52 protein-coding genes (1 of these 52 only partly in view) are annotated in these 57,671 nt (G+C 44.6%); 49 read left to right on the forward strand and 3 right to left on the reverse strand.

Features of this window, described 5'->3' with window-relative positions; translation table 11 throughout:
• The 35 genes from D6853_RS13700 to D6853_RS13870 all read left to right on the forward strand — a co-directional run.
• Positions 1–982 carry the 3' portion of an ATP-binding protein gene (locus tag D6853_RS13700; protein WP_120658574.1) on the forward strand. Its footprint begins 59 nt before the window's first position, so only the last 982 of its 1,041 coding nucleotides appear in the window; its start codon lies off the left edge, out of view; its stop codon occupies positions 980–982.
• Positions 975–1,613 (forward strand): sugar transferase, encoded by a 639-nt coding sequence (locus tag D6853_RS13705; RefSeq protein WP_120658575.1) that lies wholly within the window; start codon positions 975–977, stop codon positions 1,611–1,613. The genes D6853_RS13700 and D6853_RS13705 overlap by 8 nt, the downstream gene beginning before the upstream one ends.
• Entirely contained in the window at positions 1,570–2,517 is a 948-nt protein-coding gene (locus tag D6853_RS13710; RefSeq protein ID WP_120658576.1) for a 1-aminocyclopropane-1-carboxylate deaminase/D-cysteine desulfhydrase, read from the forward strand. The genes D6853_RS13705 and D6853_RS13710 overlap by 44 nt, the downstream gene beginning before the upstream one ends.
• Entirely contained in the window at positions 2,517–3,491 is a 975-nt protein-coding gene (locus D6853_RS13715) for an ATP-grasp domain-containing protein (protein WP_199713043.1), read from the forward strand. Before D6853_RS13710 ends, D6853_RS13715 begins: the two co-directional genes overlap by 1 nt.
• Before the next feature lies 1 nt (position 3,492).
• Entirely contained in the window at positions 3,493–4,593 is a 1,101-nt protein-coding gene (locus D6853_RS13720; RefSeq protein ID WP_120658578.1) for a glycosyltransferase family 4 protein, read from the forward strand.
• 26 nt (positions 4,594–4,619) lie between these two features.
• Positions 4,620–5,936 carry a nucleotide sugar dehydrogenase gene (locus tag D6853_RS13725; protein ID WP_120658579.1) on the forward strand — a complete coding sequence of 439 codons (1,317 nt, stop codon included), beginning with the start codon at positions 4,620–4,622 and terminating at the stop codon, positions 5,934–5,936.
• 39 nt (positions 5,937–5,975) lie between these two features.
• On the forward strand, positions 5,976–6,950 hold the full coding sequence (locus D6853_RS13730) for an SDR family oxidoreductase (protein WP_120658580.1): 975 nt from the start codon (positions 5,976–5,978) through the stop codon (positions 6,948–6,950).
• A complete protein-coding gene (locus tag D6853_RS13735; RefSeq protein ID WP_092245537.1) occupies positions 6,947–7,693 on the forward strand; it encodes a DUF2334 domain-containing protein in 747 nt (248 codons plus the stop codon). Before D6853_RS13730 ends, D6853_RS13735 begins: the two co-directional genes overlap by 4 nt.
• 23 nt (positions 7,694–7,716) lie before the next feature.
• Complete coding sequence (locus D6853_RS13740) at positions 7,717–9,159, forward strand: glycosyltransferase (protein WP_120658581.1); 1,443 nt, start codon at positions 7,717–7,719, stop codon at positions 9,157–9,159.
• Positions 9,159–10,358, forward strand: coding sequence for a glycosyltransferase (locus D6853_RS13745; protein ID WP_120658582.1), 1,200 nt, complete (start codon positions 9,159–9,161; stop codon positions 10,356–10,358). The genes D6853_RS13740 and D6853_RS13745 overlap by 1 nt, the downstream gene beginning before the upstream one ends.
• Entirely contained in the window at positions 10,358–11,293 is a 936-nt protein-coding gene (locus D6853_RS13750; RefSeq protein WP_120658583.1) for a methionyl-tRNA formyltransferase, read from the forward strand. The genes D6853_RS13745 and D6853_RS13750 overlap by 1 nt, the downstream gene beginning before the upstream one ends.
• Positions 11,294–11,295: 2 nt before the next feature.
• On the forward strand, positions 11,296–12,402 hold the full coding sequence (locus D6853_RS13755; RefSeq protein WP_120658584.1) for a glycosyltransferase: 1,107 nt from the start codon (positions 11,296–11,298) through the stop codon (positions 12,400–12,402).
• Positions 12,403–12,415: 13 nt separating this feature from the next.
• Entirely contained in the window at positions 12,416–13,177 is a 762-nt protein-coding gene (locus tag D6853_RS13760) for a hypothetical protein (protein WP_120658585.1), read from the forward strand.
• Positions 13,178–13,185: 8 nt separating this feature from the next.
• Entirely contained in the window at positions 13,186–15,129 is a 1,944-nt protein-coding gene (asnB, locus tag D6853_RS13765; RefSeq protein WP_120658586.1) for an asparagine synthase (glutamine-hydrolyzing), read from the forward strand.
• A 51-nt stretch (positions 15,130–15,180) separates the two neighbouring features.
• Positions 15,181–15,426: an acyl carrier protein gene (locus D6853_RS13770; RefSeq protein ID WP_092245517.1), complete on the forward strand. Its 246-nt coding sequence runs from the start codon at positions 15,181–15,183 to the stop codon at positions 15,424–15,426.
• Positions 15,427–15,430: 4 nt separating this feature from the next.
• Positions 15,431–15,820 carry a VOC family protein gene (locus D6853_RS13775; protein WP_092245514.1) on the forward strand — a complete coding sequence of 130 codons (390 nt, stop codon included), beginning with the start codon at positions 15,431–15,433 and terminating at the stop codon, positions 15,818–15,820.
• Between the two features lie 67 nt (positions 15,821–15,887).
• Positions 15,888–17,045: a glycosyltransferase gene (locus tag D6853_RS13780; protein ID WP_147367774.1), complete on the forward strand. Its 1,158-nt coding sequence runs from the start codon at positions 15,888–15,890 to the stop codon at positions 17,043–17,045.
• Between the two features lie 11 nt (positions 17,046–17,056).
• On the forward strand, positions 17,057–18,844 hold the full coding sequence (locus tag D6853_RS13785; protein WP_120658588.1) for an HAD-IIIC family phosphatase: 1,788 nt from the start codon (positions 17,057–17,059) through the stop codon (positions 18,842–18,844).
• 42 nt (positions 18,845–18,886) lie between these two features.
• On the forward strand, positions 18,887–20,776 hold the full coding sequence (gene asnB / locus D6853_RS13790; RefSeq protein WP_120658589.1) for an asparagine synthase (glutamine-hydrolyzing): 1,890 nt from the start codon (positions 18,887–18,889) through the stop codon (positions 20,774–20,776).
• A complete protein-coding gene (locus tag D6853_RS13795) occupies positions 20,773–22,326 on the forward strand; it encodes an MBOAT family O-acyltransferase (RefSeq protein WP_120658590.1) in 1,554 nt (517 codons plus the stop codon). The genes asnB (D6853_RS13790) and D6853_RS13795 overlap by 4 nt, the downstream gene beginning before the upstream one ends.
• A gap of 44 nt (positions 22,327–22,370) precedes the next feature.
• The gene (locus D6853_RS13800; protein ID WP_120658591.1) at positions 22,371–23,525 is read left to right on the forward strand and encodes an SGNH/GDSL hydrolase family protein; all 1,155 of its coding nucleotides are present in this window, start codon (positions 22,371–22,373) and stop codon (positions 23,523–23,525) included.
• An 83-nt stretch (positions 23,526–23,608) separates the two neighbouring features.
• A complete protein-coding gene (locus tag D6853_RS13805) occupies positions 23,609–24,481 on the forward strand; it encodes an alpha-1,2-fucosyltransferase (protein WP_158588762.1) in 873 nt (290 codons plus the stop codon).
• Between the two features lie 2 nt (positions 24,482–24,483).
• The gene (locus D6853_RS13810) at positions 24,484–26,289 is read left to right on the forward strand and encodes an ABC transporter ATP-binding protein (RefSeq protein ID WP_120658592.1); all 1,806 of its coding nucleotides are present in this window, start codon (positions 24,484–24,486) and stop codon (positions 26,287–26,289) included.
• Between the two features lie 339 nt (positions 26,290–26,628).
• Positions 26,629–27,672, forward strand: coding sequence for a glycosyl transferase (locus D6853_RS13815; protein ID WP_120658593.1), 1,044 nt, complete (start codon positions 26,629–26,631; stop codon positions 27,670–27,672).
• Positions 27,673–27,717: 45 nt separating this feature from the next.
• Complete coding sequence (locus D6853_RS13820) at positions 27,718–28,479, forward strand: DUF5672 family protein (protein ID WP_120658594.1); 762 nt, start codon at positions 27,718–27,720, stop codon at positions 28,477–28,479.
• On the forward strand, positions 28,476–29,561 hold the full coding sequence (locus D6853_RS13825; protein ID WP_120658595.1) for a glycosyltransferase family 2 protein: 1,086 nt from the start codon (positions 28,476–28,478) through the stop codon (positions 29,559–29,561). The genes D6853_RS13820 and D6853_RS13825 overlap by 4 nt, the downstream gene beginning before the upstream one ends.
• Positions 29,562–29,571: 10 nt before the next feature.
• Positions 29,572–30,534 (forward strand): glycosyl transferase GT17 family protein, encoded by a 963-nt coding sequence (locus D6853_RS13830; protein ID WP_120658596.1) that lies wholly within the window; start codon positions 29,572–29,574, stop codon positions 30,532–30,534.
• The gene (locus D6853_RS13835) at positions 30,521–31,696 is read left to right on the forward strand and encodes a hypothetical protein (RefSeq protein WP_120658597.1); all 1,176 of its coding nucleotides are present in this window, start codon (positions 30,521–30,523) and stop codon (positions 31,694–31,696) included. The genes D6853_RS13830 and D6853_RS13835 overlap by 14 nt, the downstream gene beginning before the upstream one ends.
• A 26-nt stretch (positions 31,697–31,722) precedes the next feature.
• Positions 31,723–33,147 carry a DUF3329 domain-containing protein gene (locus tag D6853_RS13840; protein WP_120658598.1) on the forward strand — a complete coding sequence of 475 codons (1,425 nt, stop codon included), beginning with the start codon at positions 31,723–31,725 and terminating at the stop codon, positions 33,145–33,147.
• Complete coding sequence (locus D6853_RS13845) at positions 33,144–34,133, forward strand: glycosyltransferase family 2 protein (RefSeq protein ID WP_158588763.1); 990 nt, start codon at positions 33,144–33,146, stop codon at positions 34,131–34,133. Before D6853_RS13840 ends, D6853_RS13845 begins: the two co-directional genes overlap by 4 nt.
• A gap of 55 nt (positions 34,134–34,188) precedes the next feature.
• Positions 34,189–35,373 (forward strand): polysaccharide pyruvyl transferase family protein, encoded by a 1,185-nt coding sequence (locus D6853_RS13850; protein WP_120658600.1) that lies wholly within the window; start codon positions 34,189–34,191, stop codon positions 35,371–35,373.
• Entirely contained in the window at positions 35,370–36,299 is a 930-nt protein-coding gene (locus tag D6853_RS13855) for an alpha-1,2-fucosyltransferase (protein ID WP_120658601.1), read from the forward strand. Before D6853_RS13850 ends, D6853_RS13855 begins: the two co-directional genes overlap by 4 nt.
• Positions 36,299–37,864, forward strand: coding sequence for a lipopolysaccharide biosynthesis protein (locus D6853_RS13860; protein WP_120658602.1), 1,566 nt, complete (start codon positions 36,299–36,301; stop codon positions 37,862–37,864). Before D6853_RS13855 ends, D6853_RS13860 begins: the two co-directional genes overlap by 1 nt.
• A 53-nt stretch (positions 37,865–37,917) precedes the next feature.
• The gene (locus D6853_RS13865; protein WP_120658603.1) at positions 37,918–39,228 is read left to right on the forward strand and encodes a glycoside hydrolase family 88 protein; all 1,311 of its coding nucleotides are present in this window, start codon (positions 37,918–37,920) and stop codon (positions 39,226–39,228) included.
• A 445-nt stretch (positions 39,229–39,673) separates the two neighbouring features.
• Positions 39,674–40,771: a hypothetical protein gene (locus D6853_RS13870; RefSeq protein ID WP_120658604.1), complete on the forward strand. Its 1,098-nt coding sequence runs from the start codon at positions 39,674–39,676 to the stop codon at positions 40,769–40,771.
• Positions 40,772–40,842: 71 nt separating this feature from the next.
• Here the strand turns inward: D6853_RS13870 and D6853_RS13875 are convergent, their stop codons facing one another.
• Both D6853_RS13875 and D6853_RS13880 read right to left on the reverse strand, forming a co-directional pair.
• Positions 40,843–41,100, reverse strand: a complete 258-nt coding sequence (locus D6853_RS13875) for a hypothetical protein (protein ID WP_092245455.1) — start codon at positions 41,098–41,100, stop codon at positions 40,843–40,845.
• Between the two features lie 89 nt (positions 41,101–41,189).
• Entirely contained in the window at positions 41,190–43,085 is a 1,896-nt protein-coding gene (locus D6853_RS13880) for a carbohydrate-binding domain-containing protein (protein ID WP_120658605.1), read from the reverse strand.
• A 243-nt stretch (positions 43,086–43,328) separates the two neighbouring features.
• On the opposite strand from D6853_RS13880, the gene D6853_RS13885 reads away from it, so the two are divergent.
• The 6 genes from D6853_RS13885 to D6853_RS13910 all read left to right on the forward strand — a co-directional run bounded on the left by D6853_RS13885 (position 43,329) and on the right by D6853_RS13910 (position 47,093).
• The gene (locus D6853_RS13885; RefSeq protein ID WP_243108365.1) at positions 43,329–43,787 is read left to right on the forward strand and encodes an Hsp20/alpha crystallin family protein; all 459 of its coding nucleotides are present in this window, start codon (positions 43,329–43,331) and stop codon (positions 43,785–43,787) included.
• 181 nt (positions 43,788–43,968) lie between these two features.
• Positions 43,969–44,169, forward strand: coding sequence for a hypothetical protein (locus tag D6853_RS13890; protein ID WP_092245446.1), 201 nt, complete (start codon positions 43,969–43,971; stop codon positions 44,167–44,169).
• Complete coding sequence (locus D6853_RS13895; protein WP_120658607.1) at positions 44,156–44,938, forward strand: mechanosensitive ion channel family protein; 783 nt, start codon at positions 44,156–44,158, stop codon at positions 44,936–44,938. The genes D6853_RS13890 and D6853_RS13895 overlap by 14 nt, the downstream gene beginning before the upstream one ends.
• Before the next feature lie 69 nt (positions 44,939–45,007).
• A complete protein-coding gene (locus D6853_RS13900; RefSeq protein ID WP_120658608.1) occupies positions 45,008–45,619 on the forward strand; it encodes a thymidine kinase in 612 nt (203 codons plus the stop codon).
• 67 nt (positions 45,620–45,686) lie between these two features.
• Positions 45,687–45,983, forward strand: a complete 297-nt coding sequence (locus D6853_RS13905) for a hypothetical protein (protein ID WP_120658609.1) — start codon at positions 45,687–45,689, stop codon at positions 45,981–45,983.
• A gap of 27 nt (positions 45,984–46,010) precedes the next feature.
• Positions 46,011–47,093 carry a radical SAM/SPASM domain-containing protein gene (locus D6853_RS13910; protein WP_120658610.1) on the forward strand — a complete coding sequence of 361 codons (1,083 nt, stop codon included), beginning with the start codon at positions 46,011–46,013 and terminating at the stop codon, positions 47,091–47,093.
• A gap of 110 nt (positions 47,094–47,203) precedes the next feature.
• Here the strand turns inward: D6853_RS13910 and D6853_RS13915 are convergent, their stop codons facing one another.
• Positions 47,204–48,286: a hypothetical protein gene (locus D6853_RS13915; RefSeq protein WP_120658611.1), complete on the reverse strand. Its 1,083-nt coding sequence runs from the start codon at positions 48,284–48,286 to the stop codon at positions 47,204–47,206.
• A gap of 445 nt (positions 48,287–48,731) precedes the next feature.
• Between D6853_RS13915 and D6853_RS13920 the strand changes: the two genes are divergently transcribed.
• From D6853_RS13920 to D6853_RS13955, 8 genes are all read left to right on the forward strand, one after another.
• Positions 48,732–50,084, forward strand: a complete 1,353-nt coding sequence (locus D6853_RS13920) for an SLC13 family permease (protein WP_120658612.1) — start codon at positions 48,732–48,734, stop codon at positions 50,082–50,084.
• 62 nt (positions 50,085–50,146) lie between these two features.
• A complete protein-coding gene (locus tag D6853_RS13925) occupies positions 50,147–50,746 on the forward strand; it encodes a cytidylate kinase-like family protein (RefSeq protein WP_120658613.1) in 600 nt (199 codons plus the stop codon).
• A 57-nt stretch (positions 50,747–50,803) separates the two neighbouring features.
• Positions 50,804–52,138: a type I glutamate--ammonia ligase gene (gene glnA, locus D6853_RS13930; RefSeq protein ID WP_120658614.1), complete on the forward strand. Its 1,335-nt coding sequence runs from the start codon at positions 50,804–50,806 to the stop codon at positions 52,136–52,138.
• 19 nt (positions 52,139–52,157) lie between these two features.
• Positions 52,158–52,712 carry an ANTAR domain-containing response regulator gene (locus D6853_RS13935; RefSeq protein WP_120658615.1) on the forward strand — a complete coding sequence of 185 codons (555 nt, stop codon included), beginning with the start codon at positions 52,158–52,160 and terminating at the stop codon, positions 52,710–52,712.
• Positions 52,713–52,971: 259 nt separating this feature from the next.
• Positions 52,972–53,259: a flagellar biosynthesis anti-sigma factor FlgM gene (gene flgM / locus D6853_RS13940; protein ID WP_120658616.1), complete on the forward strand. Its 288-nt coding sequence runs from the start codon at positions 52,972–52,974 to the stop codon at positions 53,257–53,259.
• Positions 53,260–53,309: 50 nt separating this feature from the next.
• Positions 53,310–53,816 carry a flagellar protein FlgN gene (locus D6853_RS13945; RefSeq protein ID WP_120658636.1) on the forward strand — a complete coding sequence of 169 codons (507 nt, stop codon included), beginning with the start codon at positions 53,310–53,312 and terminating at the stop codon, positions 53,814–53,816.
• 129 nt (positions 53,817–53,945) lie between these two features.
• Positions 53,946–55,604 (forward strand): flagellar hook-associated protein FlgK, encoded by a 1,659-nt coding sequence (gene flgK / locus D6853_RS13950; RefSeq protein WP_120658617.1) that lies wholly within the window; start codon positions 53,946–53,948, stop codon positions 55,602–55,604.
• A 55-nt stretch (positions 55,605–55,659) separates the two neighbouring features.
• Positions 55,660–57,507, forward strand: coding sequence for a flagellar hook-associated protein FlgK (locus D6853_RS13955; RefSeq protein WP_120658637.1), 1,848 nt, complete (start codon positions 55,660–55,662; stop codon positions 57,505–57,507).
• The last annotated feature ends 164 nt before the right edge of the window (positions 57,508–57,671 follow it).

The raw sequence follows: 57,671 nt of genomic DNA on the forward strand, positions 1-57,671 counted from the left end.
TACGCAGGCTAATCAGATACTTGATACATTCCGTGCAGATAAACCAGCCAATCACGTATATATGCTTACGGGCATCAGAGGTTCGGGTAAGACCGTTATGATGACGGATATATCCGAAAAGCTCAGAAAAGAAAAGGATTGGATCGTAGTGGAGATAAGTCCTGAGCGAGATATGCTCGAAGGACTTGCGGCTGCGCTTTACGCCATTCCTGAGCTTTATGCACTGTTTGTAAAGGCTAAGCTTGATTTCTCCGCGCTTGGACTTGGTGTGTCTATTGAAAATTCCGCACCCATCACAGATATTGAGGTTGCGGTAAACAGAATGCTTGAGCATATAACCAAGGCAGGAAAGAAGCTGCTGGTAACGGTTGATGAAGTGACAAACAATCCCAATGTAAAAGTATTTTCAGCGGCTATTCAGATATATCTAAGACGCGGATATAATGTGTTCCTGATCATGACAGGACTCTATGATAACCTGTACGATCTGCAGAATGAAAAGACACTTACATTCCTGTACAGAGCACCGAAAATTATAATGGACCCGCTCAATTATACAGCAATAGTCTCGCATTATAAGAAAACATTTGATATTGATAACAGCAAGGCGGAGTACATGGCCAAGCTCACAAAAGGCTATTCTTTTGCTTTCCAGGTACTCGGATATCTGATGTGGGAGAGCAAGAACAAGGATATAGACGAGCTTCTTCCGCAGTACGATCAGTATCTTGATGAGTACATTTATGATAAAATATGGTCTGAAATGTCAGAGACGGACAAAAAAGTTGTCGCCTATATCGCAACAAGCGGTGAGACCAATGTCGGCAAGATAAGAAAGCACCTTGATATGACAACGCCGCAGTTTTCAGTGTACAGAGACAGGCTCAAGAGAAAAGGCGTTATCAGCACGGCGCAGTACGGCTATATTTCGCTTCTTTTGCCCAGGTTTGATGAATATGTGAGGATGCATTCGGATGTCTAATTCATTTTACGCCAAATACATAAAAAGACTCATCGACATAATCCTGTCGCTGCTCGTTATAGTGCTGTTTTGCTGGCTGTACGCGATCGTGGCGATACTTGTGAGAGTTAAACTCGGAAGCCCGGTACTGTTTAAGCAGGCGCGCCCGGGTAAGGATGAGAAGATCTTCAACATGTTCAAGTTCAGGACGATGACGGATGAGAGAGATGCAAACGGCGAGCTTCTTCCCGATGAAATAAGACTAACCAAGTTCGGAAGCTTTCTTAGGAAAACGAGCCTTGACGAGCTTCCCGAGTTTTTTAACATCCTAAAAGGCGACATGTCCTTCATAGGCCCGAGGCCCCTTCTTGTTAAGTATCTTCCTTACTACAACGAAAGGGAACGCCTTCGCCACAGCATAAGGCCCGGACTTACCGGATGGGCGCAGGCTCATGGCAGGAACGCAATCTCTTGGGAAAAGAAATTTGAATACGATGTCTGGTATGTGGAACACATGTCGTTCCTTACAGACATTAGGGTTATAATAGATACCGTAAAGGCAGTACTTCACAGCGAGGGAGTCGCTTTAAACGCATTGGAGGATTTTGATGAATACAGGAAACATCAAACCCACACCGATACACAAACTTGATGATAACGAGCTTTCTTTCCTTTATGTCAAAAGAGAGGACATGATCCCCTACTCTTTTGGCGGCAACAAGGCAAGAAAAGCTCTGTTGTTTTTTGAAGAGATAGACAAAAAAGGCGCTGACGTTGTCGTAACCTACGGAAGCAGCCATTCCAATCATTGCAGAGTTGTAGCCAATATGGCGGCTGCAAGGAACATTCCCTGCATTATAATAGGCCCCGAGGAAGTGAGCGATACGACTTACAACAGTGTCCTTATGGAGCTCTTTGGAGCCAAGATCATAACGGTTCCCGTAGACAAGGTGCATGACACTATAGAAGCAGAGCTGGCGCGCCTAAGAGGCGAGGGCAAGAACCCTTATTTCATCCAAGGCGGCGGGCACGGCAACATCGGAACCGAGAGCTACGTAAGATGCTACAAAGAGATAAAGTCCTATGAAAAAGAGACGGGAATAAAATTCGACTATATCTTTTTTGCCACGGGAACAGGCACAACTCAGGCAGGACTCGTCTGTGGACAGCTGATGGAAGAGGATGACAGACATATCGTCGGGATCAGCATCGCAAGAAAGAATCCCAGAGGCCGAGATGTCGTGCTGGACAGCATTTATGAGTATCTTGATGCCAAGGCTTTTTCTTATGATAAGAGCGATGTCGAAGCAAAGACTGTGTTTATCGATGATTACACGGGCGACGGCTACGGCAAGGACAGCAAAGAAATAGAGAACATTATAAAAGAATCCATGATAAAATACGGAATGCCGCTTGATGCCACGTACACAGGCAAGGCATTTTGCGGAATGAAAGACTACATCAAAAAGAATAACTTGGAGGATAAGAAAATTCTTTTTATCCATACAGGCGGAACGCCGCTTTTCTTTGATGAATTAAACAATTGGAGAGCATGATGAATATTTTGGTACTTAGCGCCGGAACAAGAGACAAGGTTGTCAGATATTTTAAGGAAACACTAAAGGGCAATGGAAGCGTGATCGCGACCGATTGCAGCAACTTAGCGCCCGCTATATATGACGCCGACAAGGCTTACATTGTTCCGAGGATCGATGCGCCCGATTACATCGACAAGGTCCTCGATATCTGTAAAAAAGAAAAAATAGACGGAGTCTTTTCACTTATAGATCCCGAGCTTTCGCTTATCGCCAAGGAGCGTGCGAGGTTTGAAGAAGTCGGAACTACGCCGATCGTATCAAGCTACGACCTTTGCGAGATGAGCCTTGATAAGTACGCGATGTACAAGTTCCTTACGGAAAAGGGCATCTCAACAGGAAAGTGCTACATCGACAAGGATAGCTTTTACAAGGCAAAGGCAGCAGGCGAGATTGCTTATCCCGTCTTCGTTAAGCCAAGACTTGGAAGTGCCAGCCTGAACATCAACATGGTTAATACCGACGAGGAGATAAACACTCTTTTTGATATATACGACGATCTCATGATCCAGGAATACATGAAGGGACAGGAGTACGGCGCCGATATCTACATCGACATGATCTCGGGCAAGTGTGTTTCGATATTCCTTAAGAAAAAGATCAAGATGAGAGCCGGCGAGACCGACAAATCCGTTTCGGTAAAGGATCCCGAGCTTTTCGATAAGCTTGCGCAGTTTGCGGAGGAGAGCGGCTATAGAGGAATGATCGACGCAGATCTGTTCCTCGATAACGGAAAGTGGTATCTGTCCGAGATCAATCCGAGATTCGGCGGAGGATATCCTCACGCATACGAGTGCGGCGTCAACTTCCCGCAGTTTGTTATAAATAACCTTGAGGGAAAAGAAAATGCTCCATCGATAGGAGAATACAAAGAAGGCATCTACATGATGAAATACAACGATCTGTTGGTGCTTCCGGAGAGTGAGCTTATCTGATATGAAAAAAGCACTGATACTTGCAAATTCATCAAGCGGACTCTACGACTTCAGAAATGAGCTGCTGCTTGGGCTCATGGATGAAGGCTTTGAAGTCGTGGTGAGTCTTCCCGATGACCTCAAGAACAAAGAATTAAACGACGAGGGCTGCAGAGTGGTCCACACCGATATTAACAGGCGCGGAGTCAATCCCGTCCAGGACCTCGGACTTCTTTTTTCCTATATCAAATTGATAAAAAAAGAAAAGCCTAGCGTAGTCATCACATATACCATAAAGCCCAATATCTACGGCGGCGTGGCGTGCAGATTCTTAAGAGTTCCCTACGTGTCGACGGTCACGGGGCTCGGAACGACCTTTGAAAGAGGCGGAATGCTGCTAAAGCTCATAGTGTTCATGTATAAGACGGCACTCAAGAAATGCCGCTGTCTCTTTTTCCAGAACAGTCATAACAAAGACGTATTCGAAAGCCACGGCATCAAGGCCAAGAAGCACGTCGTTGTGAACGGCTCCGGAGTTAATCTTGATAAGCACAAGAAGGAAGACTATCCCGGACACGCGGACGACGTGACGAGATTTCTTTATATCGGTAGGATAATGAAGGAAAAGGGCACGGACGAGTATCTCTATGCGGCAAAAGAGCTGCATGAGAAGTACGGTGACAGAGTTTCTTTTGCGGGAATCGGATATTTCGACGACGAGTACGAGGACAAGGTAAAAGAAGCGCAGGAAGAGGGCTATTTCAAGATGATATCTTATCAGCCCGACATTCACCCTTATATAAAAGAAAGCGACGCGATCGTTCATCCTTCTTATCACGAGGGAATGTCAAACGTACTGATGGAGGCTTCTGCGACGGGAAGACCCGTCATTGCTTCTGATATCAGCGGATGCAGGGAGATTGTTGATAAAGACAAGTCGGGATTTCTGTTTGCTCCAAGGGATAAGGAAGCTCTTTTACATGCTCTGGACAGATTCATGGCGCTTACGACAGAAGAGCGCAAAGCCATGGGAGAAGCGGCTCGGAGCTATGTTGAGCAGAAGTTTGACAGGAGTAGTATAATATTGACGTATATTAATGAGATAAAAGAGATTATTATCTAAAGATATTATTTTGTGGAGGAATCACAATGGGTTTGTATGAAAAGCTCCTTTCGGGAGAAGAGAAATTATCACTTGTAGGACTTGGATATGTCGGCATGCCTATCGCCGTAGCATATGCCAAGAAGATCAAGGTTGTAGGATATGACTTTAACGCAGCTAAGGTTGATCTTTATAAAAAGGGAATCGACCCCACAAGAGAAGTCGGAGATGACGCTATCAAGGAGACAAGCGTAGAGTTTACGGCAGATCCCGAGAAGCTTCGCGAGTGCAAGTTCCACGTAGTGGCTGTTCCTACACCGGTTAATGACGATCACACACCCGATCTTTCACCTGTAGAGGGAGCAAGCCATACACTTGGTAAGTACCTTACAAAGGGAAGCATCGTAGTATACGAGTCAACGGTTTATCCCGGAGTAACAGAGGATATCTGCGTGCCTATCCTTGAAGCTGAGTCAGGTCTTAAGTGCGGCGTTGATTTCAAGGTAGGATATTCACCCGAGCGTATCAACCCCGGTGACAAGGTGCACAGACTTGATACTATTACCAAGATCGTTTCAGGTATGGACGAAGAGACTCTTGAGGAAGTGGCTAAGGTTTACAGCCTTGTTGCACTTGCAGGAGTTTATAAAGCACAGTCTATCAAGGTTGCAGAGGCAGCCAAGGTTATCGAGAATTCACAGCGTGATATCAATATCGCTTTCATGAACGAGCTTTCAATGATCTTCCACAAGATGGACATCGATACAAAGAGCGTTCTCGAGGCAGCCGGAACAAAGTGGAACTTCCTTAAGTTCTTCCCCGGTCTCGTAGGCGGTCACTGCATCGGCGTTGACCCTTATTACCTCACATACAAGGCTGAGGAGCTTGGATATCACTCACAGATCATTCTTTCGGGACGTAGAATTAATGACGATATGGGTAAGTACATCGCCGAGTCCCTTGTAAAGAATCTTATCTCAGCTGATATCGCGGTTAAGAATGCCAAGGTTGCAATTCTTGGATTCACATTCAAGGAGAACTGCCCCGATACACGTAACACTAAGGTTATCGATATCTACAACGAGCTCGGAGAGTACGGAATCACTCCTGTTGTTGTCGATCCCGAGGCTGATTCTGACGAAGCTAAAAGACTCTATGGCATCGACTTTGACAGCATTGATGCCGTTAAAGATATGGATGCGGTTATCGTTGCGGTTGCTCACAAGGAGTTTGAGAGCTACAAGCCCGCTGATATCGCGAAGTTCTTCAATGCTTCCCACAAGACCAAAGTGTTCATGGATCTTAAGGGAATCTACGATATGAACGATTATAAAGCGCCGGAATTCGATTACTGGCGTCTATAAGAGCGGAACTTCCTTATTTTTTAGATTGGTGGTAATGATATGAGTTACAAAGAACTTACATTTGACAAAGACAGCGTTTTCCTCGTAACCGGAGGCGCGGGCTTCATCGGATCCAACATCTGCGAAGCACTTCTTGATATGGGTTACACAGTAAGATGCATGGATAACCTCTCAACAGGGCACATCGAGAACATCCAGCCCTTTATGAGCAACGAGAGATTTACTTTTATTCAGGACGACATCAGAGATCTTGATGCCTGCCTTAAGGCAACGGAAGGCGTCACCTACGTTCTCAACGAGGCGGCTTGGGGAAGCGTTCCCAGAAGTATCGAGATGCCTCTTTTGTACGAGGAGATCAACATCCGCGGAACACTCAACATGATGGAAGCTTCAAGACAGAACGGCGTTAAGAAGTTCGTTTATGCTTCAAGCTCATCTGTTTACGGTGATTCCACAATCCTTCCCAAGAAGGAAGGACAGGAAGGAAATGTTCTTTCTCCCTATGCTCTTACCAAGAAGGTTGACGAAGAGTACGGTAAGCTTTACAAGAAGCTCTACGGACTTGATACATACGGACTTCGTTATTTCAACGTATTCGGAAGAAGACAGGATCCCAACGGTGCATATGCAGCCGTAATCCCTAAGTTCCTTAAACAGCTTATGAACGGCGAGACACCTACCATTAACGGTGACGGTAAGCAGTCTCGTGACTTTACATATGTAGACAACGTTGTTGAGGGTAACCTCAGAGCTTGTCTTGCTTCATCAGAGGCAGCAGGTGAAGCTTACAACATCGGTGCGGGCGGAAGAGAGTTCCTTATCGATGTTTATCATCACCTTACAGATGCACTCGGACTTGATGTAGAGCCTATCTACGGACCTCCTCGTGCCGGTGATATCAGAGATTCCAACGCCGACATCAGCAAGGCAAGAAAGAATCTCGGTTACGATCCTTCATATGATTTCAAGGCAGGAATCAAGCTTGCCATTGATTGGTACAAAGAGAATTTATGAAGATAACTGTTCGTTTGGATGACATAACACCTGATATGGATTGGGACAAATTCGAGAGATTCAAGAAAGTGCTCGATGCGCATGATATCAAGCCTCTCATAGGTGTTGTTCCCGATAATAAGGATGAGAAATTAAGCTGTGGACCTTTTCGTGAGGACTTTTGGAACTATATAAAAGAGCTCCGGGACAGCGGATGGGTCATTGCACTTCACGGCTTTAATCACATTTATACCACCAAGGAACCCGGCCTTTTCCCCGTTGGCGGAAAGTCTGAGTTCGCAGGACAGCCATATTCCGTTCAGGACGACATGCTCAGGGAAGCAAGAAGGATATTTAAGAGCCACGATATCAACACCGATATCTTCATGGCGCCTTCCCATTCCTTTGACAAGAAGACGATCAAGTCTCTTAAGAAAAACGGAATATACAAGATAACCGACGGCTTCGGAAGAGCGCCCTATTCCAGATTCGGAATGACCTTCTATCCGATCTCGGTTAAAAAGAGCAGCAGTATCAAGGACAAAAGAGACGGCTTCACAACCTTTGTCTATCACGTAAACACCATGAACGACAAGGATTTTGAGAATTTCGAGAAGCTTTTTGAACAGGCCGACGTAGTTTCTTTTTCCGAATTTATGAATGTAGAACCTACAGAACGCAGCTTCTTTGGGAATCTGGCAGAGTTTATAACAGCTAAGACCAAATTTACGGTAATGAAGCTTCGGAGCAGAAAAGGAAACTGACCGAAGCGCAGCGAGGGGATAAAATGGAAGATAACTATGGTCAGATAAGAGTCTTACATGTTCTCGGAGGACTTGGAGTAGGCGGCGCTGAGTGCAGGATCATCGATCTATATCGCAATATGGACAGGGACAGGATTCAGTTTGATTTTCTTGTCCATTGTTCACCTGAAAAGACAGGAAAAAAGAGTCCGACTTCTGACGAACTTATGAAGGTTCGAGAGCCGGACTATTTTGATTCCAGCGTATATAAGCTGGGCGGAAGGATATTCTGCCTTCCGAAATTTGTAGGAACCAATTACGCCGAGTACAAAGCGGCCATAAAAAGATTTTTTGCCGAGCATAAAGATGAGTGGAAGGTGGTACAGGGCCACATGACGAGTACCGCAGCCATTTATCTTCCTATCGCAAAAAAGAACGGAGTTCCCATCTGCGTTGCTCATGCAAGAAGCGCGGGTGTCGACAAGGGTGTAAAAGGCCTTGCGACAAGATTTCTCAGGACACCCCTTCAAAAAGAGGGTATATGCGATTACAACTTCGCGTGCTCAAAAGAGGCCGGATATTCGGTATTCGGACAGACGCTTATGGATCAGGGAAGCGTTCGCATCATTCCAAATGCCGTAGACCTCAAGAACTTTGCTTACAACGAAGAAACAAGAAATAAGATAAGAGGCGAGCTTGGACTTTCCAATGCCGTTGTAATAGGACATGTCGGAAGCTTCAGATACGCCAAGAACCACGAGTTCTTGCTACAGGTATTTACGCAGCTTTGCAGACTTCTTGATAATGACGACTTAAACGAATACAGCATGCTCCACGGCATGAGAGTAAGACTTCTAATGCTCGGAACGGGTCCTCTTATGGATGAGATGAGAAGGCTCGCCGACAGGCTACATATATACGACAGATGTATTTTTGCAGGCAATAAGAGTAATGCCTCGGATTATTACCAGGCGATGGATTACTTCTGCTTCCCTTCAAGATACGAAGGTCTTCCCGGCAGTGTCATAGAGGCGCAGGCAGCGGGACTTCAGTGCCTGGTTTCAGATCAGGTTACTCCCGAAGTTAATGTAACTGAGCTTGTTTCAATGCGAAGCATTAACTCGGACCCCAGAGATTGGGCGAGGAAGATACTCGAAGATCTCATGCTTCAGGGAGACGCCGATAAGGATATTTTCAGTGAAGAGATCAAGCTCAATCAGACGTTTACGCAGATAGCCGGTGAGAGAAAAGAGAGCGTCTTTGAAAACGAGGATACGCCCGATTTTGACTTACTTGATGCCGGTACCGGATTCGATACGATAAACACGGCGCCCAAGCATTCGATAAGCCATATCGATTCCGGCTTTTCCATAGGAAACAGAAAAGAGTCATCGGAGCACATACTTAATGAACTCCGCGCAGCAGGCTTTGACGTAAAGAGCCAGGCCAAGATGATGGCTTATTTCTACGAAAGAGGACATTTTTGATGAATAATAACAAAAAGAACCTGATGCTCATGGTTCCGATGCTCCATCAGGGCGGATTTGAGCGTGTGTGCATCAAGACTGCAAGACTCATGCAGGACTTTTACAACGTTTATATTCTTATTTTCAGTTCAAAAGATATCAACTTCGACATCGAGGGGCTGAATGTCATAGACATTGATGTACTCTCGAAAAAAGGCGTTGTAAATAAAATAATAAATGTTATTAAAAGAGTCAAAAAGACAAAAAAGATCAAGAAAGAACTCGGAATAGATATTTCCTACAGCTTCGGAAGTTCGGCCAACTATGTCAACGTTCTATCCAGGGGAAAAGAAAAGGTTCTGACCGGACTTCGTTGTCAGACCGATATGGAGCGAAGCGACCAGATAAAGCTTTTTTGCAGCAGATCAGATCAGGTTCTTTCTTGTTCAAAAGAGATAGTAAGACAGCTCCTTAAAGACTATAACTACGATAAGAGCACATATATTTATAATCCTTTGGATACGGATGATATCTGCGAAAAGGGAAGCGAACCTGTCGAGGATTTCCCTTTTAAGGGAGAGGACCTCAAGGTCATTTCCACCATGGGAAGAAACGATTACATCAAAGGAATCTGGCATCTCGTCAAGGCTTTTTCACTGGTCCACGAGAAATGCCCGAATGCAAGGCTTGTAATAGCCGGTGCGGGAAATTGGAGTGCTTACAAGGAGCTTGCCAATGAGCTCAACATAGAAAACGAGGTTGCGTTTACCGGAATGAAGAAGAATCCGTTCCCTTACGTTGCGGCTTCCGACGTATATGTCTGCAGCTCCAACCACGAGGGCTTTCCAAATGCGGTCCTTGAAGCAATGGCACTTAAAAAGCCCGTTGTTTCCGCTGACTGTAAGACAGGGCCCAGAGAGATCCTATTAAGCTCTGAGCAGTACGAGGATCTTATTTCAAGGATTCCTAACGGAGACAGCACCAAGGAAGCTATTGAAGGTGAATATGGCATTCTCGTTCCCGATATGGGCGAAGAGGTCGACATGAACCCCGAGAACATCACGGACGGAGAGAAGATACTTGCGGACAAGATTCTTTCTCTTTTGACTGATGACAATAAGCTTTCTCATTATTCGGAAAAAGCGGGAGAGAGAGCTCTTTTCTATACTCCCGATAAGTACAAAGACAGTATTCATGAGATATTCAAGAGGTATGAGTGATGCATTACAAGGTAGTAGTCTTCGGTGTGAAAGATACATCGGAAAACATAATAGATTTCATAGAAAAGGAGCTCTGCAAGGTTGACCTTGTCATGACCATTGCGCCCAAGGTCCTTGAGCACAATCAGGTCTCCGGCTTTAAGGGACTTTCTTTTTTGACAGAGAAATACGGAATTCCCGTTTACGAAGCAGAGAGCTATTTCCTTAATGACGACAAGACGGTAGAGTTTATAAAGAACAACACCTTCGATCTCGGAATCGTAATGGGCTGGCAGAGACTTATCCCTCCGCATGTTCTTGATGCGTTTAAGGCCGGAATCTACGGCTTCCACGGAAACAGCGGATACTTGCCCTTCGGAAGAGGCAGATCGCCCCTTAACTGGTCAATGATCCTCGGAGATACCAGATTTAACCTCAATCTCTTCAGATACGACGAGAAGGCCGATAGCCCCAACGTCTTTGCTACGGAGATGTTCCAGATAAACGAGCACGACGATATAAGGACCGCGCAGTACAAGAACATGATCTGCTCCAAGAGCCTAATCAGGAAGCTTGTGACAACATATATGGAAAAGGGAGAAATTCCCATTCATACAGATTCAAAAGACTTTGATTCATGGTACAATAAACGTACGGCTGCGGACGGTAAAATAGATTTTCACGAAAGAACCAGAAACATCTACAACCTCATCAGAGGCGTTGCGGCGCCTTTCCCCGGAGCATTCTGCTATGCGGGCGAGGATAGCGATGAGAACAAAGTTACCGTTTGGCAGGCTCATCCTTTTGATGAGATGATAGATTTCTCGGGATATGCGCCCGGAGAGATCGCCGATGTCTTTGACGGTAAGCCTATCGTAAGGACCGTGGACGGCTCACTCATCATTGATAAATACGATTCCACCAAGGAATTAGTTACAGGAATGGTACTCAGATAATTATGAAAACAATAGCATTTCACCTCAACTGCCTTGTGCAGGGCGGCGCGGAGCGAGTTGTCTCCAACCTCGCCAATCAGTTCGCCAAGGAAGGCTACAAGGTATACGTGGCAACGGAATGGGTGGACGAGAACGAGTTCGCCCTTGACGAAAAGGTCACGAGAGTCCATGTAGGCCTGCGTGAGGGTGATGAAAAGAAGAACAGAATAGCCAAGTTCTTTTTAAGGATCAAATACCTTAGAGAATTCGTTAAGAACTATCATCCGGACGTTCTTATCGCCTTTGCCCAGAGAGCCAATTACAGGGCGCTCATGGCGGCAGGTAAGAGCGATGTTCCTGTGGTCATTTCCATAAGGACAGACCCGGTGGGACATTACGATGCTATTTCGGACAAGATACAGATAGCCTGGCTGTTTGACAGAGCTGCGGGTTGCGTCTTCCAGACGACGGGACAAAAAGAGTTCTTTAAGCCTTATCTTCAGGACAATTCGCAGATCATACTCAATCCGATCAATCCCAAGTATTTCGGGTTAAAAAAGCCTGAGCAGCGCGAAAAGTCTGTTGTTCATCACGCAAGGCTGGTCGACTTCAAAAATCAGCCCATGCTGTGCGAAGCTTTTATAAAGGTTCACGAAAAGCACCCCGATTACGTGCTTAAGATCTACGGTCCCGACTCTTTTGACGGAACCAAGGAAATACTTGATAAGATCATCGCAGACAACCACGCCGAGGACTACATCCTTCTTATGGGCGGAAGCGACGAGTTGGAAAAAGAAATCCCGAAGGGCGCTGTTTATGCCTTTTCATCCGACTGGGAAGGACTTCCCAATTCGCTTCTTGAAGCGATGGCGATGGGAATGCCCATTGTTGCGACGGATTGCCCTTGCGGCGGACCTAGGACCGTTATGCAGGACGGCGTGAACGGACTTCTTGTTCCGATAAAGGATCCCGATGCTATGGCTGAGGGTATCTGCAAACTTATTGAAGACAGAGAGTTTGCCGAGAGACTTGGAGACGAGGCAAGAAAGATAGAACAGATCGCAAATGCGGAAGCTGTATTTATACAGTGGAGAGATTATCTTGAAAAGGTAATAGGCGAAAAGAAGTAATAGGAGAGAAGTAATGTTTTCATTTGATGATTACAGAGAAATACTTAGAGTTGTAAAAGAGACAGGGCTTAACGCCACATATGAGGAAGCGCTCAACAGAGATTCATTTATCATCTTAAGACACGACGTTGAGTATTCCGTAGAAAGAGCTTACGCCCTTTCAAAGGTTGAAGAGAGCATGGATATGAGATCCACTTTCTTTTTCCAGTGGACCAACAACTCTTACAACATCTTATCTAGAAAGAACAGAGATATCCTTACCGATATGCATGAGAGAGGCCAGCACATCGGCCTTCACTTTGCGCTCAACGGTATGACCGATATGGAGCTCATAAGAAAGAGGATCAAGCAGGAAATCGATATGCTGAGCGATATGCTTGGATTTAACATCACATCTTTTTCCATTCACAGACCGTCACCCGACGTTCTTGCAGAGAATATCAAGCTTCCCGGTATCATCAATGCGTACCAGGATGAGTTCTTCTCTTTTGACCCTCAGGCGAAGCCCGATTCAAAGCTTGATGTAAAGTACATGTCGGATGCCAACCATATCTGGAGATACGGCTATCCCGACGAGGAGACCATCAAGGCCAACAAGAGAGTGCAGATCCTTACACATCCTTTTGCATGGACCAAGAAGGGCTATGACAACCTTGATAATTACAAGACACTTGTAAACGAGAAGTACATTGAGCTCATTGATTCCATCGACAATGAGTGTAAGGACTTCGGACCACTTCGTGACAACTTCGAAAAACTTCCTGTGGAGCTTTAATACATACAATGTGCGGAATTTGCGGATATATTTCTAAAAAGAGAATAACTGAAGAACAGCTTCGCATCATGAACGATACCATGTATCACAGAGGCCCCGATGACAGCGGTGTTGAACTGTATCAGGGTGCGAACGATTATATCATAGGCTTTGCCCAGAGAAGACTTTCGATCCTTGATCTGTCGCCTTTGGGACATCAGCCAATGCACTCGGAAAACGGCAGGATCTCTGTCGTTTACAACGGCGAGATCTACAATTTCCTTGAGCTCAAAAAAGAGCTTTCGGATTACACTTTTAAGTCGAACTGCGATACCGAGGTCATTATCGCCGCGTACCTTAAATGGGGCATCGACATGGTCGATCACATTCACGGTATGTTTGCGATCGCTCTTTACGACAGAGAGACCGATGACGTTTATCTTATCAGAGACAGGATCGGTAAGAAGCCTCTTTTCTATTGGGTAGACGGCAAGAATCTCGTGTTCGCATCAGAGCTTAAGCCTATCATGAAATGCCCCGGTTTTAAGCCTGAAATAAGAAAACAGGTGTTATCCAGATTCCTTCTTCAGCAGTACATCATGGCGCCCGACACGGTGTTCACTGATGTCTATAAGCTTGAAGCCGGTTCATATCTTAAGTTCCATAACGGCGAGATCATTAAAAAGAAATATTGGAACATCAAAGATGTTTATAAAAAGATGAGCGCAGATCCCGTTAGAAGCTATGAAGAGGCTAAAGAGGGACTTAAGGAGCGCTTAAAGAAGTCCGTTGCGAACAGAATGATCGCGGACGTTCCGCTCGGTACATTCCTTTCCGGAGGGTACGATTCATCGCTTGTAACCGCGATAGCGCAGGAATTGTCGGATCAGCCCGTTAAGACCTTCTGTATCGGATTTGACGTTCCAAGGTTCAACGAGGCCGAGTACGCCAAAGAGATCGCAAAGCATCTCGGCACGGACCACACTGAGGTTTACATCACGGAAAGAGAGATGTTTGATCTTGTCAGCAGCATCCCTCAGTACTACGATGAGCCTTTTGCGGACAACTCGCAGATACCTTCTATGCTCGTAAGTAAGGTTGCCAAGAAGGACGTTACCGTTGCTCTTTCGGGAGACGGCGGAGATGAGTTCTTCTGCGGCTATAACATATATGAAAACGTAAGACAGGCGCAGCTTCTCGATATTCCGGGTGCGATCGTGCACGGAATAGGACAGATCCCCGTGGGAAGCGGCAAGCTTCTTGATAAGATGCCTTTCAGAGTCAAGGTCGTTGCCAATAACCGCAATCCCGAGACTAAGACACAGCTTGTTTCGGAGGGCTATATCAAGTCCTGTCACGCATTTATCTCAGGAAAAGAAGAGATGGATATTCCGATGAGCGCGCTTGATTATATCGCTACGGATTACAACCTTGGTATCAACAAGCAGCCGATTCTTTTCCCTGTTGAGAGCCTCTACGGAGTAAGGGACTTCCAGGTAAGGAGAATGCTCCTTGATATGGACACCTATCTTCCCGAGGATATTCTTGTTAAAATGGACAGAGCTTCCATGAAGTACTCACTTGAGTCGAGATGTCCTATAATGGATACGGAAGTTATGGAGTATTCGTTCAGGATACCGCATAAATATAAGTTCTATAAGGGAGATAAAAAGCATATTCTTAAAGATCTTGCTTATGACTATATTCCCAAAGAGCTTTTGGAAAGACCAAAGACCGGTTTCGGCGTTCCGATGGATCAGTGGCTTCGCGGTCCTTTGAAGGAACAGCTTCTTGATTACAGCAGCACGTCTTTCCTTAAGAAGCAGGATATATTTGATGTAGACTATGTATCCGAATTTATCAACAATTATGTGGTTAACGGCGACGGCGGCCCCGCAACGGGAGCCAACTACAGCAAGATCGCGTGGTCGTTCTACATTTTTCAGCAATGGTACAATTACCATATGACATGATTCAGGGGAAGCGGAGTGCGGATTCCTGTTTGAAGTAAAAGGAGTTTTTAAATGACAAGAGAAGAAGTTTTTGAGAAATTAAATGAAGTATTCAGAGATGTTTTCGAGGAGGACGATCTTACCGTTACCGATGCTACAACAGCGGCAGATGTTGACGGATGGGATTCACTTGAGCACATCAATCTTATCAATGCCATCGAGCAGGAGTTTGACATCAAGTTCAACATGGGACAGATCGTTTCAATGAAGAATGTAGGTGAGATGGCAGACATTATCATGAGCAAATTACAGGGCTAAACGCATGAAGATACATCACGTTGGATATCTTGCAAAGAGCATAGCAAAGTCCGAGAAGAAATTCTTGGAGCTCGGATACGAGATCGAGCGCCCGGTTAAGTTCGACGAGATAAGGAACATCAACATCGAGTTCCTTGTAAACGGCGATTACAGGGTTGAACTCATAGAGCCCATGGGTGAGGATTCTCCCATGTATCCTTTGCTTGCGCGCTATAAGAACACGCCTTATCATTTTTGCTATGAAGTCGAAGATATAGACAAGGCTGTGGAGGAGCTTTCCGCGCAGCGCTACACCGTGATACACGAGCCCAACATCGCGCCCTGTATCGACGGCAAGAAAGTCGCTTTTTTATACAATAACAGCATGGGGATAATCGAGCTTGTTGAATTCTGAGATTAATAATAAAAAGCATATCGCTATGTATATAGGCTCCCTTCAAAAGGGCGGCGCAGAGAGGGTAATGGCTAATCTTGCGGATTATTTTTTTGAGCAGGGTTATAAAGTTACTCTTGTTACCACGTACCTTGCAGCCAACGAATACGAGGTTAAACACGCAGCCTGGAAGAGTGTTCCCGCAGGTGCGCCCGGTGCTGAGCTTGTAGCGGACCTTGACGAAAATCCTGTTTGGGTTGATCCAAACGGCGGCGAGAAGGGCGGAATACAGCGCATTTTCTCGGCACTTCTTAAGGACGAGCAGGAAAAGAGTCGTATCAAGAATTTCAGAAAAAGATCAGAGAAGCTTGTAAAGATCTGGAAGGACCTTAGACCCGACATGATCCTGAGCTTCATGGGAAAGAATAATATTATGGCGCTCTCAACGGCAACGAAAGAAGAGATCAAGGTTGTCGTATCCGTAAGAGCAGACCCTTCTATGGAGTATTCGAGCACATCAATGAAGGCTGCGATGCTTACAAACTTCGGAAAGGCAGCCGGAGTCGTTGTTCAGTCAAACGGCGCCAAAGCCAAGTTCCCTGCATACATCAGGAAGAAATGCATCATTCTTCCGAACGCGATCGATCCCTCTTTTATCAGACCCAGATATATCGGTGAGCGTGAGAAGAAGATCGTAATGGTCGCAAGACTTAACGAAAACAAGAACCAGGCTATGGTAATGGAAGCTTTCAAGGAAGCTACCAAAGATAAATTTAAGGATTATAAGCTCGTACTCTACGGAGACGGCCCCGACAGAGCCAAACAGCAAAGGCTCGCGGTAAGCCTCGGAATAGATTCACGAGTTGAATTTGCGGGTAACGTCAAGCACGTCGCCGAGCATATAGAGAAGGCATATATCTTTATACTTGCATCCAACCACGAGGGCATGCCCAACTCACTTATAGAGGCTATGTCACTGGGACTTGCGTGCATATCCACGGATTGCCCTTGCGGAGGCCCCAAGGACCTTATAAATGACGGAGAGAACGGACTTCTCGTTCCCGTCGGAGACAAAGATGCAATGGCACAGGCAATAAGAAAGCTTCTTGAAGATAAAGAGCTTGCCGACAGGATCGGAACCGAAGCTGCCAAGATTCAGGAAAAGTGCAGCCCTGAGGTTACGAATGAAATGTGGAAGAAGTATTTTGACAAGATCATCGGAAATACGGATGACAGTAAATTTTAAAAGGACACTATATGAAAGAACTTGAATATCCTTTTGACAACAGCTACATAATGAAAAAGTCCAAGACCATCAAAAAGACTCTTCTTTCTGACGGTGCGGACAGGATAAAAAAGAAAATAGCGGTACTAGGAGGCTCCACGACCCATGACATCATAAGGATACTGGAGCTTTTTTTACTAAATTACGGAATAGAACCTTCATTCTACGAATCGGAATACGGTCAGTACTGGCAGGATGCCATGTTTCCATCCGATGAGTTAAAAGAGTTTGCACCTGATGTTATCTACATTCATACATCAAACCGCAACATCACAAACTTCCCTGAGATGTCTGACAGTAAAGAAGACGTTGATGCCAAGTTTGAAGCTACTTTCAAGCACTTCGAGACGATGTGGGACAATCTTGCAAATCTCTATAAGTGTCCCGTAATACAGAACAATTTCGAGGCGCCTTTCTACAGACTTCTCGGAAACAGAGATGCTTACGACATTCACGGAAGACTTAATTTCATAAACAGATTAAATGCGGCCTTCGCGGACTATGCTGCCAAAAAAGCAGATGCCGGCGAAAGCTTTTTTATAAACGATATCAACTACGTATCAAGTAGTTACGGTCTTGATGAGTGGTCAGACCCGCTTGCATGGCACATGTACAAGTATGCGCTCTGCATTCAGGCTATTCCCACGCTCAGCTTTAATATTGCCAATATCATCAAGTCAATCTACGGAAAGAACAAGAAGGGCCTTGTGCTCGATCTTGACAATACACTTTGGGGCGGCGTTGTAGGTGACGACGGCGTCGACGGAATCGAGATAGGCCAGGAGACCAACTTGGGGCAGGTTTATTCCGAGTTCCAGCAGTATGTAAAAATGCAAAAAGACCTTGGAATAGTCCTTACGGTTGATTCCAAGAACGATGAAGAGAATGCGATCGCGGGACTAAAGCATCCCGACGGAATACTTACTCCCGATGATTTTGTTATGATAAAGGCCAACTGGGAGCCAAAGAGTGAGAACATGAAGGCAATAGCTTCAGAGCTTAACGTCCTTCCCGAGTCACTTGTATTTGTGGATGACAACCCTGCGGAAAGAGCTATCATAGAGGGACAGATCCCCGGTGCAATGGCGCCCGCCATAGATTCACCCGAGCACTATATCAGGATACTCGATCATTCGGGATTCTTTGAGGCAACGGCAATCTCAGAGGATGATAAGAAGCGTAACGAGATGTATATGGCAAACAAAAAGCGTACTCAATTGGAGCAGAGCTTTGCCGACTACACCGAGTACCTTAAATCACTTGAGATGGAAGCTGTTATCGCGCCTTTTGAAAAGCTCTATATGCCTCGTATCGCGCAGCTTACCAATAAGAGTAACCAGTTTAACTTAACTACCAAGCGCTATACACAGGACGACATCGAAAAGACGGCGGCCGATGACAATAACATCACGCTCTACGGCAGATTGACGGATAAATTCGGAGACAACGGGATCGTTTCGCTGGTGATCGGTAACGTCAAGGGCGAGGAGCTTCACATAGACCTCTGGCTCATGAGCTGCCGCGTCCTTAAAAGAGATATGGAATTTGCCATGATGGATGAGCTCTGTAAGAAGGCTTTAGAGCGAGGAATCAAGACAATTTACGGATATTATTATCCGACTGCCAAGAATAAGATGGTAAAAGATTTTTATTCTTTGCACGGCTTTGATATGATAGAGGAAGACGGTGACGGCAACAGAACGTACAAGCTGGAGCTTTCGGCGTACGAACCCAAGAACAAAGTTATCAAAGTGAACTGAGTATAGGCACCGGATTAGACATACGGTGCTTCGGAGACATATATGTGCGGAATTAACGGTCTTATCGGGTATAAGGGTGACAGACATGCGATCATAGCCAAGATGAATGAGCGTATGCTTCACAGAGGCCCCGATGATGAAGGAATTTACATAAGTGATGATATGAAAGTGGCGCTTGGACATAGGCGCCTTTCTATTGTGGACTTATCCAAGAACGGCGCTCAGCCCATGGTTTCACATTCGGGCAAGAGCGTTATTGTATATAACGGCGAGATCTACAACGCCGGCGAAGTAAAAGACAAGCTTATTAAAGACGGCAAGGCTACGACCTTCAGAGGAACATCGGATACCGAGATCCTTCTTGAAGCTATCGAGAACTACGGAATGAAAGAAGCTCTCAGGCTTTGCAAGGGTATGTTTGGAATCGCGGTTTACAATAAGGAGGCCGGAACGGTTACTCTCGCAAGAGACAGAGTCGGTGAGAAGCCTTTGTACTACGGAACGGTAGCAGGCTCTTTTGCCTTTGCTTCCGACATCGGATGCTTGCGCGTTATTGACGGTTTTGACAACGAGATCAACAGAGAAGTTCTTGATATATATTTTACGGAAGGTTATATTCCCGCGCCGCACACGATATATAAGGATATTTACAAGCTTGAAGCGGGCACAATAATAACGGTTGATATTGATACATTAAAGACCAAAGAAGAGACCTACTGGTCGATGACAGAGGCTGCGATAAAGGGCCAGAGCAATATCTTTACGGGCAGTAGAGAAGAGGCTTCACTTGAGCTTGAGAGGCTGTTAAAAGAGTCTGTGAAAGGCCAGATGATCTCGGATGTTCCGCTCGGAGCTTTTCTTTCGGCGGGAATCGACAGCAGCACGGTCGTTGCACTGATGCAGTCCGTTTCGGATAATCAGGTACGCACCTTCACGATCGGAATGGAAGATGAGAAGTACAACGAGGCAGTTAAGGCAAAAGAGATTGCTAAGCACCTCGGCACGATACATACGGAAGAGTACATCACTGAGAAGGATGCCAAGGCGGTAATCCCGCAGCTTCCCTTTATGTTCGGCGAACCTTTTGCCGATTCATCGCAGATCCCGACTTATCTTGTCAGCAAGATGACGAGAAAGCATGTGACGGTTTCTCTTTCGGGAGACGGCGGAGATGAGCTCTTTGCGGGCTATAAGTCCTATGAATCCGTAGACAGAGTCTGGGGCAAGGTCGGAAAGCTTCCGTATTTGCTAAGGAAGCCCATAAGCGCCGCTATCCTTGCGACTAACCCCAAGGATGAGGTAAGAAGAAGTAAAGCTATTTATCTTGGAGCAAAGGGCCCCGGCGAGATTCACAGGTTTGAGCATGAGACGGATCCTTTGGTAAAAAAGATCGCAATCAAGAAGGACAAGCCTCTTTTATACAAATATGACGACATGGCGAAAGCTCTTTTGACAGAGCCCATTCATAACGCCATGCTTATGGATATGCTTGTGTATCATCCTGATGATATACTGGTTAAGGTCGACAGGACCGCTATGGCGGTTTCGCTTGAGACAAGAGTTCCGATGCTCGACAGAGACCTCTTGGAATTTGCGTGGTCGCTCCCTATCGAGTATCTTAGAGAAGGAAATGTCGGCAAGCAGGTTCTTCGTGACGTTCTCTACAGACATGTTCCGAAGGAGCTTATGGAAGGACCGAAGAAGGGCTTCTCGATTCCGATCGCCAAGTGGCTTATGGACGGCGAGATCAGGCAGTGGGCTGAAGATCTTCTTGATAAGGACAAGATGCGGCAGCAGGATATTCTTGATCCGGATGTTGTTGAGAAGATCTGGACCGACTTTACAGAGCGCGGGATTTACAGAATCCAGATTTGGTATATACTTATGTTCCGACAGTGGTATGAAAAAGAATATAAGAAAGAAAATTTATGAGTATAACTTCGTTTAGTTTTTTGTGCTTCGTTGCACTTGTTTTAATAGCATATTATGCGGTGCCTCTTTTGTTTAAGAAAAGAGGTCAGTGGGTGGTGCTCTTAACCTCGAGCATCATCTTCTATTTGTTTTCCGTAAAGGGAGACTATGTTCAGATCGTATTCCCGCTCGTGGCTTCGTTTGTGACTTGGGGACTTTTAAAGCTTTTGGCAGGGACAGGCGAAGAAGAGCTTGTAAAAAGAAGACTGATACTTGCGGCGGAGCTTGCGGTTCTTCTCGGAATACTTATCGTGTTTAAATTCTATAAGTTCATTACAGGAGGCGATGTTATCCCTCCCACGGGACTTTCTTTCTATACATTTATTTTACTTGGGTATTTTATCGAGGTCTACAACGGCATTGGCGTCAGAAGAGACAGCTTCCTTCAGACAACTCTTGTCGGAATGTTCTTCCCGCTTATGGTTCAGGGACCTATCATAAAGACCCGTGAACACAGCGACCAGTTCTTTGAATATCATAAGCCTGACTACAAGAATCTTACCTTCGGAGCGCAGAGGATGCTTTGGGGCTTCTTTAAGTGGCTTGTTATCTCGCAGAGACTCAAAATAATAGTGGATGAGATCTACAACAACAATGCGCAGTACCCGGGAGCGTATATTTGGCTGGGCACTGTGTGTTTTGCGTTTCAGTTATATACCAATTTCTCGGGCGGAATCGACATCGTTATCGGCCTTGCCGAGATGCTCGGAATTATTCTTCCCGAAAACTTTACGACTCCTTTCTTTGCAAAGAACATAAGCGAATACTGGAGAAGATGGCACGCTACGCTCGGAATCTGGATGAAGGACAATGTCTTTTACCCGCTTCTTAGGACCAAGATGATAATGGGGCTTGGCAAGAAGCTTAAGAATGTATTCGGTAAAAAGAAAGGAAAGCAGATCACTACTTACGTTGCCATGTTTATCCTGTGGTTTTCCGTAGGTCTGTGGCACGGAGGAGCGGCAACGTTCGTTATCGGCTCGGGCCTTTTGCACTGGGCATATATCGTGCTCGGTGAAGTGACACTTCCGTTCTTCACATGGCTTTTTGAGAAAAAGCTCCACATCAATATGCAGAGCAAGTTTGCAAACGGCTTCAGGGTTGTGAGAACGTTTTTCTTTGTTTGCATAGGTGACTTGTTCTTTAGGGCAAAAAACATTCCGCATGCGCTCAGTCTTTTGAAGGGAAGCGTCAGCTCTTTTAACCCGCAGATTTTTGTTGACGGCAGTTTGCTGAATCTCGGACTTAGTATCTACGAGTGGGGAATACTGCTTGTTACAATGGCGGTGTTCATTACCGTTTCCGTTATTCAGTACAGAATGGAGCTATCGCGTGACGGTAAGATCACGGGCAGCAGATTTGAAGGTTATTCAAACTTTAGAGAGTACATTGCTTCCAAGAAGCTTGTGATCAGATGGATCGTGTATCTGGCGCTGTTTTTCATGGTGCTTTTACTTGCGGAGTACGGACCCGGATTTAATCCCGCGGATTCTATTTATGATGATTTTTGATGCTGAGTACCCGGCTTATTATGGTATAAGGATTTGAGATAAAAATGACTAAGAAACAGATAATTAAGATTGGCATTTTCATATTGATGATCATGTGGCTTATCCCTCATATCACCTACTGTATCAGGACCAACGGTGATGTGAAGGACAGGTTTGTCGGTTTTTACGCAGAAAAAAGAAACACGATAGACGCTGTCGTTATCGGCTCAAGCCCTGTTCCTTACTGCATTGCGACACCTAGGATCTACGGCGATATGGGTATAACCATGTATCCTCTTTCAACGAATATGCAGCGCCCCGTTGCGGCCAAGTATCTTGTTGAGGAGACGCTTAAGACGCAGGATCCGGATCTTTTTATCTTTGAGATGAAGATGTGGCAGGCAGAGGACGAAGCTCTTATAAATGCCGATAAAGAAAAGCACATGGGGCATACGAGGGAAGTTACTGATAACATGAAGTATTCCCTTAATAGGATAAAGACCATAAATGCGATGGTTACGCCGGAAAATGCGGAGTATGACGAAGACGGCAAAATGTTCTCCGATTATAAGCCTTTTAACTTTTATTTTGATATATGCAAGTATCATTCCAACTGGAAGACGCTTATAATGTGGAGCCAGCTTCGCACGTTCTTTTACGCTTATCCCGATGATCTGAAGGGTTTTGTTGCTTCCGATGAGGTGAAACCCGCGGAAAAAGAGAATTTCCACAGTGTATCGGATATTGAGAAGATGCCTGCCGAGCAGCAGGAGTACTTGGACGATCTGATCGCATGCCTTAAGAAGCACAATAAAGATGCGCTATTTATCATCACTCCTTTTACCGTAAACGAAGAGGAGCAGAGTAAGATCAATTACATCAGGGATTATGTGACCGAAAGAGGTTACAATTTTCTTGATATGAACCAGCATCTTGATGAGATAGGTTTTGATGAGACCGCCGATTACAAAGACGGCGGAACACATACGAATATTGTCGGCGCCGATAAGGTGACGGTGTGGTTTGAAGAATACCTGTCAGAGAACTATGTAAAGACCGGTAAGCTCGGTAAGCACGACAGAAGGCACGAGCATAAGTACAATTCCTGGAAGAAGTCCTACGACCTTTGGATGGAAGAGCTTTCCCGCGGTGAGGACAAGATTCGCGAAAGAATCGCAAACGGAGACTACAGTACTCTGCAAGGCGATGAAGAAGATTGACGGATGTTCTTTAGAACTTAGAATTATGGTATAATTAACCATGTATGCGTTCACATAACGAGACGTTTATAGGTGGAGGGGATATGATAATAATTCAGCTTAAGGGCGGACTGGGAAATCAGATGTTCCAGTATGCGCTCTACAGAGCTCTTAAGAAAAAAGGTAAAGTTGTAAAGATAGATGATGTGACGGGCTTTATCAATGACAAGCTAAGGAAACCAGTTATTGCGGGATACGGGCTTGAGTATGAGAAAGCAAGTAAGGAAGAAGTCGTTGCACTGACTGATTCCAAGATGGATATTTTCAGCCGCATCAGAAGAAAGCTTACAGGCAGAAAGACCTTTAGAATAGATGAGGAGTCGGGACGCTTTGATCCAAAGATCCTGGAACTCGATGATGCTTACCTTGTAGGCTATTGGCAGAGCGAGAAATATTTTACCGACGAATCCGTACAGAATGAGATAAGAGAGGCTTTTGAGAGAAGACCTCAGGAGCTTATGAACGATACAGTCAGCTGGACGCTGCTCCAGCAGATAGAGTGCTGTGAATCTGTAAGTCTTCACGTTAGAAGAACAGACTATATAGACGAAGAGCACAAGCACATTCACAATCTTTGCTCGGAGAAATATTACAAGAACGCCATCAATAAGATCAGGGAAGTTTATCCCAAGGCAATGTTCTTTATTTTCACCGATGACAAGGAATGGTGTAAGAACCACTTCAAGGGTCGCTGCTTCAGCGTAGTTGAGCTTGAAGAGGGACCTAAGACCGATATCGCCGAGATGATGCTTATGAGTAAGTGTAAGCACCACATCATCGCCAACAGCTCTTTTAGCTGGTGGGCCGCATGGCTCAACGATGCACCCGAGAAGATGGTCATCGCTCCGGCCAAGTGGATCAACAACAAGGATATGGACGATATCTATACAGATAGAATGTTGAAAGTGGAAGTTTAGTTATGAGTAATAACGATAGCAATAAGAAAGTCAGTCTTTTTACTAAGTTAAACTATATATTTGATAAAAAACAGAAGGGACAGTTAGGAATACTAGCTGTCCTTATACTCATTGGGGGCTTTTTTGAGACATTGGGAGTTTCGATGATAATCCCTGTAATGTCAGCTATTTTGAGTCCCGATAAATTTGAGGCTATGGTCAAGGAACAGAAGGTCATAAGAGTGGTCCTCGATACGTTACATCTCGGATATGACGCGGCCAAGCTTGCGGTTCCGCTTATCCTGTGCATGATCGCGGTGTTTTTCATCAAGAATGCATATCTTTTGTTCCTGATCTACAAGCAGAATACCTTTATCACAAGGGCAAGAAATGACATGATCAGCAGGGTCATGAGAGAATTCCTAAACAGACCCTATGAGGATTACCTCGGAGCTGATATTCCCACTGTTTTCAGAATTACCGACAGTGATATCCCAAGGACATTTACGCTCGTGCTGTCCATTCTTTCACTTGCGACGGAGCTTGTTGTTTCGATATGTCTTGGCATAGTGCTGATCGTTGTAAACTGGGAGATGACGGTTCTTGCTATCCTGGTTCTCCTTGTGATGACTCTTTTTATCACCAAGGTGCTTAAGCCAAGGCTCAACAAGATAGGAAAAGAGAATCAGGAGACCCAGAGTAGGATCGCAAAGTGGAGACTTCAGGCTATCTACGGACTTAAGGACGTTAAGGTTTTAAACAGGCAGGATTTCTTTATCCGCAACTATTATGAGTCCGGTAAAGTCGGAGCCGATCTTGCAAGGAACTATACGGTTCTTAACAATATCCCGAGACTTCTCATAGAGACAGTATTTATGGCAACCATTATGTTGTATGTGCTCTTTAATTTCGTGAGAGGAGGATCGTCGGAAGAGCTGACAACCCAGATCATGGCGTTCGGTGTTGCGGCGCTTCGTATCATGCCTTCTGTAAACCGCATAAATACTTATCTTACAGAGATCGCATATAATCAGTACAGTCTTGATTTTGTATATAACAATCTCACTGATTCCATGAAGATGGACAAGGAGATGAGAGCGGAGAGAGCGGCTATCGCAGGTCCCGCGCTTAAGCTGTCAAAAGAGATTGAGATAAAAGATATTTCTTTTGCTTATCCGGATTCCGATGTGAAGATATTCGACGGTGCCAATATGGTCGTGCCTAAGGGCAAATCCGTAGGTATCATGGGTCCTTCCGGCGCCGGTAAATCAACAGTTGTCGATATCATCCTTGGACTACTTCATGTACAGAAGGGTGAGATTCTCTGCGACGGAAGCAATATCTTCAGTAACTATGATTCCTGGCTTTCTCAGATCGGATACATTCCTCAGTCAATCTACATGGTTGATGAGTCGATCCGTGAGAATATCGCATTTGGTATAGACGCAGATGAGATAGATGATAAGAGAATCTGGGAAGTTATGGAGGAGGCTCAGCTCGCCGACTTTGTTCGAAGCCTTCCCGAAGGTCTTGATACCAAGATCGGTGACAGAGGCGTAAGACTTTCCGGCGGTCAGAGACAGCGTATCGGTATCGCGAGAGCTCTTTATCACAACCCTGAGATCCTCGTATTTGACGAGGCAACGAGCGCTCTCGACAACGAGACAGAGGCAGCAGTTATGGAGGCTATCAATAGCTTCCACGGCAAAAAGACTATGATCATAATTGCGCACAGACTCAACACTATCGCGAACTGCGATGTCATCTATGAAGTTAAAGACGAGACCATTAGGGAAACTTCGCTGGATGGCAAGACGATAATACAGTAGAACAAAATACGAACATACGTTCTTGTAATATGATCAGTACTGTGCTAGTATTTTATACGGAGCGGTGCCCTGCTTATACAGCAGGGAGGTGATGCCGATGGTGACATATACGGAAATGTTTACGTATACTCTGGTGCTTATTGCACTTATCACATTGGTGATTGAGATAAAGAAATAACCGCCCCGTACTTTTAGCAGAGTGTAGGCGGTTACTTTTGTAACATAATACATTGAATAAAAGCGGGGTATCCGCTCCTTCTTTATCTAGATTATAGCATAGAATTTCTGTAGTTCAATATATTTTGATTTTTGAATTGAAAGAGCATTTGGAGCTAATAAATGATAGGAACAGAATTCATTCCGGGCTACGGCTTGGGAAATCAATTATTTTTTTATATAGTTACCCGTTGTATGGCTGCCGATAAGGGAGTCGATTTTGGCTTTATAAATCCCGGTCAGGTGGGCAATGTCTTTCATTCTCAGAAGGGCATGTACTTCATGGACATTGACATGGGTACCGAGATTCCGGCGGAAGACAAGGATAAATATACAATCTTCAATGAGCAGGACGATCGCCTCTACATGGGTAATTCAAGGCACGATATGAATAACGGCTGTTATATTAGCGGCGCAGATAAGAGGCTCTTCGACATTGAAGACAATACCTTGATTTATGGTAACCTTCAGGACGAGAGCTACTTCGAGAGATACAGGGACAAGATCAAGGACTGGCTCAGGGTCAAGCCTGAAGCGGAGTCCTATGAATACACAGCGGACGACCTCTGCATCATCAATATCAGAGGCGGCGAGTACACCAACCATCCGGAGCTCTACCTCGACAGGAAGTATTTCCTCAATGCTATCAAGCATATGAAGAAGATCAATAAGGACATGAGATTCATGGTGGTCACAGAGGATGAAGAGGCCGCAAGGAAAATACTTCCCGAGTACGAGTGTCACCACTTCGACATGGGTAAGGATTATGTGACGATCAAGAATGCCAGATATCTGATCCTTTCTAATTCATCCTTCTCTATCATGCCGGTTCTTTCAAGCACGGAGCTTAAGTATGCGATAGCTCCCAAGTACTGGGCAAGACACAATATCTCGGACGGCTTCTGGTCTTCCGAGCAGAATATATACAGCTTCTTACATTACCAGGACAAGAAAGGCAGGATCTTTGAAGCCGACGAGTGTAGGAAAGAACTCGAGGAATATAAAAAGAGATCGAGACTTTATGCGCGCAGGAATATAAAGCCCGGCAAGGTAGGCGCCTTTTTCCAGGTGATCAGAAGAAAATGCCTGTACGGAGTCTTTTACCTGAAGAAGATCGTCAGAAGCCTTGAGAAGAGAGTCGGAATTATCAAGAAATATCAGTATTAAGAGCGTTGGCTGCAAGTTGGTCTTGCAACCTTTTAGGTGAACAAAATGGAGAAAAAGATAAAGCTCCCGCAGGTTACTTTATGTGCCCTTACGAGTGTCAACGTCTATGAGACGGTGCAGGCGCTTAAGTACAGCATGAGGGAGATCGAGTTCGGAGATGTCGTTCTGGTGTCGGATAAAAAGCCTTTTTATCTTCCGAAGGAAATCAGATTTAGTCATACATCCAAGCTCGACAGCATCGATAAATTCAATTACAAAATGGTCTATGAGCTTAAAGACCACATAAATACAGATTTCGTGCTGCTCGTTCACGCGGATGGATTTGTAATTCATCCCGAGAACTGGAACGATGAATTCCTTAATTACGATTACATCGGTTCGCCGTGGCCGCTTCCCAAGAACGACTACGCGTACAGAGACAGCAAGGGCAATATCTGCAGAGTCGGAAACAGCGTTTCGATAAGATCCAAGAGACTTCTCGAGTTCCCGGCTAAGCACAATCTTCCGTGGGTACGTGTTGACGACGGATTTTACAACGAAGACATTTTTATCTGCTGCCATTCCAAGAATGCAATGGAAGAAGAGGGCATAAAGTGGGCGCCGTTTGAGCTGGCGCTTACGTTTGGAAGGGAGCATCCGCTTCCCGAAAATAAAGGCGTTGAGCCTTTTATCTTCCACAAGTGGTGGGGTGAGAACGCAGATTATCCAAGGTTCTACAGCCCCAAGAAGAGATTTAAGATGGCGGTCAGACCTTTTCTTTTTTGGAGAAAGACCAAGAAGTGGAAAGAGGAGCATAACATCACATGATTTTTTCGATCATTGTTCCGGTGTGCAACGGGCAGGATTTTTTGAAAGAAGCCGTTGACTCCGCGCTTTCTCAAAAAGTTCATACAGGTGACTCGTTTGAGATTATCCTTGTCGAGAACGGCTCAACGGACGACACACCGAGAATCTGTGATGAGTACGCGGCTTCTCATGACAATGTAAGTGTTATTCATGAGGGCAGGATCGGTCTTTATCAGGCAAGGCAGGAAGGCATCAAGATCGCAAAAGGCGACTATATTCTCGCGCTCGATGCCGATGACAAGTTAAAAGAGAATCTGCTGGAAACGCTCGGTGAAGTTATAAGAAGCTTCGCAAAAACCGCAGGCTCGGAAGAACATTCCGAGGCTGATGAGCCGGATTTACCGGAGCATGGCTCTGTTCCGGATCTCATCTTCTACAACGCCGCTGATATGGACAAGCCCGGCGATAAGCTTCGCGACTTCCCTTTCAAAGAGGGAAAACTCTATTCGGGTGAAGATAAGAAAGCATTCAAAGAGCTGGTTGTAAAAGGCGATAAGCTAAACGCTATGTGGATCAAATGCATCCGCAGCGATATCGCTTTTATAGATACAAGGATTGAAGGACTTAACTACGGCGAAGACCTCTATCAGACCTCTGAATATGTCGATAGAGCTTCGGGAATAGCTTTTATAGACAAGGTTTTGTACCTTTACAGAAAGAGCGGCGTAAGCCTCACGGCAAGCTATAACAAGGCTTTTCTTGATAATCAGAAGATTGTCTGGAACAAGGTCGATGAGCTTACCGGTAAATGGGGAATCGATGCTTCTCCTCTTAACGAGAGAAAGGCTCTTACCTGTGCGATCGCGGCAGTTAGGATAGTTTATTCCGCGCTGTCTTTATCTGATAAGAAAACTAAGCTAAAAGAGCTTTTTGAGGATGATTTTTACAAGAAATATGCGCGCTTCGATCTTCCGGAATGGGCGCCTATCGAGGATGTGATCATACACGAAAAGGCATACGATGGCGGTATGGGAGCGACATTTAAGCTCCTTGCGGAAGCAGCTAAGCACGATTTGAAAAACGCGATCAAAAGGCGAATTTGAAGAGGTTATCATGGTATACGATCTCATACCTTTTTTTAACGAACTGGATATTTTAAAGCTTAGGCTCGGAGTGCTCGAACCATATGTGGACCGCTTTATCATTGAGGAATCCACGATGACTTTTTCGGGTGAAAAAAAAGAGCTTTGCTTTGAGAAAAACAAAGAACTTTTCAAGGACTATCTTGATAAGATCACATACATTGTTGTCGACGATACGCCTGTGGAGGCCAAGTCTCACGAGAGAGATTATTTCCAAAAGAACCGTCTTATAGAGGGACTTAAAGAAGTCGGCGCAACAGAGGATGACGTGATAATCTTCGGAGATGTTGATGAGATCCCCAATCCCGAGGTTCTTACTCAGATAATAGATAACTTTGATAAAAACAAGGTCTATCACCTTGCACAGAGAAACTTCTACGTGTACATGAACAACGAGGAGAAGTCAGGAACTCTTAAGTCCATCACGGGTGAGTTTCCGGATATCCCTCAAGCTGACAGAAAGTGGCTCGGAACCAAGATCACTTCGATGAAGAATATTCCTGAGGAGGGAATCGTAAGACTCCGCGATCTCATTTCCGTTACCGATGAGCGATCTGTCAGAGTGGCTGACGGCGGTTGGCATTTCGGATACATGGGAGGCTACAAGGAAAGCAATCCCGCCAAGAGGATCGGAGTTAAGGTAAAGGCTGCGGCGCATCAGGAGTACAACGACAGAGAAGTTCTTGCAGAGACAATGGACCATCTTGTTCTCGGACAGGACATCTTTGGAAGAAATGCTAGATTCGAGCGCGGAGAAGTGGATGTTACTTATCCAAAGTATCTCCTTGAACACCTTGATGAATACAGACACCTTGTGATGCCTAAGATTACGGCATTTTCCAAGGCTTATCATTATATTGATATCACGGCCGGAAGATTTATGAGAAAGGCCATACACAAAATAAAGAGGATGATCGGACTTGAGCGAAGATAAGCGAACCAGGCTGAGTAATTTAATATTTTATATCGCACTTACGATTGAGCTTGTCCTTATGATCGCGGAAAAGAGCGAGATAAGCTTACATGACTGTGAGAGCATGGTCTTCAAATGTACCTTTGCGCTGACGGTCCTGGCTGTCATCATAATGAAGCATGGAAAGCGCGAATGGATAGCGATCGGCGTCATTGCGGCGTTTACATTTATCTGCTGGAGGTTTTTCTCCGGTAAGAATGAGCTTCTTAGATTTTCAATGTTTATGATAGCTGCAAGAGATATAGATCTTAAGAAAGTGATGAAATATATCTTTTACGTGTCACTTGCGGGCTTTGCGCTGATAGCTCTTTTGTCTGTTGTCGGTGTACTCGGCAACATCTATATGATAACTGACTACGGAAGAGATAATGCGCAGGAGCTTAGATACGTATTTGGATTCGGACATCCCAACACGCTCTACGGCTGTGTTTTTGCACTAAGTGCAATGTGGATGTGGATCTACGGTCAGAAATCGAGAATCATAAGCTGGCTGCTTGCTTTAGCTTTTAATGTAGCAATATGTCTTTTGTCCAAGTCCAAGACCGCACTTGCGATATGTATCATCATGTTCGCGACGGGACTTTTGGTTCGATATTGGAATAAGATCGCAGAATGTAGGATAATATATATATTAACAGCACTTGTGACACCGGTATTCTGCGTGGCGTTCTCTGTTTGGTCTGCGTGCGTAAGCTACATACCAAGATATCATCAGGAGATGAAGTGCCACAATTTCATTTCGGCGATCGATGAACTTCTGACAAACAGGATCCATGATCTCTACAGAGGAAATGAGAGGCACGCCGGTGCGATCGAAACCTGGAAGCTTTTCTCTGACAGAATGAGCGAAGAGACTTTCGACATGGGCTGGGTAAGGCTTTTTTACTGGTATGGAATAATACCGGCCGTTATCATAAGCCTTTTGGTGATCCTGCTTATTTATATCTGCTATAAGAAAAAAGATGCAATGACATTGGTGATCATCTTATCACTTTCGATCTACACTGTCGTTGAAGCAACATTTGTATCCAGATTTATCGGACGTTTATTTATATTCCCGATAGCAGCGATCTATCTTTGGGAGTTCTTTTCCCGGGATAAGATAAAAGAAGAACGATCATAAGATCGTAGACAGAAAAGGAGCACAAGATGCCTGATAAAAACACAAAGAAAATTTTTTACGGACTGGTATTTTTGGCTTTTCTTTCCGTTACCGTTTTTTGCTTTTTAACACCGGCCATGTCCGATGATCTTTTTTACGGACATACCGTCATGGGAGCCAATAACTTTTTTGATTTATTCGTACAAGAATATGAGCATTACATGACACACACAGGTAGGAGTGTGGCTCATATCATACTTAGGATCTTTTTGTATATCGGATCAAAGGGGCTCTTTAACGTCGTTGCCGGAGTCGTGTTTACGATCCAGACACTCCTTATATATGCCAATATCGACAACAGGAAAAAGTACGACATCAGAATGTACTCTCTTGTGATCCTGTTTTTGTGGTTTTTTGACGCCACGATGTGTGATTCGGTATTTTGGGAGACGGGCGCGTGCAATTATCTGTTTACCACAACGATAATGCTTGCGTTTATAACAATTTACAGGAAAAAGCTGTTGCTGGGACTTCAGGAAAAACCGATCACTGCTGTAGGCATGTTCTTTTTGGGACTTATCTCCGGATGGTGCAATGAAAATACATCGGGAGGTGTGATCCTCTTTCTTCTGATACTTCTCTATCTCAAATACAGAGAAAATAAGAACTTCAGCTTTGTAAAACCATGGATGATCACGGGACTTGTAGGATGTATCATAGGTCTGGGATTTCTTGTGCTTGCGCCCGGTAATTCAAGCAGGGCAGAGCAAACTGTCGAAAGCGATGCTCATACCGGAATTACTGCAATGGCGGCGAGATTCCTTAAGATCACGATCAATATCGAAGACCATTATCTTATTCTTACTTTGATGTTTGCTGTGCTTTTGGTGGTCATCGCTTATATGATGGCTTCTAAGAGTAAGTTTCTTGAGATGACAGGATACATGAGACTTATGGGATTTATCGCCCTTGTGACGGTATATGTGCTTGTTGTGGTTCCCAGAACTCCTGAGCTTAGAACGTTCTACGGTGCAAGTATCTTTTTGATGATAGCTGTACTAAATGGGATCGCAGTTGTAGCTAACACGGTCATGCTTGATGGCAGCGACACGATCCCGCAGGGATTAGTGCAGGCATTTGTTACATCATGTGCTGTTGTCATGGGTATATTACTTTTATTTACTTATATCAAGCAGGGCGCTAACCTTGCAAGGATCAAAAGAGAGTTTGATGAAAGAGATGCGTATTTCGCAGAGTGCGCAGAGAGAGGCGAAGAAGACATTACAGCGCCGCTACTTAGACCCGGTTGGGAAAACAGATTTAGTAAGGCTTATGAATCGGATATCTCGGATGTTCCTTTTGATCCCGAGAATCCTAATGATCCTGTGCGCTGGATCAATAAAGCCTATGAGGACTATTACGAGATCGATACAATAGACGGCGTATCAAGAGAAGGCTGGGATAAATATTGACAGATAACAACGAAAAGCTTGTAAGCATAATAATCCCTGTTTATCAGGCAAAAGACACACTGCGTGAGTGTGTCTTATCTTGTTTGAACCAAAAGGAAGTAAATGCGAGCGAGTTTGAAGTTATTCTTATAGATGACGGTTCTACAGACGGAAGCGATAAAATTTGCGATGAGCTTGCAAGCGAATACGAGGGCAAGGTTTTTGCTTATCATATAAAAAACGGCGGTGTCTCCAATGCAAGGAATCTTGGCATTGAGAAGGCAACGGGAAGATATATCGCATTTGTCGATGCCGATGACAAGGTTCTGGATGAATATCTCGAGAACATGCTGCGTGTCTTAGACGATTCCACTGTTTTGGTAGATGAGATCGGAAGCGACATAGGAACAGGCAAGATAAGCGGCTATCAGTACCTGGAGAACTATCTTATAACAGGTAACTCCCACGTCTGGGGTAAGCTCTTTTTACGAAAGGCAATCAGCGAAGAGAACATCAGATTTAAGGATGGTCTAACGATCGGAGAGGATCTTCTTTTCCTCATGGATATTGCTCTTTCTCAGGCAAAAGAGCATACGATAAAATGCATAGACAAAGCGGATTATATTTACACCGACAATGAAAACGGCGCGATGAAGACCGCGTTTAAAGAAAGTTTTTTGGATCAGCTCACCTGCTGGAAGCTTGCGGAAGAAAGGCTGATAAGCGCAGGTAAATATGTTTCTAGATATGCTCATGTAAGCCTAGGCGTATCGATGGTATTAACGGCGCTTCTCGTTGTCGGAAAGGTTGCGATGCTGGATGAAAAAGAGCGCGACAATGACCTATCAAGACTTGCGATAGATGAATCCAAGAAACAGATACTTCATGCACTTAAGACAAGAGGTGTGTTCGCGGGACTTCCGATGGGACATAAGCTCAAGGTGATGATCTTCAGGATCAGCCCGAACCTGTATCTTAAGATGTACGGCAATTTCAAGCGCAGTTAGAGCGTGTTTGATTTGGGGGACTGACTATATTTTAGATGAGGGGTATGGAAAACTTATGGATATAAACGTAAACAGACCGATAATTTTATACATGCACGCAGGAAGCGGAAACCATGGCTGCGAAGCTATTGCGAACACTACGGTTAAGATGATCGCAGAAAAGAGAAAGAAGGAAGGCGTTTCAACTAAGCTCCCTGTTTTTATCGTGACCAATTCCGCAGAGGAAGACAGAAAGTATTCTCTCGGAGAACTTGAAAAAGAGGGCCTTTGCACGATCGTGGAAGAAAACCACATCGACAGACATTTTTTTGACCATCTCTTTTACTATGTTTACAGAAAGCTTTCGGGAGATGCGGAGTCTTTTTTACGATACAGATTCAAAGATTTTTCGGTTGCATATAATGAGGCGATGGCAAAATGCCGCGGACAGTGGGATGAGACTCACAGACCGCTTGCGGTTTCGATCGGCGGCGATAACTATTGCTACCCTGAGATGATAAATGATCTCATCCTTGCTCACAATATCTTTATAGACAGGGGATTTACAACTATCCTATGGGGCTGCTCGATAGAGCCGGAGTCGCTTAATGAAGAGGAGTTTTTGGATGACATGAAGGCTTTCGATGCTATATTTGCAAGAGAGTCGATCACGTATAATGCGCTTAAGGATGCGGGAATTCCGGATGATGTACTTGTTCTTAAAGAAGATCCCGCGTTTAAGCTTGATACCAAAGAGCCCAAGGAAAAAGAGGGCTTCATTCCCGGTAAGACCATAGGCATCAATCTAAGTCCCATGGTTCAGGAGAGGGAGAGTACGCCCGGTATCACAATGAAGAATTACACGAATTTCATTGATCATGTGCTTAAAGAGACTGACCTTAACATCGCGCTTATTCCTCATGTTGTCTGGCCTTCAAACGACGACAGGAAGCCGCTTTCGGAGCTCTTTTCCCTGTACAAGGATACGGGCAGAGTTGTGATGATCGACGATTGTTCCGCAGAGGAACTTAAGGGCTACATTTCCAAGTGCTGCTTCTTTATAGGAGCGAGAACGCACAGCACGATCGCGGCGTACAGCAGCAAGGTTCCTACGCTTGTCATCGGATATTCCGTTAAGAGCAGGGGCATTGCGACAGATCTTTTCGGCACGTACGAAAACTACGTTCTTCCTGTGCAGGAGCTGAAAGAGGAAGATTCGCTTATAAAGGCTTATGAATTTTTGAAAGAGAGATTGTCATGATAATCATTCAGATCGCGGGCGGTCTGGGCAACCAGATGCAGCAATATTCTTTATACAGAAAGCTTGTTGAGATGGGCAAGGAGGTTAAGCTTGACCTGTCTTGGTTTGCCGAGGACATTCAGAAGAACATGCTTGCAAAAAGAGAATTCGAGCTCTCTTTATTTGAAGGCCTCCCGTATGAGATCTGCACGGATGAAGAGAGGGAGCGCTTTTTAAAGCAAGGTCTTTTGTCCAAGGTTATAGGAAAGATATTTAAGAAGCTTGGGATTTGGGAATCAAGTAATCCCAAGGTTTTCGAAGAGAGCAAGATGTATCACGAAGAGATCTTTGATTTCGACGATAAGTACATCACCGGATACTTCGCCTGCCAGAAGTACTACGGCGATATTATGCCGGAGCTTAGGAAATTATTTGTTTTTCCAAAGAGTGAGAATGCGGAGCTTGAGAAGAAAAACAGAGAGCTTGCAGCCAAAATGGATAACGAAAACAGCGTGAGCGTTCATATAAGGCGCGGCGATTATCTCGATCCGTCCAACTTTGCGATACTTGGAAACATCGCTACGGACGACTATTATAAAGGCGCGATGGAATATTTTGAAAAGAAATATCCGGACGTTCATTTCTATATTTTTACCAGCGATCATGAGTATGCGCGAGAGAATTACAGTGACGAGAGTAGGTACACGATCGTTGATTGGAACACAGGAAAAGACAGTATGTATGACCTCATGCTGATGAGTCACTGCAAGGGTAATATCTGCGCCAATTCAACCTTCAGCTTCTGGGGTGCAAGGCTAAGCGACAGGCCGGATCATGAAGTGATCCGCACTTTTAAGATGAGAAACAATCAGCCGGTAACGCCGGAGATTATGCATGATTACTGGAAAGACTGGATATTGATGGACAACAAAGGAAACATAGTTTAATGGGAAGAGTTCAGGCAGCTAAAAAGAATATAATGTTCGGTACGGCGGGAAAGATCGCGACTTTGATCTTGCCCTTTATTCTGCGAACTCTTTTTATAGTTGATATGGACAAATATCTCGGTATCAACAACTTATATACCGAGATTCTCTCGTTCCTTAATATGGCGGAATTAGGAATCGGAACGGCAATTAATTTCAGCCTCTACGGGCCCGTTGCCAGGGGCGAAAAAGAAAAGGTGAAGTCCTACATGCAGCTCTATAAGAAGGCGTATTATTACATAGCGCTTGTAGTGACTGTAATCGGACTTGCACTTGTGCCTTTTCTTGATAAGATCGTTAATCTGCCTGAAGATATGATAATCCCTCATAGGGACATCATTCTCTTTTATCTGATATTTCTTTTTAATACGGTGAGTTCGTATTTTGTAGCTTATAAATACAGCCTTGCCAATGCAGAGCAAAAGAGCTACATTCAGGAGAATGCATACAACGGAACAAAGATAATCTCTGTAATATTCCAGATCATCGTAGTGGTTCTCACAAAGAGCTTTTACATGTTCCTTATTACGGATGCGGTAATTCAGCTTATTCAGAAGGTTATTATCTCAAGATATCTGGATAACAAGTATCCTCTTTTAAAAGAAAAAAATGTAGAGCGGCTCAGCAAGGAAGAGGAAGGCACCATATGGACCAAGACCAAAGCGCTTGTCCTGCATAGGGTCGGGGATGTCTTCAGACTTCAGACGGATGCCCTTATCATTTCCAAGATAATCGGAACGGACAAGGTCGGATATGTAGGTCAGTACACTATGGTCGTAGGGTCTGTGTCGGGTGTTGTGGATACGCTGTTTAATTCGATCACTACAAGCTTTGGAAACCTCATCGCAACAGAAAGCAAGGAAAAGCAGTACAGCATGTTCAAGATATACAGGTTTGTTGCTTCCTGGATTTATGGTTTTGCCGGTGTCGGCTTCATGCTGCTGCTTTCGCCGCTTATTGAGATATGGACCAAGGGCGCCAAAGGCACTAAATGGGATCCTGCGTGGGTTCTTACACCGATCGCAGTTTTTCTTTATATAACTGATTTTTATTTTAAGGGCGAGAGAAAGGTTCTCGTTAATTTTAAGACGGCTGCGGGCGTGTTTGAGCAGGATAAGTACCTTGCGATTATCCAGGGCGTTGTTAATCTTATCCTGTCGATCGGGCTAGCGTATGCATGGCGCGATATCTCGAGTATCTCAGGTATAGCCGGTGTCTATGTCGGAACGGTTGTGTCGGGACTTATCGCCAATATCACGAAGCCCATAATTATTTACAAGGCATGCTTTGACAAAAGCGCTTGGAGCTATTTCTTAGATTCATTCAAATACCTGGCATCTCTGATCGCTGTTATGGCGGCATGTTATGCTATTCAGAGACGCGTTATGCCGACTACCAACATTGTAGGATTTGTCGTGATGGTTGTGATCATCACGGTTATATTTAACGGAGTATACCTGCTTCTGTACGGAAGGACAGAGGAGTTTAAGTATCTCGTTGGTAAGATCAAGAACAGAAAGGCGTGAGTTTGGCGCCGGTCTGATCAGAAAAATGTGGCGGAAGCCGGAAAGGCGGAGCAGTGGAGAATTCAGCATATTTCGAACTTGTAAAAGTGACTGTGAATCAGCTTGAAAATATCATGAACGTGAGCCTTTCAGACAGGGCAAAAGATACGGTGAAAAAGGCGCTCGGAAGAAGCGTGCGAACAAAAGATCCGCTGTTTTGGCCCGCTGGAATGCTGATGCTGGGGCTCGTGAGCGCGCTTGAGTATCTTGATGCTGAAAGCGTGGGTGAGGGCAATGTGGCCGGTGCATCCGACGCAGGGGACCTCGGCGCGGATTCGCCCAAGGCGTATGCCGATTCGGCACGCGGATTGCGTAAGCGGATCGAATCCGTAATCGGTAAGCACCTTGATATGTGGCTTTCAAAGTATGGCGCGAAGATTGATTATATCGACGATGCGCTTTCGGGATTTTGCTTTATCAAGATGTATGAGAGGACGCGCAACGCCAAGTACAAAGACGCCGCTGACAGACTTGCGGAGTTTATAATTGGCTATCCTAAGGATGCTGCGGGTTCTGTTATCTATAATGCTTCAAGAGGTAATAAAAATATATTTGCCGACGGAGTCGGACAAGTAGCGATGTTTGCGGCAGAATACGAGAAAGTGTTCGGAGCAGCTTCAAGCGAAGGTGTAGAGAGCAGGCACAAGGCCGGACAGAAAAAGCTTGCCGAAGGCATGCGATCCGTCAAGGATAGTCTTTTACAGAATTATTATGATTTCGGAAGAGATTCAAAGAGCGGACTTATCTATCACGCATATGAGTTACAGGAAAATGTAAAATACGTGATCGATGGTGTAAATAATGAAGAGCAGCGTAGACATACCGAACTCGTCGCGCAGAAGAAGGGCCTTATGTGCTGGGGCAGAGCCTTCGGCTGGCTCATCATGGGAGCCGCAGGCGCTGCAGCGGGGGTAAGCGGTGCAACCGGACTTGGCTCAGATGACGGCAGAGGAGCAATCGGCGCGGGCGTGTGGTTCAAGGAGCTTGCCTTGAAGGCCGTTGATTATCAGCGTGAAGACGGCGGATGGAGCTGGCAGCTTCAGGCAGTTGACGGACACATCGATATGTCCGCTACCGGAATGATCGCATATGCGCTTTCTGTGGGATTAAAGAGTGATATCTTTTCCGCAGAAGAGCAGACAAAGATAAAGGAAGCAGTACAGAAGGCTTCTGAGTGCATGACCCATCACATCGATGGAGGCGCTGTTCTCGATGCGCTCAGCTCATGCGATGACTTTGGCGTTCACTACCAGACCTATGGCAATTACCCTTGGGGACAGGGCGCGGTTCTCGCCGCGATGTCGTTGGCCCCAAAAGATCTGTGATAACGGATTTGAATAGCATTTATTGTACGTAATATCGTAAATCGGCATGACAAACAAGTTTTTTTGCTTGTAGACATGCCGATTTTTCTCTTTAAAAAAAGAATTGAATAGAAAAAAGCATGCATATTTACATCTTTGGTTTTGATACATGCTTTTATTCTTCTATACGTGATTGAAAAATCGGAAATTCCTCTGAAATCAACGTGTCAAAGAAAAGGTTTTCACAAAATACATGCTTGGCTAGCTAATGTAGAGCATGTCAAGTGGCGGATTCTGTTTATATGCATGCCGAAACAAGAATAATGTTTTACACAGATAAAGGTTCCTCTTAAATTACATAAGAGAACCATATTGTGATTTGCAATTAGTTAATTTATGTGTTACAATTTCGAAATATAAATAATAGAATTTAAGAAACAAAAGGGAATAGGAAGGAGACTTATCCATGAAAATAAAGGCAATAGCTGCTTTTGTAATGTGTAGCATATTGATGACTGCATGCGGTAAAGATATTACAATACAGCAGAATGAAGAAATGGAAGCAGTTGGGGAAGCCTCGGTATCAGAGCCCGGTACTTCAGAGAAAGCAACTTCTATAGCAAAGACAGATTCCTTGGAAACTGAAACATCTGCAACTACCGAGATATCTGCCGAGGATATATATTATTCTTTCAATCCTCACGTTTGCCCGCCTATGATTCGCGATTCATACGGAGATGCATGGGACGCATTTTTTAACCTTTGTGATGCGGCAAGAGAGGGAAAGGATACATTTGAGTGCCCTGACGAAGCGACCTTTGAATTTTGTATAGGTTGCCCGGTGGGAGACTTTTTTCCCGGTGTAGCACCTTTTATTGATAGTGACAAATGTAGTTTTTCGGATGGAGTGGGACATATCGTGTATACCGTTTCTCCGGAAGAAGTAGTAAAAAATGAACAGGCATTTGAGCAGGAAGTGGAAAGAATACTAAAAGAATGCGTAAGCAAAGATTATACTGATTTTGAGAAATGTCTTGCCCTTTATGAATACTTTGGAAGGGAATGTGAATATGATTATGAAGAAGCGGATTCTTTAGACACCGATATAGAAAATCTTGAACAAAGTGGATATTATTCCGGAATATACGGAGTGATCTTGAATAAAAAAGGTATCTGCGGTCAGATTGGTAGTGCATACAGCTATCTGTTGCTTCAGTGTGGAGTTGATGCCATTACATACAGTGGTTTGGACCATGGATGGTCATACGTCAAAATAAACGGTAAAGAATATCATATTGATCCCACATGGGTATTGGTTGATCATGAAAACATTGACCTTACTTATTTTATGATGACAACACAGGAGCGAATAGAAGGCGTCGGCGATACGCTTTTCCCAGCCATGTATAGTTATGATTATTTTGTAGATAATGTTCAATTCAATGCAGATGATGAGACTTACAAACCTCTTCACGGTGGTATTTTTAAGTCAATGGACCGAGAAAAAAAGATTGTATACTATGATGTGGAAGGTGAAACAAAAGAGTTTCATTACGATGCATAAGTTATAATGATAAAGGCTTTGAGAGTTACGTCTCAAAGCCTTTTTAGTGTTATTGGAATAATCTGAATATATTATTTCGCTACAGCCCATGTAATGCCGTACATCTGCTCCATGAGCTTTCTGAGCTCGTCCTTCATCTTGTCACAGGCACTTGCTTCGTCAACAAAGTCAATCTCGCCGATGCGATCTTTTTTATCCTGGAAGAATACAGCCCAGCCGTTCTTGGTCTTATCAAGACAGATTCTGTTCTTGTGATGACCGCCTACCTTGTATAATTTCGAAGGAACCAAATGCTCCTTTAAAAATCTTTTAAGCTCTTTTGTATTCATAATTTGCCTCCCCACATATAAAAGAAATTCTATGTAGTTTTTAATACTACATGTAATATATCACATAACTATGTGAGGCGCAACACCTTTTAGTTAGCTTTGCCGGTATCGGAATTTGAGGCACTATCTGCACCGAAATCCGGAGCTTCGCCGGGAGCAGGACCGGGACCGGGGCCGAAACCAAAGCCAAATCCACCCTCATGATTTGTCGCGTTTATCTCGGAAGCCTCAAGAGTTCCTTCTGCTTCTTCGCATGTGAAAGTATATGTCTCACCGGAAACAAGATCGGGAGAAGAATAAATTATACTGTCGGCGTCTTTTATGAGAGCAAACTGCGATACAAGTTTTCCGCTGCCATCAAGCAGGGTTACGATGCTTCCTTTGCTGACAGGCTCATCGAATACGTATGTAAGAGATTGCTGCGTTGAGGATTCATGCGGAACCTCAAGCATTCCCGACATGCCGATAGCGGTTATTGTTCCTTTGTTTATTACAAAGATACCGCCATCTTCGGTGCCTACGTCTATTGAGCCGTTGCCGGGATTAGAAGGACCGTCAACGTAGATTTCTCCGCCTGTTATAACTAGGTCTTTGTTGGAATCAATACCATCGCCCTCGGAATTAACGTAGGTCTTTCCGCCGCTGATAGTTATGCAGGGCTCGCCTCGTTTGTCCGATGCATTGATACCGTCATCTGTTGAGATGACGCTCACTTCGCCTCCGGAGATATTTATTATTGTGGACTCAATGCCTTCACAGCAGTCTGTAATGTTAAGCTTTCCGCCTTTTACGGAAAGCAGATCATCGGCATGTACCGCGTCGTCGCTGGATGCGATCTCAATTGTTCCGCCGTTTATTTCAACAGTTCCGTCTGAATGAATGCCGTCATCGGCGCTGTCTATAGTTAGGACGCCATCGTTCATGATAAGAGAATTCTCTGCCTTGATGGCCTTCCTACTGACTTTGTCAGTTTTCTTGCTTTTATCCTTGTTCTCGGTTTCAGTGGAATTCTCGGAGTTTGCATCTGCAGGCGGAGGGCCCGGTTGAAAGCCTGACATTTCAAATGCAGCATCTGAAGGTGGAGCGGGCATATCGCCCGTACCATCAAATGTGGGCATAGTTTCTGTCTTTTTTTCAATAGAGGCGGAGCCTTGTCCTGTGGTGATATTGAAGGTTCCACCATTTACTATGAGATTACCGTCGGCCTGAATACCATCTCCGACAGAGGCCAGATCAAAATGCCCCGATTCAACAATGATATCGCTTGATGCTTTGATACCGTTATTTGTGGTTGTAAGACTAAAAGTCGAATCTTCAAGGGTGATGGATCCTTTTGAGTGAATACCGTCTCTGAGATATCCGAATACATTAAGCGTTCCGCCGCCGCTGATGGCCAGATCGCATTCCGTTACAATAACACCCTTACCTGTCACAGGTACGTCTTCGGTTTCGGATGATCCGGTCGATGCGTCATCGGAAGTGCTTTCAGGAGAATGCGTGGCGGCCTCCAGTGCGCTTTCGTAGTACTGAATCTCCGCACAGGTAAGACTGTTTACGCTTGATTCCGGAACATATATCGTTACGTTGTCGGCAGCCTCTGCGTAAATAGGTGCCATGTTCAAACATCTTACATCCACGCCGTTTAGGATCAGCGTCACATCTTCGTTGTTGGTAAAAACTCGTATCTGGCCATCTTCGTAGAAGCCTTCGATGCAGTAATTACCGCCTTCTGTGATCATTACAACGTTACTTACCATAGAAACGTATTTCTTGTCGAATTTAACTTTTTTACCGTCAAGAGTGATCGTCGAAGTTATTTCTAAAGGGATTAGTGAGTGATCTACTGAAGTGATGTCTGAAGAGAGGGTCTTTTTGGATGAAGAAGTAAAGATATTTTTGCAGGAAAAAAAGCCCGCGACAAAAGCCGCTATTACGATAATAACAACAATTGTTCTTTTGATAATGAATTTGGTTTTGGGGGTCATTTGGTTCCGCCTTTATCATATGCGATTGTTTTAAAGTTCTTAATCAATATTATAACTCATATTGCGGAAATTAATAATTATTTTATAATTAAAGACTTGATTTCTTGTTCTATTTGTTCTATAACATACTTGAAAAGAAAATTAGCAGCCGAGAGGTGAGAGTGCTAACACAAAATCACCGATCGATTGCCACAAAACACTACAACAAAAAATTTATATAAAAAGGAGTGATGACTTATGTTGATGCCTATGTTATGGAGTAACAATAACTTATTTGATGAGATGGATGATTTCTTTAACAACAGATTCTTCGGTGACCTGTGCGATACAGGACTTATCGAGAGGAACTTCGAACCGGCATCGGGTCTTATGAAGACCGACGTCATCGAGAAAGAGAACGGCTATCAGCTTGAGGCTGAGTTGCCCGGATTCAACAAAGAAGATATCAACATCGATCTCAAGAATGAAGTCCTTACGATCAGCGCTTCTCACAACGAAAACAAGGACGAGAAGGATGAGAACGGTAAGTACATCCGCCGCGAGAGAAGAAGCTCATCTTACCAGAGATCCTTCCGCACACCAGGTCTTAAGCCTGAAGACATCATAGCTCAGTACAAGAACGGTGTCCTTACGGTAAGCATTCCCAAGAAGGAAGCAATCCCCGAGAAGGAAGAAGCTGTGAAGATCGAAGTTAAAGACTGACGTGACAGACCGGAAGTTAAGAATTGAATAGGAGAGTAAAGGGTCGGTAGCAACCGACCCTTTTTTTTAATGCCTCAATGATATAAAATGCTAATATGAATTAAAAATACATCTATATAAATATGCATATATAAAATACGAATATATTAAATACGCATATATCATGCGGAAACGGAGCACCATGGAAAAAGAATTCGAATACGAAGGCTACAAAGGAACCGTCAACTACGACAAAAACTGTGATTACTATACCGGTGAAGTCGTGATCGACGGGCGCATATACACCTACGAGGGGGATACTCTTGAGGAGCTGCGTGAAGATTTTGAGGACATAATTGATTCTATGATCGCATTTGAGGAAATGGACGATGGAGATACTTGAATACTTTCTTAAATATGCACTTCCGTTAATTCTGGCATATTTCGTAAATCTTTTGATCAACAAATATATCAGCAAGGAAAGACTTCGCGGCAAGATCCACCTTGTCTTTTTACGAGGCATATTGATCGCTGCGATCTGGGGATTGGCATTTTTTACGGTTGCAGGCTATATTCCCGTATTTAAAAATGCGTGGAAGACATTTGCGGGATCATCCGCACTTATTGCAGCTATCTTCGGTCTTGCTGCTCAGTCGACATTATCCAATGTGTTTGCGGGTATAGCGATCTCCGCGGCGAAATCAAGACCTTTTGATATCGGCGACAGAATAAAGATTGATAACATTGATCCTGGCTATGTCGAGAACATCACGCTTAGGCATACCGTTATCAAGACTTATCAGAATGAGATAATCTATGTGCCCAACTCAACAGTCGGTTCGGCGACTATTATCAACTACACTCAGGAACAGTCTTTTTCTTTTCCTATTGTGGTTTCGGTGGCTTACGGCACGGACATGCAAAAGGCGATGGACATAATAGCGGACGTTGTGGAGTCACATCCGACACATCACGGATTAAGACCTACGGTACTTTGCAAGAGCTGCGATGACAGCGGAGTAACGCTCCGTGTGCTTGTGGAGACAAGAGATTTCAAGGACAATCCGAAGGCTTGCTCGGACTGTCTTGTTGAGATAATGAAGCGATTTGCACAGGAAGGAATCGAGATTCCTTACAACAAGCTTGTTCTCATCAATTCGGAAGAAAAATAAGCGTGTGGCAAAGAGTCTTTTTCACAGGGAAAAGATATTGCGAATGCGCATGAATAAATTGGAGAAGGTATGGGAAAGTTATATTTCAGGTACGGAGCAATGGGAAGCTCCAAGACAGCAAATGCACTGATGGTGCGCTACAACTACATCGAGAAGGGTCAAAAGTGTATTCTTTTAAAGCCCAAGACCGATGACAGAGACGGCGAAAAAGTCGTTAAATCCAGAATGGGACTCAGTGCAGAGGCGACATTTGTTGAGGATTTCATTGAAGAAGTAAAAAATGAGTGGTTTACCAAAAAGTCCGAAGGTTGGAAACAGCTTGACTGCGTGATCGTCGACGAGGCGCAGTTTCTTACGGAGGAGCAGGTTGATATTTTGGCGCAGGTCGTTGATAAGTACGATCTTCCCGTTATCTGTTACGGACTGCGTACAGATTTTACGAGCCATCTTTTCCCCGGATCAAAAAGACTTATGGAGATCGCCAACTATATAGAAGAAGTTCCGACCGTCTGCTGGTGCGGACGACGTGCGCATTTTAACGCCAGGGTGGCCGATGGAAAGATCGTTCGTACGGGCGAGCAGGTTATGATGGGCGGAAACGAATCTTACGTATCGCTTTGCAGACGTCACTTCTTAAGCGGCGAAGTTTACGGAGAAAGAGAACGCGCCGTGAATCCCTGATGGAAATATCTTTACTTTTTATGTTAGAAATGATAATATATTTTTAACATAAAAGGGAGGATTTCTTATGAAGAAAAGGACAAAAAAAGTAGTAATTGCTACTTCGGCAAGTATAGCAAGTATGATACTTAGCACGGCTTGTGGATATGGGCCTCCGGCAGGTTATCCCGTGGAGCAGGGGGACTTTGATACAAGCAGTAGTTACGAGAGTTCATATGAGAGCTCATATGAAAGTTCAAATATCGATGAGACAAGCGAAGACGCCTCTGATTTTGCAGAGTCTTTGGATGATGCGGAAATAGAGAGAATTGAAGATATTGAGCTCACTCCAACAGTATATGGACCTCCCGTATCAGATAAATAATCAACTTACAGTGCTAAGGAAATGACCATGAATAAAAACAAGATGAAGATATCCCATCTTGAGATTCAGCACGATGTTCGAGAGAAGTTTTTTGAAAAACCGCTTCTTAGGCAGCTTTTCTTTGAGCTTACGCTTAATTGCAACGAGCATTGCTGGCATTGCGGATCCAGGTGCGGTGAAGTGCAGGCCAATGAAATGAATCCGCAAGAATGGAAAGATATCTTAGATCAGATAAAAGATGATTTTAAAGGCTCTCTTCCTCAGATCAATGTTACAGGCGGAGAGCCTCTTTTATATTCCGGGTTTGAAGAAGTGATGAGCTATGCTCATTCGCTTGGCTTTAGATGGGGAATGACTTCCAATGCAATTGTTATAACACCTGAAGTAGCACAGATGCTGAAAAGATGCGGAATGAATACCATCTCTGTCAGCATTGACGGACTTCCGAATTCACATGACAAGATAAGAGGGCTTCCCGGTGCGTATGAAAGAGCGATGGCAGGCATCCAAAATCTCATTGATCTGGAGTGCTTTGACCAAATTATGGTAACAACCGTCGTTAATCACCGGACCATAAGCGAGCTGGATGAACTCTACGAGATAATGTGCGGCATAGATATAGATACATGGCGCATAATGGGAATCGAGCCTATCGGAAGAGCGCTTGATCATCCGGAGCTTCTTTTAACCGATGAAGACCAGCGCAGCCTTATGGAATTCATCCGTGACAAAAGAGCTGACAACATGCCCGTCGAATACGGCTGCTGCCATTATTTGGGCTTGGACTATGAAAGAGAAGTTCGCGACTCGTATTTCTTTTGCATGGCGGGAGTCACGGTTGCAAGCATCACGGTAACGGGCGATGTTTACGGCTGTCTTGATATCGACAGGACTCAGCCCGGTGTGATTCAGGGCAATATCCATGAAAGACGATTCTCGGATATTTGGAAAAATGAGTTCAAAGGCTTTAGGTATGACAGATCCGTGGATAACGAGAAATGTTCAAACTGCGCAAGCCGCAAATATTGCATGGGCGGAGCGTTCCACACCTGGGATTATGCAAACAAAACCCAGCGCCTGTGCCTGATTGATGCGCTGACAAAGAATTGAACAGATGCAGAATTGTAGTGGAATTATCTGAATTTCTGCGAGGATTGCATAAAATAAGGGCGATCGCGCCGAATGATCTTACATATCACATTCGGGCGACGCCCATTTTTTTACCTGGTTGCCAGATCAATCTGCTGAACTACTCCGACACCGCCGCTTTCTTTTAGGAAAACTCCGCTTGAGCGAAGCTTCGCACAGGTGCCAAAAGAGCTGTCTCTAAGCTGATAATCTGTTTGCGCGCTTCTAAGATAGATTGCGCCGACATCCGCTTCTTTTAGTGTAAGAAGAGTATCGGTGCCGTCTTCGTTTCGCATCCAAACCCTGAGCTTATCATATACCTCATCGTTTTCATCGATCCAGCCGTTGCCGTCAAGATCATACGCGGACAGATCCTTGAATCCGTCACCGCTCTTTGTTCCAAAGAGCTCCGAGCCGTCATTTATCTTGCCGTCGCCGTTAATATCAAGCGAAAGAAATCCCGAGCCACCGGCTAGATTCGAAAGCTCTTCTTCCTTTCCATCGCAGTCCAGATCAAAATAAAATGACTGGTCGCTGATCGATGTCACATCATTTCCTACATTGATAACGAGCGGATCAAGAAAGTTAACGGGCTGCGCAATGCTAATACCTGCGCTCAGAGCAAGCCTTGTCGACATGGAAAAACTTACGCCAAAATCGATGCTCCGCCCATCTTCCGTAAGTGCGATTCCCGTGCCTTCAAAAGTAACCTCCTCTTCTTCGATGTGGGTTTCCCTAACCGTCGTAACAGAGAGCATCCTGCCCGAAGAAATGAGATTCGACATGTCTGCGATCGTCTGTTTGAAAGAGACTGACTTGTGATCGCCGCCGATCAGCTGCATGTACTTAAGGATCTGCTCCAAAAGAGAAGTCCTTATCGCCATGATCTCTTCTTCAAGAGATTGCTCGGCTTGGCTGAGGTAGGCAGATCTTGTGGGCTTTAGAGAATTGTAATTCTCGCTTCCGAGCGCAGTGCCCTCCTCGGAAAAATCCGGATTCTTTGCAGCGTACGATAGGCCCTGTTTCGATGCCTTTTTCTGCTGGACTTCCAGATTTCCTTGGAAACTTTCCTGAAAGTTTCCGGCCATTGCGACGCCGGTCGACATCTCTACGACATTGTTTTCGTAGTACCTCGACGCCGACGTCAGGTTTACGTTACTTTGTGCAATTTTCATGGTTCCACCTCCAAACGGTAGCCCTGAAGGTGCTCTTTTTTGCGCAAAAAAAGTGAACCTTCAAAGCTGAAGATTATAATCCTCCTTGAAGATCCATGCTTTCCATAGCTCAATACACTACGCCTTGGACTGCACCTCGGCGCGGTGATATTTCACAATATATATCGGCGTACAGCCGTGGCAAATTAAGAGGAGCAGCGTGGAAAATAACATAGAAAACAAATCCGCGCAATTACCGATACATATTGGGCATCCTGCATATTGTTTATTCCTGCCCGCGGTGTTATCATGGAGGCATATTTTTTTGAAACAAGGGCGTTTCATCTAGAAAAATCAGATGGGACGCCTATCTTATGTCATGCGGGACATGAGCGTAAGTTCTTTAATGCATGCTTAGTGATAATCAGGCGCAGGCATAAGGTTTCAGACAGCAGGAGGTTATACTTTGTTAGCAGCACAGATTTTTGCCGTAATTATTTTTATCGGAATGTTCGTGATGATAGTTCTTGATAAGATAGAGAGGCACTACGTAACACTGGGAAGTGGTATTCTCACACTTACCGTCGTATTTGGAATTTGTATGGGCAATTTAAATGCCATACTCAATACACTCGCATTTAAAGATTTCTTTACCAGAGATTTCTGGTATCAGCTTGAGGAAAGCGAAAGCGCCGGTATCAACTGGGCAACCATCTTATTCATCGCCGGAATGATGGTAATGGTAGAAGGCATGGCGAAAGCGGGATTCTTCCGCTGGCTCTGCATGAAGATAGCTTTTCTTGTCAAATGCAAAACAATTCCGATCTTTATCACCTTTACTATAATGGCCGCTGTTCTTTCGATGTTCATCGACAGCATCACGGTTATCATGTTTCTTGCGGCCGTAACCGTCGAGCTTGCACAGCTCTTGGATTTCAATCCTCTTCCGATGATACTCTCTGAGATTTTCTGCGCCAACCTTGGCGGAAGCGCGACCATGTGCGGAGATCCCCCGAACATCATCATCGGTACTTCACTTGGTTTATCATTCTTTGATTTCCTTACAAACACGGGTATTGCAGCGGGAATAGGGCTTGTTGTGGCTGTCATTTTCCTGTATTTTGCATTCAGAAAAGAGCTTGTTTCAAAGAAAGCAGAGAAAATAGATATCAGCAAGCTCCCCGATCCTTCGGAAGCAATCACTGATAAAAAAGACTTCATTATAAGCAGCGTTATTTTTGCATGCGCGGTAATACTACTCGTAACGCACGGCACAACTCATCTTACCGTTGCAACGATAGGTCTTTTCATCGGAGTGATCACGCTCATTACATCCGGAAAGCACGCGCTTGAACTTCTCAAAAAAGTAGATTACAAGACACTTGTCTTTTTCATAGGATTGTTTATTGTCGTAAGCGGACTTGAAGAGACACAGATCCTCGATAAGATCGCTATGTTCATCGAGAGCATAAGCGGCGGAAACAAGAGACTTATGATCGCGATCATTCTCTGGGTATCGGCTATCGCCAGCGCCTTTGTTGACAACATTCCTTTTGCGGCAACGATGGTTCCCGTCATAAAGAACCTCTCCGCAGCGTCCGGAATGCCTATCACAACACTTGCGTGGGCACTTGCCATAGGTACCGACATAGGCGGAAGTGCAACCCCCATCGGAGCGTCTGCCAACGTAGTCGGAACCTCCGTCGCAGCCAAGAGCGGACATCCCGTAACGTGGGGACGCTATTGCAAGAAGCTCGCACCCGCAACAGTAATAATTTTACTGGTTTCAACAATATATTTGTTTATAATATACTTATGATATAGGTGCCAAAAGACAGGGCACATACAAGCTTATATGTTGGCATCAGCGGGAGGGTGATTATGTCACAGATTATTATTTCAGTCGGACGTGAATTCGGAAGCGGCGGACGAGTTATCGCCGAGGAATTGGCAAAGAGATTCGAGCTTCCGATATACGACCGTCATCTGATCACGGAGATTGCAGAGAAAATGGGGATGACAATCGATTCCGTGGAGAAATACAACGAAACCCCCAAGAATGTCTTTTTATCAAGACGGGTTAAAGGATACAGCAATTCAATCGAGGACAATATCTCCGAGATGCAGTTCGATTTTCTTGAAGACAAGGCAAAGAGCGGCGAATCATTTGTTGTGATCGGAAGATGCTCAGAGACCAAACTCAAGAAATATCCGGGACTTATTTCCTTCTTTATATTAGGTGATATGGATAAAAAGATCTCTCGCGTCATGGAAGTATACGGACTGAGCGAAGAGGACGCCAAGAGATTCATACTCAAGAAGGATAAAAAGAGAAAGCGTTATCACAACTATCACTGTCAGGGAAAATGGGGTGATTCGAGAATCTACGATTTTTCTATAAACAGCTCCAAGCTCGGCATCGATAAAACCGTGGATATAATTGAAGAATATATAAAGGCACGTATCGAGGAGCTTGGATAAGATAGACGTTTGTTACTGAAGATCTAATGGTGAAACAATATATAAATGGAGGTCAATATGAGCAAGTATACCAAAGAAGACATTTTCCGTATCGTTGAAGAAGAGGACGTAGCATTTATAAGGCTTCAGTTCTGCGATATCTTCGGAATTCCCAAGAACATCGCGATAGCTGCAAGTCAGCTCGAGTGCGCGCTCAACAACGAGTGCATGTTTGACGGCGTGTCCGTTGAAGGCTTTGTCAGAAGCGACGAGAGCGACATGTATCTGTATCCCGATCTCGACAGCTTTGAGATATATCCTTGGAGACCGCAGTCCGGTAAGGTTGCCAGAATGTTCTGCAACGTCTATACGGTTGACGGCAAGCCTTTTATGGGCGATTCCAGAAATGTTCTTCATGAGGTTGTAAAAAAAGCCGAGAAGATGGGCCTTAAGTTCAAATTAAATCCCGAGCCCGAGTTCTTCTTATTTGATTACGACGACGAGGGAAGACCGACCAACAAGACTCATGAAAAGGGCGGATACTTTGACGTTGCTCCCGCAGACCAGGGCGAGAACGTAAGAAGAGATATCATCCTTAATCTCGAGGAGCTCGGATTTGATATCTCATCCTCTCACCATGAGATCGCACCCGCGCAGCACGAGATCGACTTTAGAGAAGAAGATGCCGAGCGCACGGCAGACATGATCATGACCTTCAGAATGGCAGTAAAGACAATCGCCAAAAAGCACGGCCTATATGCTACATTTATGCCCAAGCCCACAGAAGGAATCAGCGGCTCCGGTATGCACATCAATATCCTTGCTCAGGATAAAAAAGGAAACAACGTCTTTGTAAATGACAAGGGCGACCTTTCCGATACAGCCAAGTACTTTATTGCAGGCGTGCTCAGCCACGTTAAGGCAATGACACTTGTTACAAATCCTATAGTTAATTCATATAAGAGACTTGTTCCGGGCTACGATGCACCGGTCAACATCTCTTGGTCTTCTTCAGGCGCCAACAGAAGCGCTCTTATAAGAATACCTTCAAAGCGTGGTCAGGACACAAGGATCGAGCTTAGAAACCCCGATTCCACATGTAATCCCTACCTTGCGATCGCACTTATCCTCGCAGCGGGTATGGACGGAATCAAGAACAAAATGAACCCTCCGAAAGAGCTTGGAGATAATCTCAAGAACGCAACCTACGACGATCTTAGGGAGAGCAGCCTTGAGACACTTCCCATGACTTTGGGCGAAGCAATAGATGCTTACCAGGACGATGAGTTTGTAAAAAGCGTTCTCGGAAGTTCTATATTTAATAAGATACTCGACGCTAAGAGAAAAGAGTGGAAGGATTTCCGCACCTGTGTAACCCAGTGGGAGATTGGTAGATATCTCAACATCTTTTAAAGAAACTTGAGGCTTATTTGTGAATATAATCATTGCTTTTGCCAAATCGGAAGATGCGCAAAATTTCAAAAGCATATTAAGCCGTGGCGGATATGACGGAATTATAACCTGCACTTCGGGAGCGCAGGCTCTTTCCGCTATGGAAGATCTTGGAAGCGGAGTCGTTATTTGCGGCTACCGCTTAAGTGACATGCTCTATTCCGAGCTCGCCCTGGATCTCCCCAAGTTTTTCCAGATGCTCATGATAGCATCCCCGGACAAGGCACCGATGGACAACTGCGGTGATAAGCTTGTTTATCTGCCGACTCCGCTCAAGAAATCGGATCTTTTTTCCACCCTTGAGCTCATGCTTGAGGGCGTGACAAGAAGTAGGAAGAAAGCCAAAGAAAAGGCCAAGAAAGAGGGCAGGTCCGAAGAGGACAAGAAGATAATAGGTCAGGCAAAAGAGATCCTGATGGACAGGCACCATATGACAGAGCCCGAGGCGCATAAATATCTGCAAAAATGCGCTATGGACTCCGGAACGAGTCTCAAAGAGACCGCTGAGATGGTCATTTCCCTATCCGCGATATAAAATATTTTTTAGCGAATGGCTGTCAACCTGCTCTGCGCGCCGTTTTCATTTTTTCTTGAAGGTTTTTGCTTATTTTTATAAAATTAATCTAAAGTTTTTTATAAATTATCCGATAAAGATAATGTAAAGTGTAAAAAGGTATGCACACCTTGGGTATTTACGCTATTTCATTTTTCTTTTCTCAAAAGACTAAAGAAATGGTAACTTCTACCGATAAAGATAGTAAGAAGTAAATGCTCCAAGGAAGGAGGAAGAAGATATGCGTATAGAAGCATACAGTCAGGTCCAGCAGATCTACAATAACAGCAAAGTGAATAAGGCTCAGCAGACCAAGAAGACAGGCGATATCAGAGATACAGTATCGTTTTCTTCTATTGGAAAAGATATCCAGGTTGCTAAGCAGGCTGTTAAGGCAACTCCCGATGTTAGGGAAGATGTCGTAGCTAAGTTTAAGGCAGCTATCAAGAACGGCACTTATGATGTTAGCGGAGAGGATTTTGCTGATAAGTTACTGGCTAAGTACGACGAAGCCAACGGCCTCGCCTAACTGAATAATATAAATGATAAATACGGAGGATGATTCCAGTGGCAAGTCTTATGGAAAACTTGGTCGACGTACTCGACCGGGAATGCAGTAGTTACGAGAAATTGCTGGGGTTATCTAGCCGCAAGACCTCTATTATTGTGAGAGGCGATCTGGCGGCACTTGCTAAAATCACGGATGAGGAGCAGTACATAATAGGTAATATCCAGTCCCTCGAAAAACAACGCGAAACAGCTATGAAGGATATTGCGAATGTACTTAACAAGGATGTTGATTCATTAAAACTGACCGATTTGATCGCGGTATTGGAGAAAAGACCCGACGATCAGAAGAAACTGGCATTGCAGCGCGATAGACTCGTTGGCGTTGCGGATAATGTCAGACGTGTAAACGGCCAGAACCAGGAACTACTCAGAAGTTCTCTGGAGATGGTGCAATTCGAGATGAACATCATCCAAGCCTCAAAAAGAGCTCCGGAAACGGCAAACTATTCGAGAGCGGCAGGCACTACTGGCGATGTTATCGGTTACACATCGGGCGGGTTTGATGCAAAGCAATAATGTACCACTTGAGTACAGCGGTGGTACTAAGGCATGTAGATAAACCCACCGATGGATACCGTTAATCGCGGTAGTGTCTTTTTTGTACCCAAAAAACAGTGGTTTTGGTAAAAGAAATGAGGTAAGCCCATGTCACTTATGGCTAACTTATATGTTGGAAGCTCAGGACTTCAGGTATCGCAGAACGCACTGAACACCACAGCTCACAACATGGCAAACTTAGATACCGAAGGATATACAAGACAGCAGGTATCGCAGGGAACCAGAGCATACCAGACTCTGGAAAAAAAGCTTGAATGCATCGCCTGGAAACAGATAGGAACGGGCGTTAATTATAATAATTGTAAGCAGGTAAGGAGTGAATTCCTCGACAAGTCCTACAGAAAAGAGTCAGGAAGGTACGCCTTTTATGATGTGTCTACAAAGACACTTGAAGAAGTAGAAGATCAGCTTCAGGAAATGAACGGAACAGAGTTCGCAGATTCACTCAACAACCTCTGGACAGCGGTTCAGGAGCTCGCCAAAGATCCTTGCTCGGCAGTAACACAGAGCGCAATGGTAACAAGAGCAAACGAGTTCCTTACAAGAGCAAAGAGCGTATACGACGGACTTAAGGATTATCAGGAAAACTTAGATACAACCGTTTACGACATAGTAAAAAACATCAACAAGTACGGCGACAGAATAAAAGAGCTCAATGAAAAGATAGTGGATATCGAATCCGGCAAGCAGGAGAAGGCCAACGACCTTCGTGATGAGAGAAACAATATTCTCGATAAGCTCGGCGAGTACGGAAAGATAGATTATTCCGAAGACATCTTCGGAAACGTATCGGTTCTTTTTGAAGGATCAAGCTTCGTAACAACAGACCACGTTAATCACATAGGAATAGATACCAAGCTTGGAAGTGCGGTAGGATATGCAACTCCTTATTGGGAGTACGCAGCACGTACAGAATACGATAAAGACGGCGACAAAGTTGTTGTTTCGATCGACGGAGCACACATTTATGACCTTACACAGACGATAGAAACATCAACGGATACCGATATAGGAAAGCTTAAGTCGGTTCTTTTGGCAAGAGGCGATCACAACGCAACATATCACGATATCGTTGAGAACGAGGACTACTACAACAGCAATATTTCCAAGTCGGTTATCATGAATGTCCAGGCCGAATTCGATCAGATGGTTCACAACATCATGACAGCCATCAACGAGGTTTTGGAAGAAGCGGAGAGTAATCCCGCAACAATTGACAACACACTCGGAACGGTTAAGGACTTCGACCTTTTCGTTGTAGCAAACCCCGAGGACAGGATCGTTTACGACATGGGCGATGAGTGCCCGGCAGGAACGGTATATACAGGCTTCACAATAACAAACACTCAGATAAACTCAAAGTTCCTTCAGAATCCTACAATCTTTACTTTCAGAACGGTCGAGGGCAACGAAGATACAGAGACGATGACCAAGTTAAAAGAGGCTTTTACTTCGGAAAAGTACACTCTTAACCCCAATGTTTCGACAAAGACCAGCTTTATCACCTATTACAACAGCCTCGTATCACAGGTTGCTAACACAGGTGATGTTAACAAGAGTATCGCAGCAGCGCAGGAACAGACGGTTTCTTCCGTATCATCGGCAAGAGAGCAGATAGTCGGAGTATCAAGCGACGAAGAGCTTGAGTATATGATCCAGTTTCAGAATGCATTTAATGCATCAAGCAGATATATCAACGTAGTAAGTGAGATGCTTGAGCACCTCGTAAACACACTCGGCTCATAACGAGCAATGAATTAAACACTCACGGACCTGGTTATTTTGGGAAAAGGAGCAAGCTATGACATCTACATTTTTTGGACTTAATATCGCTGCATCGGGACTTAGAGCAGCAAATGCAGCCCTTAACACAACTGCAAACAACATATCCAATGTAAATACCGAAGGCTACAGCAGACAGACCGTTAAGCAGGAAGCCAACGACGCCTTAAGAGTATTTGCCACATACGGCTGCGCAGGTGCGGGTGTAGACACCATCGCAATAGAAAGAGTAAGAGACTCCTTCTACGATGTTAAGTACAGAAACAACGCTCAGCTTCTCGGAAACGTGACTCAGAAGAACTACTACAACAAGCTTGTTGAGCAGTATCTTGACGACGACGGAACAACCGGATTCGCTTCTCTTTTTAACAAGATGACGGCATCCTTACAGTCGGTAATGACTGCTGCCGGAACAACAGAAAGTAAGACCGCTTACATTTCCAACGTTCACTCGATCACAGAGTATTTTAACAACGTATACAACAACCTTCAGGGCTTGCAGTCAGACATCAACGCAGAGGTTAAGCTTTGCGCCGACAGGATCACATCGATAGCTCAGGAAATTGCTTCCATCAACAAGCAGATAAATGTCATCGAGATGACAGGCTCCGTTGCAAACGAGCTTAGAGACAAGAGAGATGTTCTATTGGATGACCTTTCCAAGATGGTTTCCATCGAGACAAAAGAGACACCTATTATTGACGAGGCGCAGCCTGACAGAAATACCGGTGCGACAAGATTCCAGATCTGGGTTGCGGGCGGATATGAGCTCGTTGATACATACGAATACAGAAAGATGATCTGCGTATCAAGAGAATCAGACGGCGGAATGGGGCAGAACGACGTAGACGGTCTTTTCGATATCAAGTGGGGAAATGCAGGTTTTAAGGATGGCGACGATATAAGCGAGCTTTCCAATTTTGCTATGGATTCCAAGCTCATCGGCGGAGAACTTCAGGGACTCCTTGCGATGAGAGACGGAAACAATGCATCTTACTTCCACGGAAAGAGCACGAATGTTGAAAGCGAATCAAGTCCCATCAAGATAACCGTTGAAGTTACGGATACACAGCTTATGGACATGTCCAAGTGCGCGATCCCCGAGAACGGACTTATCCATGTCGGAGTTAAGGATTACAAGTACGACAGCTGGGAATATGACGGTTATAACACATATACATTTACGTTGGATGAGGAGTCTCTTAAGAGTATTCCCGACAACAACGCTACAGTATCGATCGGATATTCCAACGACTATCAGGGAATTCCGTATTACATGCAGCAGATGAACGAGTTCATAAGACAGTTCTCACAAGCGGTTAACGAGATTTCCAAGAACGGCTATACATCGGATTCTCAGGAAGGAGTGTTCATGCTGACAGGTGCAATGGACATGAACTCGGCAGCTCAGTACAGCTACGAACAGCTTACATCAGAGTCCAAGAACAAGGGCTATTACAAGCTTCGCGGTGGCAATTTCACAGTGAACAGTGTACTTTTGGAGGACGCCAACAGACTTTCGACCAAGGCAGATCTTACAGAAGGTGAGTCTGAGTTTGGTAATCTTACAAAGTTAAAAGACATGTTCTCTACGGAGAAGATCTTCAGAGGAGCAACTTCGGGCGAGTATCTTACCAAGGTTCTTGCGGACGTGGCCCTCAACTCAAGCAATTCGGGAACACTTCAGGATACTTACGAAGCACTCGATACAACGATCCAGAATCAGAGACTTTCCGATTCTGGCGTTGACGAAGACGAGGAAGCATCAAACCTTGTTAAGTTCCAGAATGCTTATACATTATCTTCCAAGATGATCCAGACACTTACGGAGATCTACGACAGACTTATTCTCCAGACAGGAGTATGATAATAACGAATCGGCTGAGCCAAGCGCCCGGCCGATTTTTTTCGGAGCAGCTGGAGATGTATATTAAGAAATAAACCTCTTTTGCCTCTAAAGATATGGACGAAAACGTCCGATAATCATTGTGAAGTAATATACATAGAATTAGATGCTGCACGGATGCGCAT

It is taken from the genome of Butyrivibrio sp. X503, from assembly GCF_003625475.1.
Taxonomy (GTDB): Bacteria; Bacillota; Clostridia; order Lachnospirales; family Lachnospiraceae; genus Butyrivibrio.

Excerpts from the sequence above, each read along its gene's own strand:
- D6853_RS13750 (WP_120658583.1), top strand. The coding sequence starts at position 10,358 with ATGCATTACAAGGTAGTAGTCTTCGGTGTGAAAGATACATCGGAAAAC.
- D6853_RS13735 (WP_092245537.1), top strand. The coding sequence starts at position 6,947 with ATGAAGATAACTGTTCGTTTGGATGACATAACACCTGATATGGATTGG.
- D6853_RS13800 (WP_120658591.1), top strand. The coding sequence starts at position 22,371 with ATGACTAAGAAACAGATAATTAAGATTGGCATTTTCATATTGATGATC.
- D6853_RS13900 (WP_120658608.1), top strand. The coding sequence starts at position 45,008 with ATGGGAAAGTTATATTTCAGGTACGGAGCAATGGGAAGCTCCAAGACA.
- D6853_RS13840 (WP_120658598.1), top strand. The coding sequence starts at position 31,723 with ATGCCTGATAAAAACACAAAGAAAATTTTTTACGGACTGGTATTTTTG.
- D6853_RS13820 (WP_120658594.1), top strand. The coding sequence starts at position 27,718 with ATGGAGAAAAAGATAAAGCTCCCGCAGGTTACTTTATGTGCCCTTACG.
- flgK (WP_120658617.1), top strand. The coding sequence starts at position 53,946 with ATGTCACTTATGGCTAACTTATATGTTGGAAGCTCAGGACTTCAGGTA.
- D6853_RS13705 (WP_120658575.1), top strand. The coding sequence starts at position 975 with ATGTCTAATTCATTTTACGCCAAATACATAAAAAGACTCATCGACATA.
- D6853_RS13860 (WP_120658602.1), top strand. The coding sequence starts at position 36,299 with ATGGGAAGAGTTCAGGCAGCTAAAAAGAATATAATGTTCGGTACGGCG.
- D6853_RS13905 (WP_120658609.1), top strand. The coding sequence starts at position 45,687 with ATGAAGAAAAGGACAAAAAAAGTAGTAATTGCTACTTCGGCAAGTATA.
- D6853_RS13815 (WP_120658593.1), top strand. The coding sequence starts at position 26,629 with ATGATAGGAACAGAATTCATTCCGGGCTACGGCTTGGGAAATCAATTA.
- D6853_RS13945 (WP_120658636.1), top strand. The coding sequence starts at position 53,310 with ATGGAAAACTTGGTCGACGTACTCGACCGGGAATGCAGTAGTTACGAG.
- D6853_RS13795 (WP_120658590.1), top strand. The coding sequence starts at position 20,773 with ATGAGTATAACTTCGTTTAGTTTTTTGTGCTTCGTTGCACTTGTTTTA.
- D6853_RS13755 (WP_120658584.1), top strand. The coding sequence starts at position 11,296 with ATGAAAACAATAGCATTTCACCTCAACTGCCTTGTGCAGGGCGGCGCG.
- glnA (WP_120658614.1), top strand. The coding sequence starts at position 50,804 with ATGAGCAAGTATACCAAAGAAGACATTTTCCGTATCGTTGAAGAAGAG.
- D6853_RS13880 (WP_120658605.1), bottom strand. The coding sequence starts at position 43,085 with ATGACCCCCAAAACCAAATTCATTATCAAAAGAACAATTGTTGTTATT.
- D6853_RS13810 (WP_120658592.1), top strand. The coding sequence starts at position 24,484 with ATGAGTAATAACGATAGCAATAAGAAAGTCAGTCTTTTTACTAAGTTA.
- asnB (WP_120658586.1), top strand. The coding sequence starts at position 13,186 with ATGTGCGGAATTTGCGGATATATTTCTAAAAAGAGAATAACTGAAGAA.
- D6853_RS13915 (WP_120658611.1), bottom strand. The coding sequence starts at position 48,286 with ATGAAAATTGCACAAAGTAACGTAAACCTGACGTCGGCGTCGAGGTAC.
- D6853_RS13825 (WP_120658595.1), top strand. The coding sequence starts at position 28,476 with ATGATTTTTTCGATCATTGTTCCGGTGTGCAACGGGCAGGATTTTTTG.
- D6853_RS13740 (WP_120658581.1), top strand. The coding sequence starts at position 7,717 with ATGGAAGATAACTATGGTCAGATAAGAGTCTTACATGTTCTCGGAGGA.
- D6853_RS13715 (WP_199713043.1), top strand. The coding sequence starts at position 2,517 with ATGAATATTTTGGTACTTAGCGCCGGAACAAGAGACAAGGTTGTCAGA.
- D6853_RS13955 (WP_120658637.1), top strand. The coding sequence starts at position 55,660 with ATGACATCTACATTTTTTGGACTTAATATCGCTGCATCGGGACTTAGA.
- D6853_RS13775 (WP_092245514.1), top strand. The coding sequence starts at position 15,431 with ATGAAGATACATCACGTTGGATATCTTGCAAAGAGCATAGCAAAGTCC.
- D6853_RS13885 (WP_243108365.1), top strand. The coding sequence starts at position 43,329 with ATGCCTATGTTATGGAGTAACAATAACTTATTTGATGAGATGGATGAT.
- D6853_RS13925 (WP_120658613.1), top strand. The coding sequence starts at position 50,147 with ATGTCACAGATTATTATTTCAGTCGGACGTGAATTCGGAAGCGGCGGA.
- D6853_RS13770 (WP_092245517.1), top strand. The coding sequence starts at position 15,181 with ATGACAAGAGAAGAAGTTTTTGAGAAATTAAATGAAGTATTCAGAGAT.
- D6853_RS13805 (WP_158588762.1), top strand. The coding sequence starts at position 23,609 with ATGATAATAATTCAGCTTAAGGGCGGACTGGGAAATCAGATGTTCCAG.
- D6853_RS13890 (WP_092245446.1), top strand. The coding sequence starts at position 43,969 with ATGGAAAAAGAATTCGAATACGAAGGCTACAAAGGAACCGTCAACTAC.
- D6853_RS13730 (WP_120658580.1), top strand. The coding sequence starts at position 5,976 with ATGAGTTACAAAGAACTTACATTTGACAAAGACAGCGTTTTCCTCGTA.
- D6853_RS13895 (WP_120658607.1), top strand. The coding sequence starts at position 44,156 with ATGGAGATACTTGAATACTTTCTTAAATATGCACTTCCGTTAATTCTG.
- D6853_RS13760 (WP_120658585.1), top strand. The coding sequence starts at position 12,416 with ATGTTTTCATTTGATGATTACAGAGAAATACTTAGAGTTGTAAAAGAG.
- D6853_RS13875 (WP_092245455.1), bottom strand. The coding sequence starts at position 41,100 with ATGAATACAAAAGAGCTTAAAAGATTTTTAAAGGAGCATTTGGTTCCT.
- D6853_RS13910 (WP_120658610.1), top strand. The coding sequence starts at position 46,011 with ATGAATAAAAACAAGATGAAGATATCCCATCTTGAGATTCAGCACGAT.
- asnB (WP_120658589.1), top strand. The coding sequence starts at position 18,887 with ATGTGCGGAATTAACGGTCTTATCGGGTATAAGGGTGACAGACATGCG.
- D6853_RS13870 (WP_120658604.1), top strand. The coding sequence starts at position 39,674 with ATGAAAATAAAGGCAATAGCTGCTTTTGTAATGTGTAGCATATTGATG.
- D6853_RS13710 (WP_120658576.1), top strand. The coding sequence starts at position 1,570 with ATGAATACAGGAAACATCAAACCCACACCGATACACAAACTTGATGAT.
- D6853_RS13850 (WP_120658600.1), top strand. The coding sequence starts at position 34,189 with ATGGATATAAACGTAAACAGACCGATAATTTTATACATGCACGCAGGA.
- D6853_RS13725 (WP_120658579.1), top strand. The coding sequence starts at position 4,620 with ATGGGTTTGTATGAAAAGCTCCTTTCGGGAGAAGAGAAATTATCACTT.
- D6853_RS13830 (WP_120658596.1), top strand. The coding sequence starts at position 29,572 with ATGGTATACGATCTCATACCTTTTTTTAACGAACTGGATATTTTAAAG.
- flgM (WP_120658616.1), top strand. The coding sequence starts at position 52,972 with ATGCGTATAGAAGCATACAGTCAGGTCCAGCAGATCTACAATAACAGC.
- D6853_RS13855 (WP_120658601.1), top strand. The coding sequence starts at position 35,370 with ATGATAATCATTCAGATCGCGGGCGGTCTGGGCAACCAGATGCAGCAA.
- D6853_RS13785 (WP_120658588.1), top strand. The coding sequence starts at position 17,057 with ATGAAAGAACTTGAATATCCTTTTGACAACAGCTACATAATGAAAAAG.
- D6853_RS13780 (WP_147367774.1), top strand. The coding sequence starts at position 15,888 with ATGGCTAATCTTGCGGATTATTTTTTTGAGCAGGGTTATAAAGTTACT.
- D6853_RS13720 (WP_120658578.1), top strand. The coding sequence starts at position 3,493 with ATGAAAAAAGCACTGATACTTGCAAATTCATCAAGCGGACTCTACGAC.
- D6853_RS13745 (WP_120658582.1), top strand. The coding sequence starts at position 9,159 with ATGAATAATAACAAAAAGAACCTGATGCTCATGGTTCCGATGCTCCAT.